At 41.4% G+C, this 49,428-nt stretch carries 41 protein-coding genes; 8 read left to right on the top strand and 33 right to left on the bottom strand.

Annotated elements, in window-relative coordinates; translation table 11 throughout:
* The first annotated feature begins 387 nt into the window (after nt 1–387).
* Nucleotides 388–1,884, top strand: coding sequence for a hypothetical protein (locus tag DFR58_RS18095; protein WP_114299295.1), 1,497 nt, complete (start codon nt 388–390; stop codon nt 1,882–1,884).
* Between the two features lie 93 nt (nt 1,885–1,977).
* Here DFR58_RS18095 and DFR58_RS18100 read toward each other — a convergent pair whose 3' ends face one another.
* Complete coding sequence (locus tag DFR58_RS18100; RefSeq protein WP_114299297.1) at nt 1,978–2,178, bottom strand: hypothetical protein; 201 nt, start codon at nt 2,176–2,178, stop codon at nt 1,978–1,980.
* 63 nt (nt 2,179–2,241) lie between these two features.
* A complete protein-coding gene (locus DFR58_RS18105) occupies nt 2,242–2,964 on the bottom strand; it encodes a hypothetical protein (protein WP_114299299.1) in 723 nt (240 codons plus the stop codon).
* A gap of 258 nt (nt 2,965–3,222) precedes the next feature.
* Between DFR58_RS18105 and gvpJ (DFR58_RS18110) the strand changes: the two genes are divergently transcribed.
* Nucleotides 3,223–3,441, top strand: coding sequence for a gas vesicle protein GvpJ (gene gvpJ / locus DFR58_RS18110; RefSeq protein ID WP_114299301.1), 219 nt, complete (start codon nt 3,223–3,225; stop codon nt 3,439–3,441).
* Between the two features lie 150 nt (nt 3,442–3,591).
* Here the strand turns inward: gvpJ (DFR58_RS18110) and DFR58_RS18115 are convergent, their stop codons facing one another.
* Nucleotides 3,592–4,326, bottom strand: coding sequence for a hypothetical protein (locus DFR58_RS18115; protein ID WP_114299303.1), 735 nt, complete (start codon nt 4,324–4,326; stop codon nt 3,592–3,594).
* A 242-nt stretch (nt 4,327–4,568) separates the two neighbouring features.
* Here DFR58_RS18115 and gvpJ (DFR58_RS18120) point away from each other — a divergent pair, with 242 nt between their 5' ends.
* From gvpJ (DFR58_RS18120) to DFR58_RS18135, 4 genes are all read left to right on the top strand, one after another.
* Nucleotides 4,569–4,787, top strand: a complete 219-nt coding sequence (gvpJ, locus tag DFR58_RS18120; RefSeq protein WP_114299305.1) for a gas vesicle protein GvpJ — start codon at nt 4,569–4,571, stop codon at nt 4,785–4,787.
* A 111-nt stretch (nt 4,788–4,898) separates the two neighbouring features.
* Nucleotides 4,899–5,618: an acetyltransferase gene (locus tag DFR58_RS18125; RefSeq protein ID WP_207659276.1), complete on the top strand. Its 720-nt coding sequence runs from the start codon at nt 4,899–4,901 to the stop codon at nt 5,616–5,618.
* Nucleotides 5,615–6,598 (top strand): beta-ketoacyl-ACP synthase III, encoded by a 984-nt coding sequence (locus DFR58_RS18130; protein WP_114299307.1) that lies wholly within the window; start codon nt 5,615–5,617, stop codon nt 6,596–6,598. Before DFR58_RS18125 ends, DFR58_RS18130 begins: the two co-directional genes overlap by 4 nt.
* The gene (locus DFR58_RS18135; RefSeq protein ID WP_114299309.1) at nt 6,586–7,476 is read left to right on the top strand and encodes a 3-hydroxyacyl-CoA dehydrogenase family protein; all 891 of its coding nucleotides are present in this window, start codon (nt 6,586–6,588) and stop codon (nt 7,474–7,476) included. The genes DFR58_RS18130 and DFR58_RS18135 overlap by 13 nt, the downstream gene beginning before the upstream one ends.
* 34 nt (nt 7,477–7,510) lie before the next feature.
* On the opposite strand, the gene DFR58_RS18140 is transcribed toward DFR58_RS18135, so the two are convergent.
* The 21 genes from DFR58_RS18140 to DFR58_RS18245 form a co-directional block, all read right to left on the bottom strand.
* Entirely contained in the window at nt 7,511–8,764 is a 1,254-nt protein-coding gene (locus DFR58_RS18140; protein WP_114299310.1) for a coproporphyrinogen-III oxidase family protein, read from the bottom strand.
* Between the two features lie 12 nt (nt 8,765–8,776).
* On the bottom strand, nt 8,777–9,688 hold the full coding sequence (locus tag DFR58_RS18145) for a radical SAM protein (protein WP_341457412.1): 912 nt from the start codon (nt 9,686–9,688) through the stop codon (nt 8,777–8,779).
* Nucleotides 9,689–10,075: 387 nt separating this feature from the next.
* Nucleotides 10,076–11,551, bottom strand: coding sequence for a methyl-accepting chemotaxis protein (locus DFR58_RS18150; RefSeq protein ID WP_114299312.1), 1,476 nt, complete (start codon nt 11,549–11,551; stop codon nt 10,076–10,078).
* A gap of 283 nt (nt 11,552–11,834) precedes the next feature.
* Nucleotides 11,835–14,000, bottom strand: coding sequence for an oxidoreductase (locus DFR58_RS18155; RefSeq protein WP_114299314.1), 2,166 nt, complete (start codon nt 13,998–14,000; stop codon nt 11,835–11,837).
* 11 nt (nt 14,001–14,011) lie between these two features.
* Entirely contained in the window at nt 14,012–14,458 is a 447-nt protein-coding gene (locus DFR58_RS18160) for an aconitase X swivel domain-containing protein (protein ID WP_114299316.1), read from the bottom strand.
* Nucleotides 14,459–14,471: 13 nt separating this feature from the next.
* The gene (locus DFR58_RS18165; RefSeq protein ID WP_114299333.1) at nt 14,472–15,752 is read right to left on the bottom strand and encodes an aconitase X; all 1,281 of its coding nucleotides are present in this window, start codon (nt 15,750–15,752) and stop codon (nt 14,472–14,474) included.
* A 239-nt stretch (nt 15,753–15,991) separates the two neighbouring features.
* Nucleotides 15,992–17,152 carry an RNA polymerase factor sigma-54 gene (rpoN, locus tag DFR58_RS18170; protein ID WP_114299335.1) on the bottom strand — a complete coding sequence of 387 codons (1,161 nt, stop codon included), beginning with the start codon at nt 17,150–17,152 and terminating at the stop codon, nt 15,992–15,994.
* 301 nt (nt 17,153–17,453) lie between these two features.
* Nucleotides 17,454–18,389, bottom strand: a complete 936-nt coding sequence (locus DFR58_RS18175; protein WP_114299337.1) for a CPBP family intramembrane glutamic endopeptidase — start codon at nt 18,387–18,389, stop codon at nt 17,454–17,456.
* 57 nt (nt 18,390–18,446) lie between these two features.
* Complete coding sequence (locus DFR58_RS18180) at nt 18,447–19,025, bottom strand: 5-formyltetrahydrofolate cyclo-ligase (RefSeq protein WP_114299339.1); 579 nt, start codon at nt 19,023–19,025, stop codon at nt 18,447–18,449.
* 62 nt (nt 19,026–19,087) lie between these two features.
* Complete coding sequence (locus DFR58_RS18185) at nt 19,088–19,762, bottom strand: DUF2085 domain-containing protein (protein WP_114299341.1); 675 nt, start codon at nt 19,760–19,762, stop codon at nt 19,088–19,090.
* Nucleotides 19,763–19,770: 8 nt separating this feature from the next.
* Nucleotides 19,771–20,289, bottom strand: coding sequence for an Rpo12/RPC10 RNA polymerase subunit family protein (locus DFR58_RS18190; RefSeq protein WP_114299343.1), 519 nt, complete (start codon nt 20,287–20,289; stop codon nt 19,771–19,773).
* Between the two features lie 96 nt (nt 20,290–20,385).
* Nucleotides 20,386–21,441: a nicotinate-nucleotide--dimethylbenzimidazole phosphoribosyltransferase gene (gene cobT, locus DFR58_RS18195; RefSeq protein WP_114299345.1), complete on the bottom strand. Its 1,056-nt coding sequence runs from the start codon at nt 21,439–21,441 to the stop codon at nt 20,386–20,388.
* A gap of 125 nt (nt 21,442–21,566) precedes the next feature.
* On the bottom strand, nt 21,567–21,923 hold the full coding sequence (locus DFR58_RS18200) for a zinc-ribbon domain-containing protein (RefSeq protein WP_114299347.1): 357 nt from the start codon (nt 21,921–21,923) through the stop codon (nt 21,567–21,569).
* A gap of 244 nt (nt 21,924–22,167) precedes the next feature.
* Nucleotides 22,168–22,707 (bottom strand): Uma2 family endonuclease, encoded by a 540-nt coding sequence (locus DFR58_RS18205; RefSeq protein WP_114299349.1) that lies wholly within the window; start codon nt 22,705–22,707, stop codon nt 22,168–22,170.
* A gap of 281 nt (nt 22,708–22,988) precedes the next feature.
* Nucleotides 22,989–23,273 carry a hypothetical protein gene (locus tag DFR58_RS18215; RefSeq protein WP_114299353.1) on the bottom strand — a complete coding sequence of 95 codons (285 nt, stop codon included), beginning with the start codon at nt 23,271–23,273 and terminating at the stop codon, nt 22,989–22,991.
* Nucleotides 23,274–23,414: 141 nt separating this feature from the next.
* Nucleotides 23,415–23,597: a ribbon-helix-helix domain-containing protein gene (locus tag DFR58_RS18220; RefSeq protein ID WP_114299355.1), complete on the bottom strand. Its 183-nt coding sequence runs from the start codon at nt 23,595–23,597 to the stop codon at nt 23,415–23,417.
* A 253-nt stretch (nt 23,598–23,850) separates the two neighbouring features.
* The gene (locus DFR58_RS18225; protein ID WP_170138220.1) at nt 23,851–27,858 is read right to left on the bottom strand and encodes a chitobiase/beta-hexosaminidase C-terminal domain-containing protein; all 4,008 of its coding nucleotides are present in this window, start codon (nt 27,856–27,858) and stop codon (nt 23,851–23,853) included.
* 445 nt (nt 27,859–28,303) lie between these two features.
* Entirely contained in the window at nt 28,304–28,612 is a 309-nt protein-coding gene (locus DFR58_RS18230) for an AzlD domain-containing protein (RefSeq protein ID WP_114299359.1), read from the bottom strand.
* A gap of 3 nt (nt 28,613–28,615) precedes the next feature.
* Entirely contained in the window at nt 28,616–29,323 is a 708-nt protein-coding gene (locus DFR58_RS18235) for an AzlC family ABC transporter permease (RefSeq protein ID WP_114299361.1), read from the bottom strand.
* A 74-nt stretch (nt 29,324–29,397) separates the two neighbouring features.
* Complete coding sequence (locus DFR58_RS18240; protein WP_114299363.1) at nt 29,398–30,975, bottom strand: class I SAM-dependent methyltransferase; 1,578 nt, start codon at nt 30,973–30,975, stop codon at nt 29,398–29,400.
* Between the two features lie 334 nt (nt 30,976–31,309).
* A complete protein-coding gene (locus tag DFR58_RS18245) occupies nt 31,310–32,446 on the bottom strand; it encodes an AI-2E family transporter (protein WP_114299365.1) in 1,137 nt (378 codons plus the stop codon).
* Between the two features lie 397 nt (nt 32,447–32,843).
* Here DFR58_RS18245 and DFR58_RS18250 point away from each other — a divergent pair, with 397 nt between their 5' ends.
* The gene (locus tag DFR58_RS18250) at nt 32,844–33,707 is read left to right on the top strand and encodes a hypothetical protein (RefSeq protein ID WP_114299367.1); all 864 of its coding nucleotides are present in this window, start codon (nt 32,844–32,846) and stop codon (nt 33,705–33,707) included.
* A 274-nt stretch (nt 33,708–33,981) separates the two neighbouring features.
* Here DFR58_RS18250 and DFR58_RS18255 read toward each other — a convergent pair whose 3' ends face one another.
* The 7 genes from DFR58_RS18255 to DFR58_RS18285 all read right to left on the bottom strand — a co-directional run bounded on the left by DFR58_RS18255 (nt 33,982) and on the right by DFR58_RS18285 (nt 42,945).
* Nucleotides 33,982–34,755, bottom strand: a complete 774-nt coding sequence (locus DFR58_RS18255; protein WP_114299369.1) for a FadR/GntR family transcriptional regulator — start codon at nt 34,753–34,755, stop codon at nt 33,982–33,984.
* Between the two features lie 555 nt (nt 34,756–35,310).
* Nucleotides 35,311–36,492 (bottom strand): mandelate racemase/muconate lactonizing enzyme family protein, encoded by a 1,182-nt coding sequence (locus DFR58_RS18260; RefSeq protein ID WP_114299370.1) that lies wholly within the window; start codon nt 36,490–36,492, stop codon nt 35,311–35,313.
* A gap of 290 nt (nt 36,493–36,782) precedes the next feature.
* Entirely contained in the window at nt 36,783–38,495 is a 1,713-nt protein-coding gene (locus DFR58_RS18265) for a cache domain-containing sensor histidine kinase (protein ID WP_207659277.1), read from the bottom strand.
* Nucleotides 38,496–38,567: 72 nt separating this feature from the next.
* A complete protein-coding gene (locus DFR58_RS18270; RefSeq protein WP_114299379.1) occupies nt 38,568–39,419 on the bottom strand; it encodes a response regulator transcription factor in 852 nt (283 codons plus the stop codon).
* Nucleotides 39,420–39,780: 361 nt separating this feature from the next.
* The gene (locus DFR58_RS18275; RefSeq protein ID WP_114299381.1) at nt 39,781–40,614 is read right to left on the bottom strand and encodes a carbohydrate ABC transporter permease; all 834 of its coding nucleotides are present in this window, start codon (nt 40,612–40,614) and stop codon (nt 39,781–39,783) included.
* 24 nt (nt 40,615–40,638) lie between these two features.
* Nucleotides 40,639–41,520, bottom strand: coding sequence for a carbohydrate ABC transporter permease (locus DFR58_RS18280; RefSeq protein ID WP_114299383.1), 882 nt, complete (start codon nt 41,518–41,520; stop codon nt 40,639–40,641).
* 108 nt (nt 41,521–41,628) lie between these two features.
* A complete protein-coding gene (locus DFR58_RS18285) occupies nt 41,629–42,945 on the bottom strand; it encodes an ABC transporter substrate-binding protein (protein WP_114299385.1) in 1,317 nt (438 codons plus the stop codon).
* Nucleotides 42,946–43,366: 421 nt separating this feature from the next.
* On the opposite strand from DFR58_RS18285, the gene DFR58_RS18290 reads away from it, so the two are divergent.
* Complete coding sequence (locus DFR58_RS18290; protein WP_114299387.1) at nt 43,367–45,370, top strand: beta-galactosidase; 2,004 nt, start codon at nt 43,367–43,369, stop codon at nt 45,368–45,370.
* A gap of 81 nt (nt 45,371–45,451) precedes the next feature.
* Here the strand turns inward: DFR58_RS18290 and DFR58_RS21965 are convergent, their stop codons facing one another.
* Together DFR58_RS21965 and DFR58_RS18295 are read right to left on the bottom strand one after the other, a co-directional pair.
* Nucleotides 45,452–45,619 carry a hypothetical protein gene (locus DFR58_RS21965; RefSeq protein ID WP_170138221.1) on the bottom strand — a complete coding sequence of 56 codons (168 nt, stop codon included), beginning with the start codon at nt 45,617–45,619 and terminating at the stop codon, nt 45,452–45,454.
* 217 nt (nt 45,620–45,836) lie between these two features.
* Nucleotides 45,837–49,016: a carbohydrate-binding protein gene (locus DFR58_RS18295; RefSeq protein WP_114299389.1), complete on the bottom strand. Its 3,180-nt coding sequence runs from the start codon at nt 49,014–49,016 to the stop codon at nt 45,837–45,839.
* Between the last annotated feature and the right edge of the window lie 412 nt (nt 49,017–49,428).

Here is a 49,428-nt window from a genome sequence, read left to right on the forward strand (position 1 = left end):
GTCCTTGCAGAAGTTATCCTTGCAGGGGTCCTTGCAGAAGTTATCCTTGCAGGGGTCCTTGCAGAAGTTATCCTTGCAGGGGTCCTTGCAGAAATCGTCCTTGCAGAAGTTATCTTTGCAGAAATCGTCCTTGCAGAAGTTATCCTTGCAGGGGTCCTTGTGCTTCTTATTCTCTAGGAATCTTTCTTCATCACACATATAATCAGCCTCCTTATAGTTTACATAATTGATGCATACCGCAATATATATATATGAATCAAAATAAAAACTTGTTACACAAATAAATACTTTATAAGGTGTTTTAAGTGAGGCATATTGTGTTTTCATTAATACTATAGAACCAAAATAAGGGTTTCATAATATAATAACACCAAGGAGTGATATTTAATGTTTGAGATAAACAACAAGCAATACATATTGAAGTCATCGGCGCAAAAAACCATTGACATTTTCTACAAAAGCGGCATGGGCCTGTGTACCGGCGCACTTAGTGAAACAGGCAGCCGGCTGAAGCCCTCCGTCCTTCTTGAGGATGCCGCACCCGGGTTTGCGGCATGTATTGACCAGGATGATATTATACATATAATCTGCCCGGCCAGAGACGGAAGCATAATGTACATTTACTCAGAGGACGGACAGTGGATATCCGATAAGATTAATGCCGGTAAAGAGTGCAGAGACTGCTATAAATTTTTTAGCATAGTAAGCCTTGGAAAAACTCTATACTTTTTTTATGTACGCGAGGAAAAAGAAAAAAAGGTTCTGCTGTTCCAGACAAAATACCGTCAAAACCCCGCTGAGTCGCAGCAGGAAATTGACATCATAAAGCCCTCTGCAAAGTTTCCCTACAGACTGTCGGTTCATTCGGACACAATTTACATAACATATAATAATGCCAATGAAAAATACAGCCAGCTTGGCTGCAGAATGTACAACCGCCAGAAGGACAACTGGAGTAATTTCAATGTTATATCAAGCAACAAGGCAAATATAGAATCCGGCGTAATTTCTTCAGTCTGCGATAATCAAGGCAATGTTCATATATGCTGGCAGAAAACAACCCCCCTAAAATGCGAGCTCGTATATTCAAGGAAAAAAAGTACCTCCGAGACATGGGAGGAGCAAACGCTTGCATCCTCTCCATATAATTTCTTCAACGCGTCAATGCTGCTGTTAAACAATAGAAGCATTGTATACTGGGTAAGAGAAAGAAATATTTTTTACTGTGCTTCCGAAGACGGAGGGAATAAATGGAGTAATCCCAAAAAATATATATTTTTTTCCGACAAGTCCCTATACTGCCTGCAGTACCTCCAAAACCCGTCTTACCGCTCTCTTGACATATTTATAAATGAATTGCCGGGAACTCTGGAGGACGGATATAAGCTCAGCTTTATAGATGACTTTTTAAATGAAAGAAAGGAGAAGGATGGGGCTATGAATGAATCTCAAATGCTTATAGTAAATACACTTAAAATACTCACAGGAAATCTTGACGACCAGAAAAAGTATATTGACAGGCTGAAGCAAAAAATTGATGAGATAGGGCAAAAGCAAGCTCTTTCGGAAATGGATCTTGGCATACTTACCGAAAAGCTCACATCCCTTAACGGAGATATGATGAGTATGCATAGTGAGCTTGAGGATATGGGGCACAGGATTAATGAGCTTGAAATTTCAAACACAATAAAGGCAATTGAAAGGGAGAAGCAGTCTGAGCCTCCCAGCCTGGAAAAACAGGATGAGTCCCTTAAGGAGGCTGAACAAAAGCAGGATTACACATCAAATCCATCACAAAATAGCGAGAAAAAAAGAACTCTTATGGCAGGAGGAGGCTTTGCGGGTATAACCCCGGAATACCTCTGGAGCCTGCATAAGAGGTAATATATCTCTTTAAGCCGGCAAGCTTTAAAGGACGGCCCGGCAGCCGCCCTTTAAAGCTTGCAATATTTATATTTCAATAAATTCTATAGGCTGTTAATCAATATGAAATCTTATTTCCACCTTAAACTCATTTCCGCACCGTAAGCATCTTGCGGTATCTTGCTTTAATATTTTAATTTTCTCACTAGTATTGCAAAATGGGCACTGATATTCAATCTCTCTGCCCTCCATAACGGTGTCCAGATTGCTTCTTAGAAACTCAAGATAAGCCTTATAGCTTTCATTTGCAGACATTCTTTTCACCTTCTAAAACAAATTTATATGTACATGCAAGGAGGCGGAAGCATAAAGACCCTCTTAATAGGCGCTTGACACTCCATTTATTACTATGTCGTCATCTATCCCTATTTTGTTCAGCAAATCCTGAAACACAGAAATTGTTGTGACAGTTGCCGCGCTTGGAGGAATGCCGGCACCCTTCTTTTCTATATCATCCACATCAACCGTCCATGTAAGATTCTTAAGCACAACATATGACTGCAAAGTGGAATCATTAAGCTGATACGGCGTAAGCTGACTGTCAAATTCAGTTAAAGGCACGTCAACTATATACATAAAATTTCCGTCGGATATTTGAAGGGTTTCCTTAGGCTGGTTATGGCTCTTATGCTGGGCCTCGCTCAGGTCATACTGCGACATGCATTTGGTACCGATATCATCAGGCAGTACAATCAGGCTGGGAGTTCCCAAATCCTGATACTTTATAAGCAGAAAAACCTTGAATATTATTTTTATTCTGGATTTCGTATTGCTTATTATAATATTGGAGGGTGTTTCATTCAGGTTCATTATAATTTCGGTTATCCCCTGAACGGGATGCTCTCCATTTTCTCCGGCATTGTTTATATAAAGCTTTAAAGGTTCCTTCACCCCCATTTGAAGCCCTGTTGCAGGGTCCCTCTTTTCCTGGAATAAAAGCTGAGACTCAGGAGCAAAGTATTTTGCAAGAATTCTTTTTACAAAAATTCCATATTTTTCGTTTGCACCATCTTGCCGACTTACAATGTTCTCATCATACATAGGTTAAAACTCCTTTCATTATATATTGCCAATGCTTTTAGATCATTCATGTTATATTATTCTTGACCACATTAAAAGGTGAATCAAATATGGTTTTGTGAGGTAGTTTATAAAATCCGGCCATAATTAATAACTATGCCGTGACTTCCATAAATATTATTAATTTTAAATTCTAAACAGTCACCTATTTTGCTTAAGGCTAATATACTGTAAATGTAAAACAATTGAAATTTTTTATAGCTTAAGGAGGTTTTATAAATGGCAGTAAAGCATTCGGTTGAATCATCAAGTCTGGCTGAGGTATTGGACAGAATTCTCGAAAAGGGTATAGTTATTGATTTGTTTGTGCGCGTGTCCTTAGTTGGCATCGAATTACTGGCTATTGACGGAAGAATAGTCATTGCAGGCGTTGAAACCTGGTTGTGCTATGCCAAGGCAGTCGGTCTCCTTTCCCCGCATATAAGAGAAGATTTTTAAAATAACCTCTCTTACTTAATCAACGTAGAAAACCGATAACTCGTATTCACATTATTAACAAAAAATTTGTAAAGCCTCCATTCTGTACATAGCATTTTTGCACCGGCAAACCCTTATTTAGATGGAGGCTTTCCCTTTTTTAATAAATGCTTAAGCCAATTTTTCCATATCCTTTTTACACCTTAAGCTTTTGTTTTCTTCTTCCATATCCTTAAGCTGCAAATATAAGTTTTTGTTTGCATCCTTTAAATAAGCAATTTCATGAATATAGTCGTGAACCCTTGCCTCTAAGTTGTTTATCTCTCTTTGTCTGTCCGTCCATTCAATGTCTTGGGCAGTGTGCAGCCTGTCACTTACCTCACCGCCCCTTTCATACTGTGCTTTATCCCTTGCCGCCGGCACACCGCTTTCAATTCTCAGCACATCCTCCTTAAGAAGCAGTATATCAATTGCAGACGAGACACAGACAGTAATACCTTTGCCGTCAATATCTATATCACAATTGCATTTTACCTCTCTGGGCCTGCAGCAGCAGCCTGTTTCTTCGGAAAAGTCCGAAAACGGATAGAAATTGTACTTGTCTATTGATAATGTGCCCCTTGCCATATCCGAAATAACATCATAGCTTCTTATCCCCGAATTGTAATTATACAGCCCGTATATGCAAACTATTGCAAATTCATAGTGTATTGCAATGCTCTCACTTTTAAATGCTGTCTTAAACCTGATATTCTCCGCCTCTGAATACGCAATATTTTCTATAATGCATCCTTCGGGTCTTTCCCCCGGGTATTTTTTTTTAAAAAGCATCTCATTCTCTAAAAGGTATCTTGCTTGAACAACCTGAGATAAGATTTCCACTGAACCATCTTTATAATTGTCCAAATTATCACCCGTCCATAGAGGGTTAAAAATTAAATTGCTTTTTAATCCCTTTTTTACAATATATTTTATACCTCTATATATTTATGCAGGTATTGTCCCATTATTCATGAAGCGTATAAAATTTTGAGAATAAAGGCTTTTATCTCAATATTATGTTAATCACACTTTTGTGTCTGATTAATATAATGATATTAGGTTTTGTAAATAATGAGACCGATGACCGTTAAAAGGAGGTGAAAATCATGTCAGTTAGACACTCTGTGGAATCGTCAAGCCTCGCGGAAGTATTGGACAGAATTCTCGAAAAGGGTATAGTAATAGATATTTTCGTAAGAGCATCCCTTCTTGGAATTGAATTACTAACTGCCGATGTAAGAATAGTAATTGCCGGTGTGGAAACCTGGCTGTGCTATGCAAGAGCAGTGGGACTTTCAGAAGAGCATTATTATAAGGAAGGCTGAACGAATATATTTATACTACATGCAAACTTTCAATACACTTGATGTCTTTAGGTATATACATGTCATTATATTGCAGCTGTCCCAAAAAGACAGCTTCTTTTTTTAAATGCAATGCTTTTGCAAAATGGCGTGCGACGGAGCATGGATTGCGAGGAAAATATGGATAGGGAAAAGCTTGTAATAATAGGTGCGGGAGGTTTTTCGAGGGAGATATTCTGGCTTGTTGAGGATATCAACAGTGTGTATGGCGAATGGGATATAATAGGCTGCATAGATGACGACATAAGCAAAAAGGGCAGCATGGTAAATCATATACCCATACTGGGAGACATGAGCTGGTTTGAGAATACTCTCTCCCCTGTTTGTGCCGCAATTGCCGTTGGAGACTCGGTGGGAAGGAAAAAGATTGCGGATAAGGTCATGGCCCTTTCTCATGTGAGCTTTCCAAACCTTATACACCCTTCGGTAAGGCTTTCAAAATATGTGTCCATGGGGCACGGGAATATTGTCTGCTGCTCTTCGGTGTTAACCGTCAATATTACAATGGAGAGCTTCAATATTATAAATTTAAATTGTACCATAGGACATGATGTGAGCATGGGCAGCTTTTGTACTCTTGCCCCTTCAGTGAACATTTCAGGCAATGTCAGGCTGGAGGACGGCTGCAGCCTCGGTACAAACTGCTGCATTATTCCTCACAAATCGGTCGGAGGCTGGTCTGTCATTGGGGCAGGGGCAGTTGTTACCTCTGACATAGCTCCCATGTGCACAGCAGTGGGAGTTCCGGCAAAGGAAATAAAGAATAGCTATGCAGGCGGTGAATTAATATGAAAAATATAGGTATTACAGGCACGGGCTATTATGTGCCGAATATGGTATGGACAAATCACGATTTGGAAAAAAAGCTTGATACGACAGATGAGTGGATCTACAGCAAGACAGGTATAAAGGAGCGGAGAATAGCAGATCCCTGTGAGGCAACGTCCGATTTGGCGCTGTACGCCGCTCTGGATGCAATAAAGGACGCAGGCATAACACCTGCGGAAATTGACCTTATAATACTTGCAACCTCATCCCCGGATATGCTTCAGCCCTCCACCGCCGCAATACTTCAGGGAAAGCTTGGAGCAAGCAGGGCCGCGGCCTTCGATATATCGGCGGTATGCGCCGGCTTCGTATTTGCCGTTACCGTCGCGGCGGCAATGATGAGGGGTCTGGGATACAAAAATGTACTGGTGGTGGGGGCGGAAACCTATTCAAGGATAATGGACTGGAACGACAGGAATACCTGTGTGTTTTTCGGAGACGGAGCGGGAGCGGCGGTGCTCTCCCAAACAGATGAAGCGGGCTATCTCGACAGCTTTATAATGAACAACGGGAGGGGCTGGGACGTAATAAAGCTGCCTGCCGGAGGATCACGCATTCCCGCCACGCACGATACCATAGATAAAGGTCTTCATGCATTTACAATGCAGGGCAAAAGGGTATGGGATTTTGCAACAAGGGTGTTCCCCGAATCCATAGAAACCGTGCTATCTAAGGCAGGTCTTAAAACGGAGGATATAAGCCTTGTAATATCTCATCAGGCAAATATCAACATTATTAAAGCCTCCTTAAAAAAGCTGGGCATACCTTTTGAAAAGACCTATACCACAATTGAGAAGTATGGAAACACATCAGGGGCGTCAATACCCATTACACTTGCCGAAGCGGCAGGCAAAAACCTTATAAAAAAGGGTGATGTTGTAGCAATGGTAGGCTTTGGAGGGGGATTGTCATGGGGAGCCGCACTGTTTAAATGGATAAAATAGAGAGGGTGGGGAAATCATATATGCTTAAAAATATACTTATTCAGGGTGGCGGCACTATGGCTCAGGGAATAGCGATAGAGTGCTTACGGGCAGGCTGTGACGTGTTTATGTGGCATCACACCGATTCAAAAAAGCCTGTCCTTAAGGTAACGGAAAGGCTTGATTCGTGGCTCAAAAGCGATAAAATTCCAGCGTCTCTGCATCAGGCAATGCTTCATAAAATTCATCCCGCAGACGACACATTATCCTTATGCGGGTTCGACATTATAATTGAAAGCATAGTTGAGGATTTCCATCACAAGGAGGCGCTGCTGCTTAAAGTGGATGAGGCTGCCCCGGCTCATACCATTATATGCACTAATACCTCCTCCTTCAGCATAAACAGCCTTGGGAAAAGGCTTACACACCCCGAAAGATTTATAGGGCTGCACTTTTTTAACCCCGTAGACAGAACGGGGCTGGTCGAGATAGTGAGAGGGGGAAAAACCTCAGGACGGGTCATAGAGCTGATAAAGCTTTTTTGCCGGCTTGTTGGAAAGGAATATGTGCTGCTTGAGGATAGCCCCGGCTTTATTGTAAACAGACTTCTTATGGCGTATCTGAATAATGCCGCAAATTTACTCAAAAGCAATATCGCAGGAGCAGAAGATATAGACAGGGCAATGAAGCTGGGAACAAATCATCCTATGGGGCCCTTTCAGCTATGCGACCTGATAGGGATAGACACGGTGTACAACATCCTGTCGTCGCTGTATTGTGAGCTGAAGGACAAAGCCTATAAGCCCTGCACAGTTTTTAAAAGCATGACGGATCTCGGCCTGCTGGGGAGAAAAACCGGGGAGGGCTTTTATAAGTATATAAAAGCCCCGGAAAAATAACAGCGGCCGGGAGCCCGGAGCTTACTCCCAAAATCTATCTGAGAACCATTCTATCCGGGAACGCCTTATTGCGGGATATGCTCCACATTTTATCTATATAAGCCGTCGTGTACCTCTGCTCTAAGTAGTGGTAAATATATGCCGCTCTTTCTGTCAGGCAATATACGTTATCCCTTAATGTGACAAGTCCCAGCCTTTGCGCGGCAAAAAGCTCCAAGCCGTACATTTTCTCAAGGGGCGTGCCTATCAAGCGCAAAAAGCTATCCGAATTTATCTGGAGTCCATAGGCGCTCCAGAAAAGATAATAGACCGCCCTTTGTCTTTTTGTAAAGTTAAGAGTTAAGGATGTGGCAAGGCTGCCCCCGCAAATACGCTTGATGTACTCGTCTACCGAAAACGTATTTATTTTGAAAATGTCCTTTAAAAGGGTGGTGGCGGAAACTCCAAACCCCAGAAAGGTATCACGCGTAACCGACGAATATTTATCGGTTCCCTCCTTTGCAAACGTCCATACCGAAGTCCTCTTAGCTCCCGACTCCACGCAGAAGTCATTTAAGGACTCCAGCATCTCTCTTTTATGCCTGCCGGACAGCGGGGAGTACTTATTGTCGGCAAACGTAAAATCTATGAACGGATATGTTGAAACCTGAGTTGCTCCATACCCAAATGCACTTTCAATGTCGCTTTTCAATATCTCCTTGTTCTGCCCCGGTATGCCGAATATAAGATCTATGTCTATCACTGAAAATTGGTATTTTGCTATCAGTGACAGCTTTTCCCGGAGGCCGTCCTGTCTTCGTCCGATTTTCTCCAAGGCGCCCTCATTAAATGACTGCACCCCAAGGCTTATCATTGTAACCCCTATATTTTTAAGCGTACTCAATACCGTGTCGCTTATATCATCAGGGTGAAGCTCCACACCGATACCGTCTCTTATTTCAAAAAAGCAATTCAGCCTGTCAATAATCTCCCCAAGGCTTTCAAGCATCAGTGCGGGAGTTCCGCCTCCAAAATAAAGGCTTGTCACTGTTTTTTTACTGTCCATGCCTCCGCACACCAGCTCAATTTCCTTAAGCAGCGCATCCTTATACCTTAAGGCCTTTGCCTCCTCATACCTCTCCTTGCAATAAGGACAAAAGCCGCATATCGATCTGCAGAAGGGAATATGCACATAAAGTCCCATGTTGTCCAAGTCCGTAAAATTCAGTTTGTCTTGGTGCTTATCCCTAAAAACAAACGGGCTTAAGGATCTTGTTAAAAATATTCTAAGCAGTGAAGTCAATAACATTTATAAATTCCCCTATACATATTTTAAGTAAGTACCGAGCATATCCAGTATCACCTTAATGCTTCCGGTAAAAACCATTGAATACTCCGCCGCAAAGAAGTAGCCGCACCTCTCGCAAAGCCCCGGTATTTCGACGCACCTTCCGCACACAAAGCTCCTCCCGTTTTCAACAACAAGGCACTGATAGCAAGGCGTTTTAAAGCTGTTATCGGCTATATTGGGAAATGCGCTTTTGAGGTTGAAAACAGGATAGCCCCGTTCCATCATATTCTCAATGCGCCTTAAGCAATCCCGCTTTTCCTCCGTTGTAAGACTAAGGCTCTCTGTTCCGGGATATGGAGTATGAAAGTTAAACGAAACGGCCCTGACATTGCTTTGTATTGCCGCAACCTCGCATACATCCTCTATGTCTGCTATATTCACCCTGTTTATTGCCATATACAGGCAAATATTATCGGAGGTCGCCTCTTCTATATTTCTCAATATATCATCATACGTATTTCCTCTTATTTTGTTATGATTCTCCTTTGCTCCGTCCAGGCTCAGAAGTATCAGATCTGCCTCCGGCAAATCCAGTCTGAAGGTTCCGTTTGTCACAACATTTACAATTAAAAAGCCTATTCTTTTAGCCTCCACCACCAGGCTTCTGACATTCCTGCCGTCATCCTCCCATAAAAAGGTCTCTCCTCCGCAGAAAAACAGAATTCTTATGCCCTGATTATATAGCTCATGCATTTCCCTTTGTATGCTTGTGTATGAATACATCACACAGTCAATATTATTTACGGCGCAGTGCTTGCAGGTCAGATTGCATTTATCGGTAAGTATGATGGTTGCAAGGATAGGCTTCCTTCTTTTAAATACTATAGTGCTTATTCCAAACAAGGAAAATCTTAAAAATGAACTGATTTTTATAATGACCACCCTTTTGTTTACATAAATTTAAACAGCCGCTACATACCATTGTACCATTGTAACCTTCTAAAGCAACAGTAAACTTTTTATAAACTTAAAAAACAAAGTCCCCCCTGCCTTCCGCTAACAAAGCGGCAGACAAAAAGAGACTTTTGTAAAATTCCCTGCTTTTATAATATTTTATAGTTTAGGCTCTTGCATATCGGATAACGGAGGATGTAAAATAATATCATCCATAATAATTTCTACTCTAACTATAGAAGCATGTATACCTTTAGAGGACGCTTGTGATTTTAGTTAGCTTAAATTATATCTTGGTTACGTATTCCGGGGAAATTATTCTTCCAGAAATTATTTTACATCCTTTTTAGATAGTTTGTATCCTAATTTATATTGTTACCCCCTGCTTACAATTTCGTTCAGCCTGCCCCTCAGATCATCCAGCTTATTAAACTCCTCTACAATGTCCTCAATTTTTCTGTTTTGCTCTGCAATGCTTGATGCCACCTGCTCAATAGATGCCGAGGCCTGCTGGGTAATGCCCGATATGGAAAAAGCCTCATTTGTAATCGCTTCGGAGCCCTTTTTCAGGCTTTTAATCTTTTCATCCATATCCTCAGCCTTTATGAGGACATTATTGGTATTATCGTATATATCCCCGAAGATTTTTCCCGCATTTTCCGCCGCCATTCTGCCCGAATCAAAGGACGCAGATACCTCCGCCACTTTCTCCGATGCGTTCCTAGCCTTGCTCTGAACCTCATTTAAAATGGCCGCGATCTCCCCGGTAGATTTTCTTGAGTTTTCCGCAAGAGTCCTTATTTCATCTGCAACAACAGCAAAGCCTTTTCCGTGCTCTCCTGCTCTTGCCGCCTCTATTGCGGCATTTAAAGCAAGCAGGTTGGTGCGGCTGGCAATTTCATTTACAGTATTTAAAATAATGCCTATCTGCTGGGATTTGGTGTCCAGCTCATCCATAAGCCCAACAGTGTCGTTTATATTGAGTCCCACGTTCTTTATTTCCTCCTGAAGGTATTTTACCTCTTCATTTCCCCTCCGGGATGTTTCAACCGTTGAGGCCGACAGCTCCTTCATCGCCGCCGAGGTGCCGGACAGTGCCCTTGTTTCCTCATTGCTGGCAGTAATGGATTCCCTTATGTCATTCACACTTTGAGCCTGAGACTGTATAGCCGCGGCAATTTCTCCCGATACCTCGGTAATCTCTCCGGATATTGCACCCATAGACCTTATCCTGTCTAATATGGATTTACTGAACCCATCCAGTGCCCCTGCCGTTTCCCTTATCCTTTCAAACATATCCTCAAGTATATTCTTATCCTCTGCCAGTCTTTCTCCCTGATCCCTCAGAGACTTTCTCATTTTGCTCCCGATCCTTGTCTGAAACGCCAGCACAAACGTTACCAATACCATATACAGATTCATGGAAATGACATGCTTTACAGCCAATCCGGCAAACATAGTATCCTTAAGAGTAATAAAAAAGTAATTGGTAAAAAAAATGTTGACAGCCCCCGACACAATTATAGGAACAAACTGGTGATATAATGTAACTATCGCCAGACAATAGTATAATAGAAGATAGTTTCCCATATGTGGATTGGACGAAATAATAAGATAGCACAATACCGCAAGGCCTGCTAAAACCACATATTTAACCTGTGCCTCCAATATCCTTTTATAGGTGAGCAGAGTGGCCGACCCTCCCGCAACTACTCCTGTAGCAGCCAATGAGAATATCGTTCTCCCCGGCACCTTATTTGCAATATCTACTGCCAGTCCTAATGCAAGAGAAATCCACATAAGCTTTACCACAAGCTTATTTCTTTCAAAAGTAGTTTCATTGTAATTCATATTTCATCTCCTTACTTAATATCCGGCTATAAACTTACTATATAGGACGCGATAAAGATTTTACAAACATAGAGGATATAATTGCTTACAGAAATTTTTAATAGCAACGTAAGACTCTAAGAGTCTTCAAGATGCCTTGCGGGGAAATGTCTCACGGGTCTGTCATCAGGCACTTTTCTTAGATGTATTCCTTACGGGCCAAAAAATTTCTTCCATCAAGTTATATCCTCCATGTAAAATCTTTATCGCTACATATATAAAGGAAAAAAATACTTTAAACCCATTATATAGATCTCGCTACGTCGTTTGCTGCGGTTACTGCCTCCCATACCCTGCCGGGCTGCCTTGCATCTCCTATAAGATAAATCTCCGACGCCGCGTTTTCCCTGCACATAAGATGATACAGAGAATTGTCCGAAACTCCCCCGGTTGAAAAAATGACATAGTCGGCATCCAGAGAAATAAGCTCAACATCCCCGGCCTTCAGCTTTTTGTCAAAGGGATTATGAATATTCTCAGGCACCAGAGTCCTCCACGGCGTATAAGGGTCCCATCTTCCCCTGTTGGCTTCTATATATACCTTCCCCTCGTCAAGCCTGACTGCCCGTGAAGCAGTATATGCCTTAACCGGCTTGCCTATGGAATCGCAGCCCCTGCCTGTAGCGCTTCCCCTTCCCATCAGCATCCACAGCAGCATTGAACGGTTTGAATGCACAACTCCCTCCATAAGCTCAGGAAGCATCTCAACAATGGAAACATCAATTTCCCCGTCCGCAGCAAGGGTGTATGCAAGCTCACACCCTACAACCCCTCCTCCTATGATTACAAGCCTCTTTACATCCGACGGCAGCTCCATTGTCCCGTTAAGAAAGCTTCTGGCATCACTGAATCTCATTTTTTCCATTCCCTCAATCTTAGGTACAAAAGGCTTAAGGCCGCTGCTTAAAATAACGGCGTCATATTTCCCCTTTATATCCTGTACGTCAGCTTCCTTATTTAATACTATTCTAAGTCCGTTTTCCTCAAGCTGCAGCATCTGGTATTGCAAATTATCAAGATACCTTCTGACATCCTGCTTTATTCCCGGTCTGCTTCCGGCAATCAATTGCCCGCCTATTCTATCTCCCTTTTCATATAAAGTAACCTTGTGCCCCCGCTTTACCAATGTCTTTGCCGCTTCACAGCCTCCCGGCCCCGCTCCTATAACAGCAATGCTTTTTATCGCCTTTGCCTCTGTTATCTTCTTGCTGTCCTCAAACCCCGTATAAGGATTTACAGAGCAGCAAGGGTGTCCCCCAAGAATAAATGATTGTATGCAGCCCTCCTGATCGCCTATGCAGTGTGTAATCTCTCTTATCCTGCCTGACTTTACCTTTTCAGGCCAGTAGGGATCTGCCAGAAGCGGCCTTCCAAGCATAACAAAGTCTGCCCTGCCCTCATTTAAAATACGCTCCGCCACCGCAGGATCACCCAGCTTGCCGACAGCAATGACAGGCACTCCTATTTGCTGCTCATTAAAGTATTCCTTAAGCCTCCCCGCCGTCTCCTCCGCATACGGAGCATCCTTAAAATATGCGGGAGGGTGGGGATAAAACCAATTGTCATAGCACCCCTTATCCACATCAAAGGCATCAACTCCGGCCTCCGCCAATACCCTGCACATAAAAAGCCCCTCTTCTGCCGTCCGCTCCATACCCCTGAATCTTTTTTTAAACACCTCCGCCCCATATGACTCCTCCAGAGCCTGAGTCAGATCCAGCCTGTAAATAATGGGAAAGCTCTCTCCGCACCTTTTTTTTATCTCCTTTACCACATCCACGGCAAACTGAAGCTTATCGCTGTATCTTCCCAGTATCCTTCTATTCCACGGCGAGGATGTAAGCTGATCCATAAGATATCCTTCATGTCCGTGGAGCTGCACCCCGTCAGCCCCCGAAACCTTGGCATTTACGGCACTCTGTCCAAAGCTTCTGACTATTTTTTTAATTTGTCCGTCTGTAAAAGGCATATGAGGTATTTGAGGCACATAGAAATTGCGGTTTAAAGAGGCTGATTTGGGAATTTTACCCTTGAGCGCACACTCGGGAGAACCCACTCTTCCCATTCCCGCAGTGAGCTGAACAAACAGCTTGGCATCATAGGAATGCACCGCAGAGGCAATATCCCTCCATCCTGAAAGCCTTGTCCTTGAGGAGCCGTCAATTCTGGGAAAATATGTGGTGTCATTATCCTCCGATACCGTAGGATCAATTCCGTAAGAAACAGGAATTAGTCCTGTTATTATAAGGCCCGCTCCCCCCTTTGCCCTTTCGGCAAAATAATCGATCATCTTGGGCAGCGGCCTTCCGATAGGGTCCGCCATATTTATATTGCCCATAGGAGCCATAATGATCCTGTTCTTTATCCTGCACTTGCCTATATTACCCCGTTCAAACAGCTTGTCGTGCATATTCATCCTCCTTATGGGCTTACGCTAATGGTTCCGTCCTCACAAATCCCGATATGCTGCCCGTCCTTTACATATTCAAGAAATTCATCTCCCAGTGTGTCAACAGTTATAATTCTCCGTGACAGCCATACGTCGGCGAGAATAACACCGGCAGCGGCCAAAGAATCAATATGCTCTGAAAACAGCATTGCCTTAGGACCTATTCCAAGCTTTGCAATAGCCTCAAGCACCATCCCCCCCGTAGTAGATCCAATTGTTTTAGGCAGACAGATAATCTTATCGGTTAATGTTTTATTAAATAAATCCTTGTTATTTTGATCAGAGCACACTACAACCCTCGCCTTTTTCAGCGCGCTTTTTTGAAAGGTAGCTAAAATATTAAGGCCCTGACGGCTGACGACCGATTCTCCTTGCGTATTCCCAGCCAGTACAGGCCTTCCTTTAAAAATCCTTTCCATAGAGAATCCCCCTTTAAGCAGTTATAATCTGCAATATCTTTTCATCGGTAAAAAATCTGGCGGTTGTATATGTCCTCAGCTTGTTTGAGTTGGTAATAACCGCCTGCTTTGAACACAAGGGATTATTCATATACATAAGAGGACAAATAGAAGTGAGGCTGGCCCCTGTCGAAGCAAGCCTTTTATAGTACGGGCCGTCCCCTTTGAATTTCTCAATAACCTCCGGGGCAGCACTGAGTACAGTCCTTACGCTTAATTTCCTTTTTCCCTTCCCTTCAACACAACGGCAAAGCTTATCCGTCCATCCGTATATCTGGCTTAACGACAGATGAGGGCAGCCTATAAAGCAAAGCTTGGGCCTTGCGTTTTCATTTTTCCACATAACAGGGTAGCTGTTCAATACCCTCTCCAGTGCGGAATCATCCACAACATAGGTCTTATATCCCTCTGCCAGAAGACTTCTTCCCTGCTCCGCTGCCTCGGGGGTTATTTTGTCCACATGGTATAGCCCTACCGCACCGTTGGACGCGCTTGCGGCTCCCATATCCTTTAAATAGCCTTGCGTATCCTCATTCATACCCTCTCCCAAAAAGCTGTCAAGCCCGGTAATATACGGTACATCCTCCATTACCGCCATTCCTATCGCACCCCCAAGCACTTGGGGATTTGGGAGGCTTTGCGTTTTCACCTCAATAAGCCATTTCGCCCTTCTGCCCTCATCGGTAAGCAGCCCAAACTCAGGAGTCCTTCCTATTATCCCTGACAACAGCTCAATAACCCCCGAATTCCGGTTGGTTCTTGCCCCGATAACGGAATTGGCATAAACAACGGCAGAGGACTCCGCCCAAGCTAAAACATCTCCCTTTTGGGGAGTATTTCCCACTTCGGGAAGGTAGCATGTGCAGGTGAATGACTTATTGCTTTTAAGCCCCACCCTCTCAAGCTGTTTTTCATATTCCTTCTGTCTTCCGTACATGACCTTGAAAGCAAGCTTCTGCAAAATACCGCACCTGACATTGGCATAATCAATAGGCCTGGGATTCACAGTAAAAGGCTGCTTTGCGGCAAGCCCTTCCGCTATAAGCTCATCCATCATGTCAAACACAGGCTCTAAAATAGGAATCCCGAAGGAGGTTACCACATGCACAGGCCCATTTACAGGCAAAAGCCTTTTGGCCCCAAATGCCTCTCCATAAACAACAACCGATTCCATAGCCTTTCTAAGCGCTTGTCCCTTTTCGCCCTTCAATAATGCTCTTTCCTCATCCGTAAGCTCCATTTTGTAGTCCACCATCTGTTTGTCCCCTTTTATATAAATTAAATTTATTTCAGATTTTTAATATCAAGGGTGGTTGTAAAGCTCATTGTTTATATACATAAATATTATATTCTATCTAAAATTTTACATTATTTTTTAAAGTAATTCAATACCAATTTTGTAGTCTTTATTCTTTATATAAAAAATAATGTATTTTATTAAAGCAAATTGCTTAAAAAAGGCAAATGACGGAGCGGGCCGCTCCGTCATTCATATTACTTAAAAAAACACTTCAGTTCAAAAATGCCCCAAACACATTGCATATATTTTCCTGTTGCCACCTCTTTAAGCATTGATTCATGAATGCCTATCTCCCCGGATATTTTTGCGTTATCCACAGTCTTTATATACTTGCGCCCTTTTTTCAGAAAATCCTCCTGACTTTTTACAATATGGCGGGCTATTTCAACTATAGTATTCTTTCTATGCTCAATGCACTTTATAATCCACGAGGCGCTATCCATCCTGTTCATTATGAATTTTTTTGCATCATTGCTTATTTCGGCGGACAAAATCTTTTTATAGTACTGGTTTATACCCAAAGCCGGAAACGCTTCATCATTTACTATTACTTCGGCTCCGCTTTTTAGCTGCCTTATACTTATATCGGGGATAATATATTTAACATCCGAGCCGCTTTCGTATTCCCTCCCCGGCTTGGGCTCAAGGGTTTTTATAAACCTGTAAACGGCCTCCACCTGAGCTCCGCTGAGGCCCGTGGCCTTGGCAACGACATCAATTCTTTCGTCGGCCAGATCATCTAAGTGCTTGTCAACTATCCTTTTTATATTTTCATCCTTGTTTTCCATCTGTGCAAGCTGTATCAGAAGGCATTCCTTCAGGCTTCTGGCACATATTCCGGGCGGGTCAAAGGTCTGTATATATTCCAGAACCTTTTTTATTTTAGCTGAGTTCACATTAAAAAACTCCGCTACCTCAGAAACACTTATCATAAGATATCCATTTTGGTCAATATTGTCAATTAAGTATTCTCCTATACAAATCTGAACCTCATTTAAGCTTGAGGTATGAAGCTGAAAAAGCAAATGCTCTTTCAGAGACATCCTTACATTTTTGTCCGTTTCGTTGGGACTGCCGGAGTCCTCGGATTCTTCACATGCAGGTGCCTGTGTACCGGTGCAGGAAACACCGCTGTCAATCCACCAGCCTCTTCCGTCACTATAGCCGCACTCCTCATCACCCATACAATTTTCATCCTCCTGCATTTCCAGCGCAGGATTTACTTCAAGCTGTTCCTCCACATACTCAAACAATTCCTGCGAATTCATTTTAAGTATTTCCAAAGCCTGCCTTAGCTGAGGAGTCATCAGGATTTTAGGAGACTGTGCCAAATTAAAGTCAAAATACAAATTCAATGCGTCCACCTCTCGCGCATAAGTTATATAATATATTATATAACTTATGCGCGGAAGATAGTCATACAGACAGGTTATAGCAAATTAAAGAATTATTTTTAATTATACACATAGCGATAAAGATTTTACATGGAGGATATAATTTGATGGAAGAAATTTTTTTGACCTGTAAGGAATACATCTAAGAAAAGCGCCTGATGACATACCCGTGAGACATTTCCCCGCAAGGCGTCTTTTCGTTGCTATTAAAAATTTCTGTAAGCAATTGTATCCTCCATGTTTGTAAAATCTTTATCGCGTCCTATATAATTGCAATAGAGAGAATAAAAAGAAAAGTAATAAAGGCATACAGTGCTAAAGAAGCGATTATCGGCCAGTGAGACAGTACCGAAGCGGCATCCGCCCTTATTGTACTTATTGCCGGAGCTGCCCGGCAGGTATCTCGGGTCACTCTTTTAAACACCTTAAGCAGCATAAAAATTATGACCATTGCTACGCCCCCGAAAAAAAGTATCCATCCCAATTCATTGACGCTCAAAGATGTGCCGGCTCCCTCCTCTATATCGGAGCCATAGTGCAGCAACTCCACAACAGCATTGTTTGCAAAATGCGCCAGCATCCCGGCGAAAATGGAATTGGTTCTTATAACGTAATAGCCTATAAGAAGGCCCATAAATATGGGACCCAGCAAATTTGAAATATCAAAATGAAAAATCCCGAACATAATTGCGCTGATTGCAATGGCCTTTGTTGTTCCCCTTTTCTCATACGCACTTAAAAGCAGCCCTCTGTGAAGCAGCTCCTCACAAATGGAGGGGCAAATGCCTATGGTAAGCAAGCCCGCCAAAAGCTCCCCCGGTGTATCGGAAATCGGTATCGGCGGAGTCGGTATAGGCCCTAAAAGCTGAAGAAAAAACAGCATTATGGAATTAAATGTACTTAAAGCATAAATGGCAGGCAAGGCTATGGCAATAATAAGCAATGCCGGCAGGGGCTTTAACCTGTTGATTCTGAAGATCTCTCTGAAATTCAGCCTCATGGCACCGGCATATATAAGCACCGGCACCATAATAAGCCCAAATTGGGAAAATAATGTCACCACATAAAAATAGTCCTTAGAAATGTCAATTTGCATCCAAGAGGACAGCAGCTCTACTAAAACAGAAAAAATCAGAAATAATGAAACCACTGCAAAGTAGACCTTGTTTGCCCCCGTTACCGTAATCCTTTTTTGCATTACCCTCTCCGTTTCCTAAAAAAGGTATGATGTTAAAGCATCCCCAATCAGGCCTCTCTAAGTTATAACTCTGTCCTCAGTGACAACCATGTCCATGCATACGTCATGCACACCCTTTGGTATACTGGGGAAAATCTGCACCTCAAACGCCAATGCCGCCTTACAGCAGCCTCCCCTTGTCTGTGCCAGAAAGCAGTCATAAAACCCTGCTCCGTACCCCAGCCTGTTTCTCCTCTCGTCAAAAGCCACCCCGGGAACTATCACCATATCAAGGCTTAAGGGGCTTACAGCAATTCTTGCGGACTCCTTAGGCTCATATATTCCATAAGCGCCGGGACAAAGCTCTTCCAGTGAGGCTATCTGCGAAGCGTACATAGCCCTTCCCCCTTCATCCGTGCGGACTATATACGGTAATATCGTCCTTTTGCCGTCCTCTATACACATCCTGATCATGTCCCCGGTTGCGACCTCATTCCTAAAATCGGCATAAAGCATCACAAGGCTGCTTTTCTTATACTCCTCAAGGCCGGCAAGCCTGTTTAAAATGGCTTCACTTTTAAGGCTTACCTGCTCACGCGTCAGGCTCTGCCTCAGCTTTAATGCAGTTTTTCTAATGTGCTCCTTACTATATTCCACTTTTTAATTCCTTACCCCATAAATATATTTTTATAAGCATTTTTTATAACCTGCACAGCAAGTTATTTTATAAGCAAATGCTTTAAAGGCTGCAAAACAAAGTGCGATATTAAAAATAATATCCCAAGAACACCAAGCGTTATTCCCGACACAGCCACCAACGCCCCTGCGCCTTTGCTTACCACCTTTGCCCTTACGGCTATTGTGAATACTATGCGCCAGATTAAAAAAACAAACGCAATGCTTGTTGCCGAAGAAACCACAATCCACGGCACAAGCCCGGTTTTCGCAATAAGCACCCCGCACAAAAGCCCCATAAGCAAAGGAAGCAGCAGCTCTCTATTATTCCTTAGTGAGGGGCTTTTATTTGAGCCCTCAACTCTGAAATTGGCCGCAGGTATAAGTAAAAACGGTATGGGTATTCCAAAGAAAATGCCGGTAAACAGCCTTATTTCATTGGTGGTGCTCCTGATACCCATATACGAGGTCACCCCGTCGGCCATCATAGGAAGCATTATTAGACACAAAATTACAGAAGTAAAAACATGCGGCGGCCTGTCCGATTTGAATTTTCCGGTACAAAAGGAGTATGCCAGAGATATGAATATTCCGATGTAAATTCCTGTATCCCTGGCACACATGGGCAACTGACAGCCCTGCAAATATATTGTGCGGGAAGGAAGCTGGTGGCATATTAACGACCCTATAATTCTGAAAAAGCCTTCAATTATGTCCATATCCGCCCCTAGACAGAATCAGAAAATGCAAGAGCCAATATGAAGCAGGTTATGCAGGATAATATAAACATAACAAGAGAAGCTATAAGCAACGCCAGTCCAAAGGATCTTTTATCCTCACCGTGCTTAGCCCCGTCACTGTTCATGAACACAATAGCCACTATGAGCCCCGTTATCTGCCCTATACCCGGCACAACGGAGGTCAATACGGTTAGGAAAACCTTCATGCCATTGCTCAATGGGCTCTCAATATATCCATTGAAGCCTCCTCGGGGCGTATTAAAGGGTTGGGAACTAAAGCAGACGGCATTGTCCTGTGCCGCTTGGGGCTCTCTGATTTCTTCCGGCTGACGCTCCACCGTCTCTTGAGGTTCCTCCAAGCCGGGATCATCTTCGGTATGCTGCTGCATTCTTGCCTCTTCAGTATTTAGAAGACTACCGCAGTAAGGGCAGCGGTTCCAATCCATTTTTACCGTCTCTTTGCAAAAAGAGCACTTTTTTGTTGATACGTCCTCCGTAGTTTCCAAGCCGTCTCCCCCCGAAATAAGCACTCACGTTATATTCGTGCAAATATTTTATAAGCTAATTTTAAAGGTTTGGTAGCACTATGTCAAATAAAACGTTTATAACGGTGTATATTTATGTATATTTGCGTCATCAAAGGTTCCCATCTCCCTGTAGGCGGCAACGGCAGCGTCCACTATGTGAAACGCAAGCGCCGCTCCCGTACCCTCTCCGAGCCTCATCCCAAGGCTCATCAGCGGCTCCATGCCGAGGGCGTCCATGACAGCCCTGCTCCCCGGTTCAGCGGAACCATGGGAGGGCAAAATAAAGCTTCTTATCTCAGGCTTTATTTTTACCGCTATAAGTGCCGCGGCAGACGAGATAAAGCCGTCAACCAGTATGGGAATTCTTACGGCAGCCGCTCCTATGTAGCAGCCTACCAGTCCTGCAATATCTAATCCTCCAAGCTTTGAAAGCACCTCCAAGGGGTCATCGGGGTCTGGCCTGTTTAGCTTTATGGCCTGCTCAACAACCCTAATCTTATTTATCAGTCCCTCATCAGAAAGCCCCGCTCCGCGCCCCACCATTTTATCCACACTGCTTCCCGTCAGAACCGAAGCGACGGCACTGCTTGTGGTGGTATTCCCTATTCCCATCTCACCGGTGCCCAGCAGCTTAATTCCCTTGCCATGCAGCTCGCCAACCACACCGATTCCCGCTTCAATCGCATCCACAGCCTCCTGCCTTGTCATTGCAGGGCCTTTTGCAATATTCCGCGTTCCCCTCCTTATCTTCCTGTCAAGTATTCCGTCTAAGCTTAAATCATCATCCACGCCTATATCCACTATAACCAGCTCGGCGTTTGAATGCCTTGCCAGAACATTAATAGCGGTAAAGCCCTTTGTAAAATTCCGTGTAACCGCCGCCGTCACACTTTTAGAGGTTTGTGCCACGCCCTCCTCAACCACGCCGTTATCGGCACACATAACAACAACCGCTTTGCTGTTGACAGAAGGGTACAGCTCTCCCGTTATCCCGGCCAATTGCTTTACAATATCCTCAAGCCTCCCCAGACTGCCCAGAGGTTTTGTAAGGCTGTCCAGCCTGAGCTGTGCCTTCAGCATCATATCCTCATATAGCCCCTCTATAGAATCCAATGCCTTTTGAAGCAGCATAATATTCCTCCAACTGTAATAATGTTAATTTAGCGAAGCAGTGAAGCCCAATTCGCTATTACTTTCCTTTTGCGCTGCGCGCACAAAAAAAGCCGGATATTCTTTTCCGGCTTTTTTACGTTATTTTACTGCTTTGCGCCGCACTTGGGGCAAAATAATATGTCCTGCTCCAAATCTGCTCCGCAGCCTGTACATACCTTGAGATTTTTAAGATCGAGTATTTTTTGTCTGGTTTCGGCTATAACCTCTTCATATCCCTTTATTGCTTCGCAAAGGCCTTTATACTCTTCTCCAACCTCTCCTACCTTGGAATAAGTGTTATATACCATTTTGCCTATATCCGCATAGGCCTTTCTTATTTTGTCTTCCTCCGCGCTTATGTTCATATTCAGCTTAGTCACTTCAACCAGCTCACCTGACTTTTTTGCAGCGGCCTTGGCTGTATCGGATACCTTCCTTGTTATACTTTCAAAAACTGACATATGCAATCCTCCCATCATTTCTTATAATACATTTGTTTTATTTATAAATCTTTATTCATCTTTATTATATAATATACTACTTCATTAAAAAAATCAACATGTTTATTAATATTTTTAATATAATTTTTAATTTTTTTAATTTGAGTATTAATTAACTCAATAAAGTGCTTAAATGATATTTATTATATTATATCATATGATTAACATTTAAAATATATTTTTAAAACTCACCCTTCGGACCCTCTTAATTCTCATCAAACAGCCTTATATCCTTTAAGCAAACAGCCAGATCACCAAATATGCTTACCCTTACTTCATCCTGAAAGGAGAAAATACTCTCCTTGCCATCAAAACAAACTGTAATAGTCTTATCATAATAGTTTACTATCCAGTATTCCCTGACACCCTTTGACAGATATAATTCCTTTTTTATTACGTTATCCATTTTTATCGAAGATGGGCTGACTATTTCGCATATAAAATCAGGAATTGCCACAATATTATTTCCCACCAGCTCGTATTTTTTATCACATACAACAAACAAGTCAGGAACAATAGGCTGTTTAATATCGACTATGTTGATGGGGCTTTTTGGGTCGGACAAGGACAAGTCTGTTTTGTCGGGAAATACTTCACAGCTTTTACCTTCTAAATAACTGAAAATTGTATTGAATATTTTTGAGTAAACCCTTCCATGATTAGGGTGCGGCGACGGGCTCATATACTTTATGCCATTTACCCATTCTACAGTCATATTGCCTTCATAATAATTCAAATCGGGCATAATCACATCCACCTCCGTATCTTTCCTTCATTCCTATTATAGCACAAAAGCGGTTGCATCAAACGGGGACATTCCTTAAACTCACCCCCGGCCCCTCTCTTTTCAAAAGAGGGGAGCGGATTTTTAGGGGACACTCCTTTGAAAAAATGTATCCCTCCGGCTGCAATCCTGATATCCTGCGGCAGAATAGCCTCCCTGATGTTTGCCGTCAAACGTAATAAATCGCCTATCTTAAGATAGGCGATTTATATTCGTCAGCTCACTTCCTGCTAAATCAAGGTTTAAGAAACCAGAGCTTGAGAAATCAGAATCTCAAGAAATGAGGACAGCAGATTGCTTTTTGTAATCAATTCAAATTTAACACCATATTCTCCACGCTCAATTCTGACAACCTGTAAAACTGCCATTTTGTTATGTCTTTCCGGCTGTATCTTTACCGCGTACTCTTTACCGTTGATAATCATGCTTGCAGTGTAGCTCGCTTCTAAAAGCCCTATGTGTGCCCTTTTCACTAAGAATTTATGAAGTTGCTCGTATTGGTGTGCTTTCAGTTGACGTATAACCATAACACGCTTCCTTTCTTTAACATTATCGACATTGCTTGAAAGGGTCTGCGGCGCATGGTATAATATTTACGCTGCATTTGCCTTCGGGCATATGTCGGTTTGGGGAAGTGGCGGTAACTTTGCGAGAGGTCGCCTCTTCCTTTATTTTTTGTTGAGATCATCCTGCACTAAATAAATCCCTTTTCTTACAACTTCCGAGCGGGTAGCATTCATCTTTTTTACACAAGCATCTAAAACTTCTTTCGTTTCTTTATCTACCCGTAAATATATTCTTTCAGATAATGGATTATCAGATGGAGGACGACCCATCTTTTTGTCCGACATTCGCTCACCTCACTTTCTGTCGGCTCAAAACTATAATACTATTTAGCCGACAAAAAGTCAATATTATCTTAATTCTTTAAAAATAAAAAAGAACTCCATTTAGAGCTATTCACACCATGACACGGGGACATTCAAACACTTGTGTTGGTTGTATCTATCAGATAATTATATACTAAAATGATGCCGGAGTAAAATCTCCGGCATCATTTATTTTATGCATCCTTAAAATGAATATCTCAGTAGATCCGCGTTATCACTGCTGCTCCTTCGGGAAATACTGTATCTGACCGTTCAGATACAGCCTCATCAATGCCAGATCCAATGCGTTTATTGCCGCATCCCCGTTCACATCTCCCACCCACAGCTCATCCTCAACAGGAAAAGCTGATATTGCTTCGGTTATATAATCACGCAGGCAATCATAATCCAACTGATCGATATTTCCGTCTCCGTTCACATCTCCTATCCTGAAGGATAATGCATATTCCGCACTTGCCTCGTCCGAATCCTCCGAGCCGCTCTTTAAAGCTATTGCCTTTATGGTCTTTGAAGCATTTAGGGTTATCGGCCCGCTATACAGCGATGAATTCTGTGTTGGGGTTGACCCGTCGGTAGTATACCTGATTTCCGCTCCTTCAGTGGCCGTGCTTATGCTAACGGTCTGGATTGACGTATACGCTCCTCCCTCAGGACTGAAGGTGGGCGCATCCCCTTTTGGTGCTATAATATATGAAGCACTCACAGCATCCGAGTCAACAAACAGAGGTAATGTAGCTATCGCCTTTACTGTCATGCTTTCAGATACATTTACAGGCCCGTTATATACCGGAGAGCTTGAGTCAGGTGCGGATCCGTCTGTAGTATACCTGATAATCGCCTCATCCTCAGGACAATTTATGGTAAGCGTCCGCGCACCCGCATATGTCCCTTCCTCAAGGCTGAAGACAGGTACCGGAAGCTTTTGCTTTGGGAAGTACGGTATGGTCCCCATAACGAATTGTCTTACCAGTTCCCTGTCCGCGGCGGTTATTGCTCCATCGCCGTTCACATCTCCCGCCCAGAGGTCATCCTCAACAGGGAAGTCGTTCAAGGTCCCTGCAACGTATTGTGTTATGGCTGCTAAATCCGAGGCATTAACCCCACCGTCCCCGTCAACATCTCCTATCAGGGAATGTGTGCTGTAGGAAGCACTTGAAATTTGCGAGTCTGGCATACCCTGCTTCATCGCAATAGCTCTGACCATCCTGTTTCCGGATACCGTTATAGGTTCTGTATACAGGGTAGACCATGATTTAGGTGCCGTTCCGTCTGTTGTATACCTTATTTCCGCTCCCGGCGTTGCACAAGTTAACGATACCCTCTGCGCATACTTGTATGTCCCCCCTGCTATATCAAATACGGGCCCCTGCACCTGCGGTGCTATTACATATTCTGCAGTCGTGACATATGAATCGGTCATGCCATTCTTCGTTGCCACAGCCTTGATTGTCATATTTTCCTGCACGGCTATCTGTTCTGTATATACAGGAGAACTGTCCGTAGGCGTTGTCCCATCTGTGGTGTACCTTATTGTGGCCTCACTGTCGGAAGTGCTTATTGTAATAGTCTGAGGCACAGAATATGTTCCGCCTGCCGGACTCATGTAAGGTATTGGCACCATTGGTGATTGTATCGCCACAGGATTGAATTCCAATATATTATGCGTGTTTTCAGGTATAACATATATTTTGCCATTAGCCTGCTGAACACCAAAATCACCTACAGTAACCGGAATGAAGCCTTTTTCTGTCCATATATGGCTTGCAGGGTCATACTCATATACAAGATCTACATATAAGTCTATAAATAAATATATTTTCCCATATATACTTACAGCTCTATAATTAGAAGCAGTATTGGTTTTCTCTATGATGTATTCGGGCATTGTATCTATCACTGACCATATATCGTTTGCTGGGTCATACTTTTCAACAGCCTCCACACAACCTCCAGTACCAGGTTGTTCACCGCTAAATACGTAAATCTGGCCATCTACGGCCACAAGGTCAGGATTAACCCGTAAGTTTTGCATTCCTGCTTTTGTCGCAAATATACCTGCTGAAGGGTCATACTCCAGCAAATGTCGGCTTTGAATCCAGTCGCCAGTTGCTGAGAAGGTATAATCTTGAACAACATAAATTTTACCTCCGCATTCCACTAAGGAGGATGTTCTTATCAGCGTTCCGGGCAAATCCTCTGAAGTATAGCTTTTGGAAGCGATATCATATATTTTGAGCTGATCTGTCTCAAAATAGTGAGAGGTGGGGCTCTGCGCTTCAAGGACATACATTTTGCCGTTATATCCTGCAATCTTTGACATCTCACCTATCCTGGGAAAGTTATCGTCAATAAGAGAGCACGTACCCTGTGCGGGGTCATACTCCAACAGCATGTTCTTAGCGGAATCATCGCCATTTTCTCCTATAATGTAGAGTTTTCCGCCCATGCTTACAATTTCATGTCCTATGTAATTTATGTTATAGCTTATATCCTCCCTGTAAATCCACTGGGTCTCCGAATCAGGCTGTGAGCCAATCTGGTACTGGATGCTCATGGTAACAGAGCTTCCGTCCACTTCTGGGTAGGTGGTTATGGGATATTCGGTTTCGGTTCCTGTAGAGGGTTCTATCAGTTTAAAGCTTTTTACTGTGCCTTTATTTCCATCTTGGTTAACATCCCTGATTGTCACATACCATTTTTTTGTCGTAAGACTTAAATCCTTTCCGTCAATAAGGCTTGTATAGTCAAATACCATCGTCCCGTCACTGCTTTGATTCACTCCGTCAAACGAGCAGTCTCCACTATTTCCATTTAAAAGCATTGACTTATAGGTACTAGTGGAAGCTGACTCATTCACCTCCGAATATCCTATTTCACATTCCAGTTGATTCCTTTTTGAATGGTTAACTGTAATCTGGGCCAATAATGCAGGTGTATTGGATTCCTTAAATGTAACCCAGGTTGCATGATTTCCACCCCATCCTTTAATCCTTCTCCCTTCTGCAGCAGGTGCGGAAGCAACTGCAGATTTCAGGTTTAAAGCATCATAGCAGAACCATACATACCCGCCTGTATTCACAGATTGTCCAGAGAATACTTTAACCTTCCAATCAGTTCCCCATGAGTTGGCTATTTTAAATGCACCCTTTTCTCCCGTGTCCATAGATCCATTACCGTTTATATCAACCCATATATCGTCGTTGTACCCCACTACCGTCATTTCATGCCAGGTATCATAACTCCTGGTATCGACCATATAGCAAGCGGCTTCTCCCACAGCCCCATCATCTAAACCCGACAAATCATTATTTAAGACAGGTTTATACTTCCAATTGAAAATATCGCTTAAAATACATAGTACATAGCCATTGGACAAAAGTCTCTTTATGTCTGTCAGACTGTCATCCTTTTCATATTCCACAGGAGTGTCGGTCCCATCTGCCACCTCTACATATCCAACCTTATCAGCCTTATAATTCAATGCGTTTCTCCATACCTCAGGGTCTGAGGTCCATTCCCTGTAATTTTGAAGATTTGACGGATTGCCTACATATGGTAAATCATCCCATACAGCCACACCCTGCTCAAGAAAAAGCTTATACGCTTCTATATCGTTTATTGCTAAGTTTAGACCTGCATTCAAAAAATTGTACGACCATCTCGGTGAGAACTTGTTTGAGTTATCACTATTATTTTTGGTATTCCATCCTCTGGCCATGGCGTTCATATGTGTCGCCTGATAATACGTGATTGCAAATGCTGTACAAGAGCCCAAACTCTGCTGGTCTCTGATTGGAGGAAAATACGGGAGTTCGGTGCTGTTGTCCACATGGGACTTAAGGTCAGATTGGCTTAATTCGGCAACTGACGAATCAGCAGAAAACATTCTGCTCCCGAATTCCGGTGCCGTCCTATCCGTAATCACCTCATCCCCAATGCCGACGGCCGCTTTCTCAGAAATCTCCTTCAACCCCTTCTGCCTGCGTACCTCATTTGCCCTCTTAAGTCCAATTTTGTTTGGAAGAACCTTTTCGGTCTTCTCCATGTGCTCCTTCATCCACTCAATATCCTCGGCAGTATAAGGCTTCACACCCGTGCGGTACTGCTGCGCACCACCGCCGTCGCCCGGCGCTGCATAAGCAGCCGTGCCTGCCAGACTCGCAATTACGAATAGAAACGTGAATAAGGAAGTGCCAAAAAGCCTCATGTTTTTTTTCTTCATCCCATAACCCCCTATCATATTTTGTTTGTATTTTTAACTATTTTAGTTTTAAAGTTGAAAAATAGTAAAACAACTAAATAAATATTATACTAACCAGTCACATTATTGTCAAATAATGTGACTGGTTAGTGTTGTTTTATTATAAACTATAAGGCCTTATATTGTGCGGCGGCATGTGCTAATTCCTCAAACACATGCTTGTCCAAATATATTGATACGCCTTACATATCATGGTATACCGCGTTTCAAGTAAAGAGGAGTAGCTGATAAGTTATTTTTTGGGACATTAATGTGAAAATAAAGCGGGAACGCCACGGGAGCGGAACGCCACGGGGGGAGGAACGCCACGGGGGGAGGAACGCCACGGGGGGCGTTCCCTACCAATTGCTTTCATGCATTGTCCTGTGTCGGAAAAGTCATGGCTGTTCCTCTAAGAAATCAGAAATCATAGCCCTGTTAAAAGCTTTACCAGAATAACCACCAGTATGGACCCTGAAATAACAAATATAATGTGAATACGAAGATATGAAAGAATTACCGCAGCTATCCCACCCATTAGTCCTACTAGGGGAGACTTCCCGTCAACAGAAAGAATGCCTGGAAAAATAAGCGCTCCCAAGGCAGCATACGGTATGCTCTTTAACCACCTGTTTACCCATCCCGGAAATTTCAAGCGGTCTACAATTAGAACAGGTAAAAATCTCGGAATGTATGTGACAATAGCCATTCCTAATATTATAAGAAATATGCTCACCCTTTACTCTCCCCCCCTTTCAAAAGCTGCTCCTATCAGCCCTCCTAAAAGAGTAGCAAGCACAATAGCCCATCCTCCGCTAATGAATTGCCCAAGGATGGCGTTGATGATCATACTGCTTGCAACAATTATTACTACTCTCGGTGTCTTATGGATGGCCGGCACCAAAAGGCCTATAAACATTGAATAGAGGGAAATAGACATGCTTGCACTAATTGATGCAGGAATGATATCTGCAAAAGCTCCTCCTAATATTGTACCTGCGACCCATGAAGCATATGCCGTAAAAATTACGCCTGCCGCAAAATCCGGACTGCTTTTAAGCCAGGGCTTCTGTTCCTGCTCCATATACATGAGAGAAAATGTTTCATCGGTAATTCCAAAGCATAATAATGATTTCCATTTAGCCGGGACATCTCTAAGATTATTCATAAGTGATGTACTCATAATCAAATGGCGAAAGTTGAGGACTAAAGTCGCCAATACAACTTCAGCCCATCCGCTTCCCCCTGATATCATATTAACGGCCATAAATTGGCTGGCACCTGCAAAGACCATAAACGACATAAACGCTGCTTGAAGCAGAGAAATTCCTGATTGTGAAGAAACTATCCCAAATGTTACCGATATTGGTATGTACCCTATAGCAATAGGAATTGAAGCCATAATACCCGTTGTGAAATTTTCTTTTAAATTCTCTGCTAATTTCATAACATACCTTTCTGCTTTATTATATAATTAGTACATCCCAGATATGTAATCCCGGTATGATAATACTATAATTTTTATAGCTCTGATTCCCCAAATATATCATTCTTTTTAAAAACGAATACATGTGTGCCTGCGTCAAATTGATCTTCACCGATAGTATTATAAACGCGGGAATGATCTATCATAGAAAATCCCGCAGATTTAGCCATTTTACAAAATCTCTCAGGGTATGTTTTTTGCTCTACCTCATAATCAAGTCCCGCAACTAAAGCCTCCAGTTCTAAAAGCTGCAACCGATAGAATGCAACTAACGGATCTGATACTTGAGAAGGCAAGGACAAGCTATGCGCCAGTTTCAACAGATTCCTACAAATATAGGATGATTTGTCAACTTGTTTAGTATAAGCATAAAATATGGCAATTGGTATATAATTTCTAAACCATTCGATTAATAATTTTTCATCAGATAATAGAGCCACCGTTGTTCTTTCAGTAGCTTCAAATAGTATAGGGAGTAAATATGAAAGATGGTGCAAAATTAAATTATTCTTTCTATCATTGCAATCTTTAAAAGGAGAAATAAACTCATCTGCAACAAGTAGTATCCCATTTTGCTCTAACACATTCCAACATTTTTGAAAAAAGAAATATGTATTAAAATGATGTGATGCTCCAGTAGACATAATTACAGGAACCCTATTCTCCACCTGCATCTCCAGAAAATCTATTTTTTCACAATTAACCCGTCTATCTCCTTTTATGTTCTCCCGTAGATATTCAAACGCTGCTTCACTCGGCTCAATAGCTTGAACTTTAAGATTAGGGAGCATCTCAAGCATCATAATCAAGGGAATCCCCGGTCCTGTACCAACATCAATACATCGTATTTCGTCTCCGGCTTCAGCACCAATATACTTGTTAAGGTAGTAAGCTAAAGCCACGCATTGCCTAGCATACGCAGGATGGACTATTTCAAAGAAATTATACGAGTAAACATCAATCCTATCTTCAAACATCATTTTTATGTTTTTTAAGGCTTTATTATCACTCTTTCTGCTTTCTTCAATTTTCTCATGGCCCGACACCACAATTTTTTTAGGAACCGTTACATTTGCATTTCGGCACAGTAACTCAGAAGCTAAGGTACTTGTAATTAGTGCATCTCCGTTTGCCAATTCTTTCAAAAACATAATAAAATTGTCCGACAATTTTTCATCGCTTATTGACTGAATCATCCTATACAATAATAATGATCTTTTAAACATTGACTCTTCAGTATATTCATTAATAAATTCATTTTCTTCCTGTTGATTCAGTCCTCCTCTTTTCATGGTTGAATGTCCGTATTCTTTAGAAAAGGAAATCATCGAAACAACCCTATTCTCTTTTATAACAAAATCAATAATATTCCATCTAAATAAACTATTATAAATAACATTATCTCTACATGCTAAAATGAACTCTTTGATTTTGTGAGTAGTCCAATACTTATGCGAAAAATTAATCCTCTCTGCCAGCGATCCATTTGCTACTTGAATCCATGACTGCTCAATTATGAATTCAACATGTGATGCATCTTTTTCATCTAGGCTTACTACATTAGTCATATCCTCTAATTTATTAATGGAATCAACATAATTTATAGCCATCATGCTACCTCTTAATATATATTTCTTATTGTATTATTTGAAAACTTATAAAAATAATACCATTTAATTCTTAATTTTGTCAATATGCATATATATGTCAAGCAAAATTCGCTAGTCTAACAGCAAGCTTGTTTGAAATGTGCCGTTAAAGTCTTGTAAATAAAAGATTTCAGCATTTGAATTTCACGCAGATTTACATGAGGGAAAAATTATTTTTTAAAGCTTAACTTTTATGATTTTGCGTTATGATTTTATCATAAAAACAAAAGCCCGCTAACCCTTTAGTTTCAAAGGCCAGAGGCTTGTTTTATCTCTTTTCTGTGCCAAACGGAGGACATTAAGAAGCGTTTGATTTATCTCTCATCCTGTTATCCGTGGCCATGCGAAGCAGCTTGTAAGCAGTTGCCGCAACCGGCACACCAAACAGCATTCCCACTATGCCATAAAACCCGCCGCCTATGACAACGGCGGCAAATACCCATACACCGGGAAGTCCGATGGATGTTCCCACCACCTTGGGGTAGATAAGATTCCCCTCTAATTGCTGAAGCACACTGATGAACACAATAAACAGGAGAGCTTTTACAGGGTCTATCGGTAAAATCAACAGCACTCCGACTGCCGCACCAAGATATGCCCCTAAAATCGGGATCAGCGATGTCACTCCCACAAAAACACCCACCGATGTGGCATATGGAAGCCCAAAAATCCACATACCAAGTATGCACAGGGTACCCAGCACTAAAGCCTCAGTGAACTGTCCCACAATAAAGCTTGAAAAGCTTTCATTGGCAACAGACAGCATGGTATTGAGCTTCATGGAGATCTCTTTCTTTATAAATGCCGATTGAAGCCTGTTTGCCTGCTTAAGCAGCTTTTCCTTCCCCAAAAGCAAATATACCGAAAAAGCTAATGTAATAAGCAGGTTAAAGATGCCGGAGGTCAGCATTGTAATCAAGCTTAAGGACGAACCGACAATACCATTGATGCCCTTCGTAGCGTATACCATGGTGCTGCTTAAAATACTGTCCCAATTGAAATTGCTTTTATTCAGCCAGTCCGCAACTGTCGGCCACTGATCCTCGCGTGAATCCACCCATTGCTTTATCTGTTCAAAATAGTCTGGGAGTGTTGCGGCCAGAGTTCTGAGAGTATCAATCACCTTTGGTAGCACAAGGTCTATCACTGCCGCAATTGCCAGAATAATCAGTATAAAGGATAAAAGCAGGCATATCGGCTTGCGAATTTTATTAATCCACTTCTTTTTTGTATTCGGGAAAAAGTGTTTTTCAAGAAATTTCATTGGAATGTTAATGATATATGCAATGATGAAGCCCAGAAAAAGCGGGGATACGATACCCCACAGGCTCCTTAATGCCTGCATGGCCTGACCGAAATAAACAATTAAAAGAATCAGTGCCGTTACCAGCAGTACTCCTTTTATAACTCGTTTTTCCCACAGCTTATTTTCCATAATAAGTCCTCCTAATCTTATTTATTATTATTCAAAAGCTAAAGTAAAAAATGCAAAAAAACACAGACCGATATAAAAAGCTCGGCTTGTGTTCGTCTACATAACTGTCTTATCTATTTTGCATCGTCGAGGAGGCGCACTGCTGTCTTCGTTATCTTCCATAATTATCGAAAAACCTCCTTCATAAATTGTAAGATACTATATCATATGATAGTCATAATGTCAAATTCAGCAAAGGGCAGCCAGCTCGAACCAGACGGGGACACTCCTCAAAAAAGCGAGTAATTTCCAAGGGAAACACACCGACCAAGGATAATCTATTGATATGTGGAAATATATGAAATATAATTTAAACAGGCTTTGGCTGAGGCATTAAAAATAAAGGAGATTGATGTTAATGAATAAACTTAAACGTTTTATAATTATGTTCAGAAAATACAGATATTTAATTTTATTTTTTATAGTAATTATTCTAATTGGCAGTGTTGCATATCAGACTTATAAATCAAATAAAGTTACCGACAAAGAATTATACTTTCTTAATACATTAGTATCTTTATGTGGATACAAAAATGATGTAATAAATGTACCGTATCCATTTTTGATTCACGATGGCTATAATTTAAAAAATGATATATCTGCTGTTCAAATAATTGAAGAAGGCGGCCTTTCTCTTACTAATTGGCAGTTAAATGATGGAACCACTTATAAAAAATATGAATTGAGTAATATAGGCTTAGACATAAAGATCGGAAATGAGGGCATAGCAAGACTAAAAGGAATAAGGGTAATATTTAAAAATGGAAATAAAAAAGAATACTATTTTCAAGATAACACCATATTAGGGCTAAACAATGATATAGAGGTTTTAAAAGTTGCTAATCAGGAAACTTATTTATCGCCAGATTCGCACACGACTTTTGATTTTAAGAATTCTTCCAATGATACAATTACATTAAACAAAATTAGCTTTGTGGAAGAAAATAATATTGGAGTCAGCAATTTGTTGCAAATTAAAACTTCAGGAGGAAGCTTTGATAAAATAGAGGGATTAGTAGTAAAACCAGAAGAAGTACTTGATGTTAAAATGGAAACTACGGTTGCAGACAGATATGATTTATATTTAGTCAGGCCTTTTGTGGAATTTTCTGTTAATGGAAAAATTCATATTAATACGATTACAAATGGTACGCTGCATGGCCTTCCGATTTCTGATAGCAAGATGGAAGAGATCTATAATCGGCTAATAATAAATAAGTAAACTTATTTTATAAAAGCAGAACACATGTAACAAATAAAGTTGACAAAGCCCATCAGGCAGCCATACAAAAAACCTATAAATCGGGGCTTTAACATATTATCTGCCTTGAACCCGCCACATTTTTTCTCCCATGGGTCTACTGGCTTAAAAGATGAATTTGCCTTTTCTTAAAAGCTAATTACTCCTTTACATGACTTAGGCATACATACAAGGGCTGCAGTAATTTTTTCGTTCATGCTGCAGTCCTTGCCCCACTTTTATCATGTTCCAGCTTCTAGTCAAAAACATCTACACCGTGAATGGGAACTATTCCCAGTACTTCTTCTCTCGCTTTTCTCACGATTTCACGATCCGCAGTAATAATCCCTTGATAAATTCGATCATGCGTATCATCCAAGATACCTGCTTCTATTCCTGCATCTCTCATGCGATGTGCTCGAGTGCTGAGCAGTTTAGTAATATGCCGGCGAATAAGCTGGTGTACTATATAATAAATATCATTATACAATTTATTATGGCTCATTTTTACTACATGATAATGAAATGCAAAATCTGCATCTACCAATCTCTCAAGGCGTTCCTCATTATCTATATCCTTATTATACTCTTTAAAAATATCATGGTACTGCTCAAGTGCCACTTTCAGTTCGTCTTTTTCTTCCTGTGATGCGTATAGTATCGCAAGATTCATACATTCGCCTTCCAGAAGATTTCTAAGCTGCTGTACCTCATTATATTTGGTATCGTCATCATAAAAAACAGCAATCTCACTTAAAAATGGTCGCAGAGAAAAAGGTCGAACAAAAGAGCCTTCCCCCACACGTGTTTCAATAATACCCAGTGTGCTAAGCTTTTGCAAGGCCATTCGCACACTCAGGCGATTAACCCCGAATATTTCTGAAAACTCCGCTTCCGTGGGCAGCTTGTCTCCTGGATTCCATACACCGTCAGCTATATCCTTCTTGACAAGTGAACATATTTGATCAACAACTGAGACCCTGCTTATTTTCGGTTTTCCTACCAACCGCTTAATTTTTTTATCTTCCATTTTGCATTTACCACCTAGCACAATATAATTGCAGACAAACATTGAATTCATCTACTGTAGTTACCAAATCTTATCACTTCTCTCAGCGAAAAGTTTACTCAGAGTTCAGAGTATTAATCTATAAGATTACATTTATTCTCACGATTTAAGTTTCTGTATATCAATAAATATCCTTGCTTGTTTGCTCAATATCTTATTAAGCCCTGTGGTAAAGTCTCTCATACATAATAGTACTGAAAAATATCTATTTACCTACAGAAAAATAACGTATATCCTTTTTTATTATACGAAACCAAGTATTATTTGTCACCCCCCTTAATTCTGTCTACTTCATCAGTATTGTTATATTTTGTATTAACAGAAATTTTAGTTATAACAAAACAGTTCAGCAAAGCTCAATGCCGCGCTGAACCGTTATGTTTATCTCGACCTTGCGAAAGCTCCCCAATACCTGAGCTAGTTGGTATTAATAAAAACTTAGTGATAATCAAATGGCATGAGTTATGCTGTTGTGCAGCAATATAGCAGCATTTATGTGTCACTTACGTAATATCTCTACTTAATGGTCGTTTTTTCAATATATTGCTCAAAGCAGAGGTCAGAAAGCTCATTTCCGATTCCTGGCGTCTCAGGTACATCGAAATAACCATTCACCGGCTGCAAGTCATATTTCCCAAAATTCTTATTATACTGGTGCAGATTGAACACATGGTGCTCATGGATGCAAAAGTTTGGGATAACTGCTTCCAGATGCAATGCCACGGCAGTAGAAATTGGGCTTGCACAAACATGTGCCTGAACCGCTACATCATAAACATGCGCCATATCACAAATCTTTTTAGCCTCAGTCACGCCGCCGCAGTTCCCGATGTCGGGCTGAATGAGCTGAACCGACTGGTTTTCAAAATAGGGCGCAAACTCCCAGCGGGAATATATGCGTTCACCGTGAGCAATAGGCATCTGCAGCTTATCACAAATGAATTTAGTGGTTTTAGGGGTAGGAGTATTTGGCTCTTCAAAAAAGAAAATTTTATACTTCTGCGCCATCAACCCGAGCTGAACGGCAGAGTTGGTATCAAGAAAAGAGTGATTTTCCATGATAATATCTACATTTGGGCCAATTGCCTCTCGCACAGCAGAAAGGCGCTCTTCAATCAGGTTAACATAATAGGGCTTTAATAGTGTTACCGACTCCAAATCATTCTGGAACCGTTCTCCCTCCTTGTTAAACATAAAGAAATCAATTTTGATGGAATCGTATCCTTCCGAAACAGCTTTTTTAGCATTAGCCACATAATCCTCGGTTTTTGCAGCTATTTCATAGTGATCGCTCCAGCCGAACTGCAATTGGCTGGCGTAAGTACGAAGTTTATCTCGTTTTTTACCGCCAAGCAGCTTATATAGCGGAACTCCAAAATATTTGGCTTTGATATCCCAAAGTGCAATATCCAAAGCACTGATGCCAGAGAAAACTATTGCCCCCCCGTTTTGACCCCAGAATGTATTTCGGTACATAATGTCCCAGATAACCTCATTATCCAGCGGATCCATACCTATAATCATTTTGCCCAAGTCTTTAATCATTCCGTAAGCCGCAGGCGCGCCCACAGCATACGCGATGGCGGCCTCACCATCCCCATAGATACCCTCATCGGTATAGATACGGCAGACAATAGGACGCCATGATGGATTACCCTCCCCTTCCAACAACATAACATCAATTTTTGTAATTTTCATAATAAATTCTTCCCTTCTAATTTTATAAAGATGTAATAACGTTAACGATTAATTTTTATGCACAAATAAAACATTGCATCGTTTAATCGTTATCGAGTTGTTCGCTAACTAAATTATAACTTAACTCTAATATCTTGTCAATTAACTATTATTATTATAATTATTTATTGTCAGTAAACGTATAGTTTTTTACGACATCTGCAGAAGATACCACTGTGTCTTTTGTGTAAAAGCCTAGTAATTCAAGTCTTAAATTTTACGTGCAAAACCTGCACTATCAGTCAGTATAATTATCTCGTGTTATCATCAGGTGAAAATTTCAGGCCTGGAAAACGAATGGTTACCTTTGTTCCTATGCCTAACTTACTTTCTATTTGAACTCCATACTTCTCTCCATAATATATTTTTAGTCGTCTGTCCACATTATTTACACCCACATGCGTATGCTCATCTTCAAGAGTAGCAAAATTATTTTCAAGAATTTCTTTCATACGATCCGGATGAATTCCGGCACCATCGTCACTGACTGTGAACTCAACTATGTCGCTTATTAAGCTTCCACGAATCTCAATATGTCCGCCGCTGGCTTTATTTAAAATACCATGCACTATTGAATTTTCTATTATTGGTTGAAGTATAAGCTTGGGAATATAGAGTTCATAGAGCTCTTCATCAATATCCATAGAAACTGATAATTTATCATCATACCGATACTTCTGTATACTGATGTAATTGCTTACCGACTTAAGCTCATCACAAATTTTAATAAAATCGGAACCTCCTATCGTTAGTCGCATAAGCTCTCCCATTGCCTTAGCCACTACCCCTATTTCTGTCACGCCATTTATTCTTGCCATCCAGTTGATTGTTTCCAGTGTATTATAAAAAAAATGAGGGTTAATCTGCATACGCAGAGACTTAAGCTCTGCCTGCTGCTTTAAAAGCGTTTCATCATATACTCTCCGGATAAGCTCATTGATATTTTGAACCATTTTATTAAAATCCCTACTGAGCTGCCCTATTTCATCCTGTGATTCGACACTGCAGTTTACAGACATGTCTCCTTCCCCAAACTGCTTCATGGCCACTTTAAGCTTTTTTATAGGTCTTGATATCCTATTGGTTATAAAAATAGCTGCAAAAATCGCTATAATGACTACGCAAAGACCTATGATTATAATAGCAAACCTCACTAGCAACAGTGTCTGGCTGTATTTAATAGCCGGAATTATGGAAACAATATACCAGGATTGCTCCTCCAAATACAGATAAGCCACATAGCTTTCCTCATTGTTAATCTTACGGGAAAAAAAACCTCTATTATTACCATTGAATATTTCTTTGGTGTATTCCTGTTTTATCTTCGTATTCAACAAAGATTTATCGTTATGGGAAATTATTATCCCATCTCGGTTCATTATGAACATTTCCCCTGAATTTAAAAACTCCATTTGAGAAAAAATATTGTTGATATAGCTTTCCTTGACATAGAAGTTGATATAACCCAAAGGCTTCTGGGTTCTCAGGCTGTTTACTGCCGCAGATATTGCAAAGGTCCTCGTTTCAGGATCGGTAGCCACCCAGAGTTTGCTGCCCTTAGCTTCGTATATTTCCTTTTTGCCTGTTCGGTTCAGGAAGTGCTCCTCCAAGGTTTTATTTATCTCAAATACCTTACCAGAATCAGAAATCAGCTCCACTGCCTCAATCTCATCATTGTAGAGAACAGAGTGATAAATGGTATTCTGGATGTTTTCTCTGGTTTGAATCTCTTTCAGGCCTTCTTCATTGTCTTTAGCATGAGTAATGGAGGTCTGTAGTACTGAATTTATCTGAAGATAGAACACAATATCAGATATGTTCTTAAGACTCATTTCAATATTCTTTCCTGTCTGCAGAAGAATATCTTCTACATAATTGCGGGTTTCTCTTTCAACAACATCCCCCGCAACCTGAAAAGATCCGTATCCTACAAGAAATACAGACAGCACAACCAGGGTCGTCATGCTAATAACAAACTTACCGCTAATGCTCTTCCTAAATATTCTATTAATATAATAATTCAATTTTCTCATAGCCTAACATTCAATCCATTTTTTTAATTTATCAAAAACATCCTGCTTAATATCCTCATTATTTAAATTTCTGAATTCTCTAGGAGTGAGGTTAAATATTTTTTTAAACACCTGGCTGAAATACCTTTGGTCGTTTATCCCCACAGACTCCGATATCTGCGCCATGCTGAAGCCGGTGTTCCTCAGGAGCTCCGCCGCCTTTATCATACGCATGGCAGTAATGATTTCAAGGAAAGTATAGCCAGTACTCCTTTTTAGAATTCGGCTTATATAAATAGAATTCAAATGTATCTCTTCAGACAGGGTTATAAGTGAAATATCATTCATGTAGTTGCTTTCTATATATTTAACTATTTTTTCCACCACCCCCTCAGAGTTCTGTAAATTCGAGACTTCTTCACAGCTCCTCATTTCCTGTTTTCCAGCTATCTTGTGTACTTTCAGCTCCGTCTTCATCATATGCAGCGATGCTCTCTCGCTGCGTTCCTTAAGTATTCGCGCCATAGCTCTTTTAACACAATCGAAGATCTCTTCAGGTGATGTAGGTTTTAGTATATAATCAAATACCCCTATGGACAGTGCTGCTTTTGCATACTGGAAATCACTATAGCCGCTCAGGAAGATCACCATGCAATCAGAGTTTTCTCCAAGGAGCTCACGGGCCAGGCTAATGCCGTCCATAGTCGGCATACTGATGTCGGACAGCACAATATCGGGTTTTACCTGTCTGGCTATTTCCAGCGCTTCATTTCCATTCTGAACAGCTCCGCACAGCGTTATCTCTATTGACTTCCAGTCCAATGACAAAAGCCCTTTTCTTATCATAAGATCGTCATCAACGATTAAAAGCTTCATCAACACACTTCCCCTATTTATTTTGTGATTGTAGTCAGGAAATATATCTTCTAACGCAATAGATTAAGAATAACTTTATATAACAATTATACCTCCTTTCTGATTAGTACTGCAAGGGCATCACACGGATACTTAATTAACAATATATTACACCACAACTACTTTGGAAGATTTTAAAGCACACAGTTGCAGTATAAAAGCTGACCTGAAAAAAAGCTTTGTCACTTCATGGGCTTATCAATAAAAAATTACCTAAAACCAAGTGTTTTCAATGATTTTAGGTGATTTTAAGTGATTTTATAATTTTTGTATATTAGTTTATTTGAAATTATCTTGTTTTATACCGTCACCGTGCCTTGCATCAGCCTTTAACAGCTCCTGCAGTCATACCGTCCATGATCTTATTATGAAGGAATATATAGGCAACAATGGTAGGTATGATAGTAAATATAACAGCAGCAATCATTCCTGAGTAATCTGTGCTATAAAGGTCACTGAATGCAGTAAGACCTACAGGAAGAGGCATCATATTTATATCGGACAAAAATATCTGTGGAAACAAAAGGTCATTCCAGATATTAATAAAATTTATTACCGTAACGGTTACGATAGAAGAAATACTGATTGGAATTATAATCCTGAAGAAAACTCCAATAATACTGCATCCATCAATAATGGCAGCCTCCTCCATTTCCTTTAGTATGCTAGAGAAAAACCCCGACAGAATAAAGATTGATATGGGAAGCGCAAAAGCAATGTGAGGTATGATGATAGCCGGATATTTATTAATAATACCCATTTTATTAAACATATTAAACAGGGGTACGATAGCCGAATAGGAAGGAATACTCATACCTATAAGGAACAAAAAGTACAATAAACGGGACATCCTCCACTTCATCCTGACAATACCATATGAAGCCATGCAGCTAAGCAGTACAGCTACAAACACAGATACCACTGTGATAAAAACGGAATTGAGAAAATTAATTCCAACATTTCCTACTACAATGGCTCTTTCATAGTTTACAAAGGAAATGACTTTCGGCAACCCCCATGGGTTGGTGAAAATTTCACTATTATCCTTAAAAGAATTTAAAAGCAGCCAGATGATAGGATATATGCATAGTATGGAAAATATAATAAGTATTATAAATGTAAGCTTTGTACCTATTGAGGTTTTGTTTTTTTTCACGTTCTTCTCCTTTACCAAAGAGTATTAATATTCGTAATCCTCGGTCTTTGCGAAATAATTCACTCCCCAAATAACTAAAAGGCATAGAACTAGAAGGATTATTCCTATGGCGCTAGCATAGCCGAATTTCATCGTTCTGAATCCCTGATAAAACATATAAGTAGACATAACTTCGCTGGCATGGTTAGGACCGCCCTTGGTCATAACAGCAACCAAATCGTAATACTTTATTGAACCGGTAATAATTAGAATGGCATCAATCTTAAGTATATGTCTGATAAGGGGAAAGGTTATGCCCCTGAACTGCTGCCAGTTGGTGGCTCCTTCTAAGGAGGCGCTCTCATAAAGGCTTTCTGGGATAGACTTCATTGCAGCCAGCTGAATAACCATATGGTAACCGACAAACCGCCACATAATTACAAATATCAATGCATACATTACGGTTTTTTCATCATTCAGCCATGCCATTTTTAGATTGCCAAGATTAATAATGTCAAGAATTTTATTCACTATGCCGAATTCGGAGTTATATACAAAGTTAAACATCATACCTACAGCAACACCGCATATGACTGTAGGAAGAAAAAACACGTACTGAAAAAACTTGCTGCCCTTTATTTTTTGGAAAAGAGCATTTGCAAAAAAGAGAGCAAGCGGCAAATGTGCCAGCAGCGAACCAATCATCAAAAAGATGTTGTTTTTAAAGGCCATTACAAAAAACTGATCATTATACAAATTGATATAGTTTGTTATCCCAATGAAGGCTGAATTTCCCATGAGGTTTGTTCTGAAAAAGCTGAGATACACGTTGTAGCCAATTGGAAAAAGCACAAATATCAGATAAAAAACAAATGCCGGTAGAACAAATATAGCAATATATTTTTTGTTGCCCAAAACTTTATTCATTGCTTCACTCCTTGATTTTTTGCGAGACTGCCGCTATACACCATATGTATTGGAAATTCAATCCAAAGTATATAGCCGACGCGGCAGTACCGCATTTATACTAATTTGTTATCTATTCTCATTGTCTTCGGCAAATTTCTGCAGCTTCTTCATCTGCTCCGCAGGGTTTTTCCCTCCTGCAATGGCTACTGATGCATTATTGAATTCAGTACCCTCTCCTGCCCCAAAAATTCTGTCAAACCAAGGAGTGAGAACCTTTATATCGCTTGTAGCATTAATGAACTTAATCGCCAAAGGATCCATTTTTGTCTCATCCAGATTCTGCTTTGTAACAATAAACTGCTTAGCGGTGTATGCAATGTTCTCTTGCATATCTTTGTCAGAAAAAGTTTTCATAAGTGCGGCAGCGGCCGGGATATCCTTTGCCTTCATGCTTATTGCAAAGGTATTGCCTATCGAGCCTACATTGATTGCACCGTTTTCAGGCTTTACAGGAGGAAGCATGAAGAAATCCAGATTCTTTCCGACAGGAGAATCTTGTGCCGTCAAAGCTTCAAAATCTGATGATATAGTATAGAACATAGCTGCTTTTTCATTTTTAAATTGATCGCGGCCCTCATCCTGGGACATTCCCAGAAAGCCCTTTTGGAAGGCATCTTTTTTTACAAGTTCAGAGAATATAGTAGCGGCCTCAATAAACCGTGGATCGTCCCATTTTGCAGTGCCGTTACAGATTTCATTGTACAGGGCATCCCCTCCAACACCATTTGCCAACTGCTGCATTAATTCTCCGGCTAACCAAGCCCTCTGCGATGGAAGACTGACAGGAATAATGTTTTTCTTTTTAAAGGCATCAACATGCTCAAGGAACTCATCATAAGTTTTTGGAGCACCGGCTATTCCCGCCTCATTGAATAGCTTTTTATTATAAAACATAACACTAAGCTGCTTTGTCAAAGGAATCCCATAGATTTTACCGTCAAAACTCAACGGTTTAAATACACCGTCCTGAAACCTATTCTTCCATTCAGCGTCCTTTTCTAGTTCATCGCCTATGGGGTATACCTTGCCGCCCTCCACAAAGGGCTTCATGAAGCCAGCCTCATAGGTGTAGAAGATATCTGGCTGAGAATTAGATGCCATTAGGGTTGTGAGCTTTGTTTTATACTGCTCAACCTCATACTTCTCCATCTGAATTTCTACATTAAATTTGTTATCAGGGTCATAGGTTTTAATCTTATTATCGATCATCTCCAGAATTGCTTTACTTCTCGGGTCGGAAACTGCAGCCAAGACCATCTTCTTTTTTTCAGCCGAAGCTGACTGACCGGACGGATTATTTTGTTCATTTTGCTTACCACATCCCACAAGCAGCAAGCTTGCAGCTAAAACTACAGCAACAGGTACAGTAAAAATTCTCTTCATTTAAAATAACCTCCTTTTATTTTGCGAAACTTGACTAGCTTGTGTACATTATAAATTTAAAATACAGCAATATATACAACAATATTAAACCAAAATGTTTAAAAAACAAACTTCTCTATCAAAAAAGGGGGTTACGTTGAAAAAGTTGGTTATTTAAACATTTTAGTCCGGTTTATATGTATTAATTATATTTTATGTAAAGGTAAAATAATAATTATATATTTATAAGTTCTCGGAATTAGAAAAATCTAATTCCAATACGGATTGAATTTTGAATATCAGCAGTTTCATAAGTAAGAAAAAGCTTTTTGCATAGCAAATAGACATTGCGCCAGCTATGTTTTAAAAGGGATGGAATGCTTTGAAAAACAAGGCTTATAAATTCCGAAAATATATTTATTTTTAAAGGAGGATTATGTATATGAAATTCGGTGTTGATTACTATCCTGAGCATTGGCCTGAAGAAAGGTGGACTATTGACGCAAAGCTTATGAGGGAAGCTGGAATAGAAGTTGTTCGGCTGGCAGAGTTTTCTTGGGCAAAAATGGAGCCTCAAGAAGGTACCTACGACTTTAAATGGCTCGACAAAGCTATCACTGTTCTAAGCAAGGAAAAAATCAAGACAGTTTTAGGTACTCCCACACCTACCCCACCCATCTGGATCATTGAAAAGAATCCTGAGATTTTACCTGTAAACCAGGAAGGAGTAAGGCTGAGCTTTGGAGGACGGCATCACAACTGTCAATCCAACCATGTATATAGAAATCATATTAAACGGTTTGTTACCTGCATGGCAAAACATTTCAGCAATAATCCTGATGTTGTGGGCTGGCAAATTGACAATGAGTTTGGAAACAGCCATCAGCAGCTATGCATGTGTGACTCTTGCCGTACTGCCTTTCATCAATGGCTTCAAAACAAATACGAAACAATAGATAATTTAAATAATGCATGGGGAAGTATTTTTTGGAGCCAGAGCTACTCAAATTTTGCTCAGATTCCGGTACCCCTGCGAACCCCAAATTCCCATAATCCTTCTCTTCTTCTTGATTGGAAGAGATTTGCATCTGACCTCATTGTAGATTTTCAGAAGTATCAGTTAGACATAATACGTAAAGAGTGTCCCAATCACTTTATTACTCATAACTTTATGGGCTTTTATGATAAGACAAACTATTTTGATCTGGCAAAAGACCTGGATTTTATTTCACATGACCAATATCCCATGTATTTTAGAAAGGGCATAGAAATTCTTTCTCATCCCTATAGCCTAGCCGCCACTCTTGATTTAATGAGAGGAATGAAGCAAAAACCATTTTGGATAATGGAGCAGCAGGCAGGCCCCTCCGGCTGGGAAACACTGAGTCCTACTCCCAGACCGGGCCAACTGGCACTCTGGACATATCAGTCCGTTGCCCACGGAGCGGATACAATCGTGTATTTCCGCTGGAGATCATGCCTGTTTGGTACAGAGGAATACTGGCATGGCATTCTTCCCCATCATGGACAACCAGAAAGGCGTTATGAGGAAATCAAACAAACTATTCAGGAATTAGGCCCTGCTATGGATAATTTTAAAGGGGGAATGCCTGATTCTGATGTGGGAATATTGTTCAGCTATGATCAGGATTGGGCGTTTCAAATTCAGCCCCATCATTTTGAGCTCAATTATATAGACCACTTATTAAAATATTACAAAGCATTCTATGAGGCAAATATACCCGTTGACATGTTATCCGATGAGCAAGATTTTATGAAGTATAAGCTTTTGGTCGTCCCCCTTCTAATGCTTACCAAGGCTGATCTCACTTCAAAGCTCGAAAAATATGTGGCTGAAGGCGGGCATTTAATACTGACTATGCGTTCAGGAGTTAAAAACTGGAACAACACAGTGATACCAAAGATACTTCCCGGCGATTTATCTCCTATAGTGGGGATAAAAATTCCGGAATATGATTGTCTGAATGATGTTTCCCAAAGTATACGCTGGTCCTCCCCCGGACTTTTTGATAAAGTGGAGCAAGTAAGTAAATGGGCTGATATTATAACTCTTGAAGGGGCAGAAGCACTGGCCTTTTATGCTGAAGATTATTACAAGGACACACCGGCAATTACCCAAAACACTTATAAGCAAGGAATTGCATATTATGTGGGGACAGAGCTGGGAACCGATATCATGAAGGAATTTGTATACTATGCTGTCAGCAGGTTAAATATACGACCGATACTTGAGGCTCCTCAAGGAGTTGAAGTATCGCGCAGAAATGTAAAACATGGAAAATACATCTTTGTTCTAAACCATAACCCTAAGCCTGAAGTTTTTGATATACCTTCGGACTGGCAACCGATAATAGGTCAAAAGCTTATGACAGGCAGTAAAATTAATATGCCTCCTTATGGCACTGCAATATTCAAAACTGAATAAATAAAATTTGAAATATGATGGGGACATTTCTCAAAAAGATGTGCTGCTTTGTTGAGAAATGTCCCCCGTTTTTTCCGTTTTTCAAAAATGTTTTGATTTGTTTAACGGCTTCATTAATAATAAAGCTATTACCGATATAAAGCCGCCCAATGCCCCCAATATAAACCACCCCGCGACATTCCTGTTTTTTTGACTAGCCAAAATTGCGCATACTATCGCGCAAAGCACCCAGATTAATATAAATTCCATATGTATTTCCCCCTCAAGCGACAATAGCAGGAAGCGATATGAACTGCTTAAAATCAGTCTAGCATACCAATAAAATCTTTACTAGAATGATAAATATCACCATTACGCATTACATTTGTAACTGGTTTAAAAAACGGGGACATTCCTCAACAAATCAGTAATTCCCTAACGGAAATTTGTTGGCTTGTTGAGAAATGTCCCCGTCTCAAAATTTCTCCTAAACGGAATAAGGCAATTCCGGTATAATACCCAGCAGGTATTGCTTAAAAACAGCGAAATCACGGGAATCAATCACACCGTCACTGTTCAGATCCCCTGCCTTTAGATCATCCTCCACTGGGAAATCCTCAATAGACCCGAGAAGGTACATCTTCATCAAGGCATAATCCGTTGCGTTGACGCTGCCGTCTCCGTTAAGATCTCCCGTAAGGACAGGAGTTATATCCTCTTTGGTAAATTTGAACCAGTTGAGATTAAACAAGTATCCGCTTCCTCCCGTATATTTCAGATATAGGTCATGCTCCCCGCTTGCCCCGCCGATATCGCACTTTACATCAGTCCAAGCCTGCCAGCCGCCGGTTGCGGCGACCGCACAGTTCCCCACTGCGGGGCCTGTAACACCGTCAAGCCTGATCTCTATATTTCCTCCGCTGGCCGCACTCGCCACTCTTGCCTCAAAGCCTATGGCTCCTGTGCCGAAATCAATCTTTTTGTAAACAGTATAATCTCCGTTTTCGATATATCCTATGTTCTCCCCTCCCTCGCTACAGGTTTCAGTCTGGACCCCCGACTGGCTGTTGAAGCTTTCAGCTTCGATTTGTGTAAAGGCCGAGCGCGGGTCCTGAGTGGGAGTTCCCATTCCAGAAGGTGTCTCCGGCCTTTCGTTCCATACTGAGCTTTCTCCGTTTGCATTGACTGCCGTTACCGCAAAGTAGTATTCGGTTCCTCCGGAAAGTCCCGTAACGGTGTAAGGGCTGGAGGTAACCCCGTTGATGGTATCGGTATAAACGCCTGGCTCGGTTCCGTATTTGATATTGTATGAGGTTGCACCGTTGGAGGATCTGAACCAAAGCTTTACGCTCCCGTCACCGGGCTGATGGGCATAAAGCAATGGCGCGCATACCCTGTTCTCCGTCGTGAATGACCATATCCCGCTGGAGGATGGCGTAGAGTATGCCAGATCCTTTGTATATGCCGTTACTCTCCAGTAGTATTTGGTATTAGGATTCAAAAGGTTGGGCTCAACGGTATATTTATTGTAAATCATCCTGTCCCTCACAATGACGGGGTTGGACATATCGGCCCTTGCAGATACCTCCAGCTTGTAGAAGAACGCGTTCTTTGAAGGTGTCCATGAGAGCACCGCCCTGCTATCCACTCCCTCTGCACCGTTTGCGGGAGCTGAGAGTCCAAAGCCTGTGGGAGCATTTCCCTGAGCCTTTGTGGTAAAGCACTGTATCGGCCCGTTTATCGGCCTTTCGCCGCTTGTGTTTACGGCGTATACCCTCCAGTAGTAGGTGGTATTATATGCCAGTGGAGTTGTTGGAGTATAAGTCGATGCCGTATTGGGACCAAACTCATTTGTCCCCGTTATGGCAGTGATTCCGCTCTGATTGATTACAGGCGACGAAAGGTCGCTGTTTTTGGAAACCACCAGACGGTATGAGCTTGCGTTGTAGGCCCTTGACCACAAAAATCTCGGCGTAACCGATTCATTCGGCGCATTCAGGGACGGCAGATATGGGCCGAACTGTCCCGGCACGCCGGTATTTTCGCTGACTATAAAAGAATAAACCGCATCGTTGGAGACAGTTCTGCTTCCTTCCGAATTCACGGCAGTGACATTCCAGTAATATTTCAGGCCCTTGGTCAAAGGTGTCCCAATGGTATAGCTTGTTGCTGCAATGCCTGTCTGGCTGATGACAGGGTCCGACAAATCCTTGTTCACCGAAACCTTTACCGTATAGCTGGCAGCATCCCGGGCAGCCGACCACGTAAGCGTCGGTTTGCTTAAGGCAGCCTCACCGTCATCAGGAGTCATTGGATGGAAAAAGCTAGGAGCCGAAGCTGTTCTCTTCAGAATTACCATCCAAGAGTCATTGGCTGCCGCATTGTTTATGGAAAAGCTGATATTTGCCGTTGACGATGGAGTAATGCTGGATTGGTATTCCAAGCCGTTATTTTCACTTGAAGTGATTTTGTACAGGTCAATCCTTACGCTCTTTCCGGCGTAAGGCTGGTTGTTAAGGTTTACATTAATCGTTCCGGCAGTCGCGCTCTTGGCAATAATCACCTTGGCTTCATCGGCATCCTTGCTGGCACACGCCGTAAAATCATCGCCTGCGCTTGTTGTCACACCCACATATTGCCCCGAAAGCTGGGAGAACATATAGTACACCCACCATATGGGCGTTCTTACGGCTCCGTTTTGCTGGCTGTTTCTGACGGTCGTTGTCAGTATATCGCTCATGCCGTTCCAATTGCCCGATTTTATACAGCCCTTGATATTCTGCGTTATGCCCGACCGTATTACATTGGCCATGCTTCGTGTCCAGTCAATAGTTGACGTTGACCATGAGTTGTTTTCTTCCCATATGACATACTTGCCGTTGGTTTCAGGATATTTGTTCTGAAGGCTGACGATGGGGTCCTTCCACTTGTTTGTCTGGTTATACGAGGCATATGTGCTGCCCTGCCAGTACTCATGCCAGCAAGGACCTTCCAGATCCATCTGGTTGGCACTGCAAAACGGTATGTAGAAATCCGGTATTCCCGAATAGCCCACTGCACCCGGGCCCACTATTGGTATATAATCCGGGTATACCTCCCTCACCGCTTCCCAGCAAGCCTTAAAGGTCGGCTCAAGGCCTGTCCAGTACTCATTGGTAAGGTCTGCGAAGTCAGGCCTTGCCCCATTGTCCTTGAAATATTGCAGTACGTCCTTTATATACTGCTTAAACCACGGCAGATTTGTAGGAGCACCCCCGGCGGGAGCACCCTTAGGAGCTGTCCACGACGGGTTATGCCCTAAGAGGAAATACCATTTAAGGCCGTTGTCCTTGACTCTCTGATAAGCTTGCAGACATCTCTGGAGCTGGCTGCCCTCGTTGTTGAAGCAGGCGCCGTCCATATCTCCCACCCCCTGAAAGGTCTGAACAGGAATAGTCTCCCGGTTGAGAGCCGGTCCAAGCAGCTTCATCCTGCTGTCGGGAATATCGTAGTTGGGTGTAAGGATGTAACCGAACGTACTGTCGTCGACCGACCTCAAAACGTTATTGAAGTCAACCGTCACAGTGTCTGTCGCCGCTGCCTGAGCAAATCCTCCCGATTGGCAAATCATGCCGAATAACATCAGGATTGCGAGCTTGCGGTAAAATGTACATCTAACCTTTTTCATACTTTAACCTCCACAATCTTAATTTTTACTTAGGTATATATAATTATATAATATACAATAATCACCATACATTTCAATATAAACTATAAAAATCCAAAAAATAATACATAAAAATCCAAAAAATAATACATAAAAATCCAAAAAATAATACATAAAAATCCAAAAAATAATACAATTTTTTGGATTTGGGGACGCTCCTGTTTTTATCATGATTTCTTTTGCGTTTCTTTGAGGAACGTCAGACTGTGCTAATACCCCAAGAATTGGTTAACATAATTCGAGCGATATGTGTTACAATTGACTATACAAATTAGACTTTCGGATTATTGTATAGTTGATTGGAAAGAAGGTGGATTTGTGGGGTATATTGAAGGTATTAGCAGAAAGAGAAGAATCACTTTCCCTGAGTGTA

Source organism: Anaerobacterium chartisolvens, from assembly GCF_003337415.1.
In the GTDB taxonomy this organism is placed as follows: Bacteria; Bacillota; Clostridia; order Acetivibrionales; family DSM-27016; genus Anaerobacterium; species Anaerobacterium chartisolvens.

What these genes read in the sequence shown, in the direction of transcription:
- DFR58_RS18165 (WP_114299333.1), bottom strand. Translation starts at nt 15,752, where the DNA reads ATGGTGGACTACAAAATGGAGCTTACGGATGAGGAAAGAGCATTATTG.
- DFR58_RS18225 (WP_170138220.1), bottom strand. Translation starts at nt 27,858, where the DNA reads ATGAAGAAAAAAAACATGAGGCTTTTTGGCACTTCCTTATTCACGTTT.
- cobT (WP_114299345.1), bottom strand. Translation starts at nt 21,441, where the DNA reads ATGCTGCTTCAAAAGGCATTGGATTCTATAGAGGGGCTATATGAGGAT.
- DFR58_RS18255 (WP_114299369.1), bottom strand. Translation starts at nt 34,755, where the DNA reads ATGGAAGATAAAAAAATTAAGCGGTTGGTAGGAAAACCGAAAATAAGC.
- gvpJ (WP_114299305.1), top strand. Translation starts at nt 4,569, where the DNA reads ATGTCAGTTAGACACTCTGTGGAATCGTCAAGCCTCGCGGAAGTATTG.
- DFR58_RS18160 (WP_114299316.1), bottom strand. Translation starts at nt 14,458, where the DNA reads ATGGAAAGGATTTTTAAAGGAAGGCCTGTACTGGCTGGGAATACGCAA.
- DFR58_RS21965 (WP_170138221.1), bottom strand. Translation starts at nt 45,619, where the DNA reads ATGGAATTTATATTAATCTGGGTGCTTTGCGCGATAGTATGCGCAATT.
- DFR58_RS18265 (WP_207659277.1), bottom strand. Translation starts at nt 38,495, where the DNA reads ATGACGACCCTGGTTGTGCTGTCTGTATTTCTTGTAGGATACGGATCT.
- DFR58_RS18200 (WP_114299347.1), bottom strand. Translation starts at nt 21,923, where the DNA reads ATGTCAGTTTTTGAAAGTATAACAAGGAAGGTATCCGATACAGCCAAG.
- DFR58_RS18175 (WP_114299337.1), bottom strand. Translation starts at nt 18,389, where the DNA reads ATGCAAAAAAGGATTACGGTAACGGGGGCAAACAAGGTCTACTTTGCA.
- DFR58_RS18140 (WP_114299310.1), bottom strand. Translation starts at nt 8,764, where the DNA reads ATGTTATTGACTTCACTGCTTAGAATATTTTTAACAAGATCCTTAAGC.
- DFR58_RS18280 (WP_114299383.1), bottom strand. Translation starts at nt 41,520, where the DNA reads ATGAATAAAGTTTTGGGCAACAAAAAATATATTGCTATATTTGTTCTA.
- DFR58_RS18105 (WP_114299299.1), bottom strand. Translation starts at nt 2,964, where the DNA reads ATGTATGATGAGAACATTGTAAGTCGGCAAGATGGTGCAAACGAAAAA.
- gvpJ (WP_114299301.1), top strand. Translation starts at nt 3,223, where the DNA reads ATGGCAGTAAAGCATTCGGTTGAATCATCAAGTCTGGCTGAGGTATTG.
- DFR58_RS18240 (WP_114299363.1), bottom strand. Translation starts at nt 30,975, where the DNA reads ATGATGGCTATAAATTATGTTGATTCCATTAATAAATTAGAGGATATG.
- DFR58_RS18155 (WP_114299314.1), bottom strand. Translation starts at nt 14,000, where the DNA reads ATGCACGACAAGCTGTTTGAACGGGGTAATATAGGCAAGTGCAGGATA.
- DFR58_RS18235 (WP_114299361.1), bottom strand. Translation starts at nt 29,323, where the DNA reads ATGAAATTAGCAGAGAATTTAAAAGAAAATTTCACAACGGGTATTATG.
- DFR58_RS18150 (WP_114299312.1), bottom strand. Translation starts at nt 11,551, where the DNA reads ATGAATTACAATGAAACTACTTTTGAAAGAAATAAGCTTGTGGTAAAG.
- DFR58_RS18185 (WP_114299341.1), bottom strand. Translation starts at nt 19,762, where the DNA reads ATGGACATAATTGAAGGCTTTTTCAGAATTATAGGGTCGTTAATATGC.
- DFR58_RS18220 (WP_114299355.1), bottom strand. Translation starts at nt 23,597, where the DNA reads ATGTCGGACAAAAAGATGGGTCGTCCTCCATCTGATAATCCATTATCT.
- DFR58_RS18100 (WP_114299297.1), bottom strand. Translation starts at nt 2,178, where the DNA reads ATGTCTGCAAATGAAAGCTATAAGGCTTATCTTGAGTTTCTAAGAAGC.
- DFR58_RS18285 (WP_114299385.1), bottom strand. Translation starts at nt 42,945, where the DNA reads ATGAAGAGAATTTTTACTGTACCTGTTGCTGTAGTTTTAGCTGCAAGC.
- DFR58_RS18125 (WP_207659276.1), top strand. Translation starts at nt 4,899, where the DNA reads ATGCTTTTGCAAAATGGCGTGCGACGGAGCATGGATTGCGAGGAAAAT.
- DFR58_RS18205 (WP_114299349.1), bottom strand. Translation starts at nt 22,707, where the DNA reads ATGCCCGATTTGAATTATTATGAAGGCAATATGACTGTAGAATGGGTA.
- DFR58_RS18095 (WP_114299295.1), top strand. Translation starts at nt 388, where the DNA reads ATGTTTGAGATAAACAACAAGCAATACATATTGAAGTCATCGGCGCAA.
- DFR58_RS18135 (WP_114299309.1), top strand. Translation starts at nt 6,586, where the DNA reads ATGGATAAAATAGAGAGGGTGGGGAAATCATATATGCTTAAAAATATA.
- DFR58_RS18215 (WP_114299353.1), bottom strand. Translation starts at nt 23,273, where the DNA reads ATGGTTATACGTCAACTGAAAGCACACCAATACGAGCAACTTCATAAA.
- DFR58_RS18130 (WP_114299307.1), top strand. Translation starts at nt 5,615, where the DNA reads ATGAAAAATATAGGTATTACAGGCACGGGCTATTATGTGCCGAATATG.
- DFR58_RS18290 (WP_114299387.1), top strand. Translation starts at nt 43,367, where the DNA reads ATGAAATTCGGTGTTGATTACTATCCTGAGCATTGGCCTGAAGAAAGG.
- DFR58_RS18245 (WP_114299365.1), bottom strand. Translation starts at nt 32,446, where the DNA reads ATGGAAAATAAGCTGTGGGAAAAACGAGTTATAAAAGGAGTACTGCTG.
- DFR58_RS18260 (WP_114299370.1), bottom strand. Translation starts at nt 36,492, where the DNA reads ATGAAAATTACAAAAATTGATGTTATGTTGTTGGAAGGGGAGGGTAAT.
- DFR58_RS18250 (WP_114299367.1), top strand. Translation starts at nt 32,844, where the DNA reads ATGAATAAACTTAAACGTTTTATAATTATGTTCAGAAAATACAGATAT.
- DFR58_RS18270 (WP_114299379.1), bottom strand. Translation starts at nt 39,419, where the DNA reads ATGAAGCTTTTAATCGTTGATGACGATCTTATGATAAGAAAAGGGCTT.
- DFR58_RS18295 (WP_114299389.1), bottom strand. Translation starts at nt 49,016, where the DNA reads ATGAAAAAGGTTAGATGTACATTTTACCGCAAGCTCGCAATCCTGATG.